Annotated in this window: 58 protein-coding genes (1 of these 58 running past the window's edge); 10 read left to right on the top strand and 48 right to left on the bottom strand. The window is 37.3% G+C overall.

What is annotated here, in order from left to right:
* The 3 genes in view from ACFIL3_RS02255 to ACFIL3_RS02245 are tightly spaced (each overlapping or abutting the next) and all read left to right on the top strand, a layout consistent with a single transcriptional unit that may run on beyond the window.
* Positions 1-56 carry the 3' end of a DUF6421 family protein gene (locus ACFIL3_RS02255; RefSeq protein ID WP_375681397.1) on the top strand. It extends 844 nt beyond the left edge of the window, so the window shows 56 of its 900 coding nt (coding positions 845-900); the start codon falls outside the window, past its left edge; the stop codon is at positions 54-56.
* Complete coding sequence (locus ACFIL3_RS02250) at positions 53-1,000, top strand: DMT family transporter (protein WP_375681395.1); 948 nt, start codon at positions 53-55, stop codon at positions 998-1,000. The genes ACFIL3_RS02255 and ACFIL3_RS02250 overlap by 4 nt, the downstream gene beginning before the upstream one ends.
* Positions 997-2,259, top strand: a complete 1,263-nt coding sequence (locus ACFIL3_RS02245) for an acetyl-CoA carboxylase biotin carboxylase subunit family protein (protein ID WP_375681394.1) — start codon at positions 997-999, stop codon at positions 2,257-2,259. The genes ACFIL3_RS02250 and ACFIL3_RS02245 overlap by 4 nt, the downstream gene beginning before the upstream one ends.
* 258 nt (positions 2,260-2,517) lie before the next feature.
* On the opposite strand, the gene ACFIL3_RS02240 is transcribed toward ACFIL3_RS02245, so the two are convergent.
* From ACFIL3_RS02240 to ACFIL3_RS02200, 9 genes are all read right to left on the bottom strand, one after another.
* Positions 2,518-5,271, bottom strand: coding sequence for an autotransporter outer membrane beta-barrel domain-containing protein (locus ACFIL3_RS02240; RefSeq protein WP_375613119.1), 2,754 nt, complete (start codon positions 5,269-5,271; stop codon positions 2,518-2,520).
* Positions 5,272-6,219: 948 nt separating this feature from the next.
* The gene (locus tag ACFIL3_RS02235) at positions 6,220-6,669 is read right to left on the bottom strand and encodes a hypothetical protein (RefSeq protein ID WP_375611505.1); all 450 of its coding nucleotides are present in this window, start codon (positions 6,667-6,669) and stop codon (positions 6,220-6,222) included.
* Between the two features lie 161 nt (positions 6,670-6,830).
* Entirely contained in the window at positions 6,831-7,232 is a 402-nt protein-coding gene (locus tag ACFIL3_RS02230; RefSeq protein WP_375613121.1) for a hypothetical protein, read from the bottom strand.
* A gap of 363 nt (positions 7,233-7,595) precedes the next feature.
* Positions 7,596-8,009: a hypothetical protein gene (locus tag ACFIL3_RS02225; RefSeq protein WP_375681806.1), complete on the bottom strand. Its 414-nt coding sequence runs from the start codon at positions 8,007-8,009 to the stop codon at positions 7,596-7,598.
* 122 nt (positions 8,010-8,131) lie between these two features.
* Entirely contained in the window at positions 8,132-8,293 is a 162-nt protein-coding gene (locus tag ACFIL3_RS02220; RefSeq protein ID WP_375613123.1) for a hypothetical protein, read from the bottom strand.
* 945 nt (positions 8,294-9,238) lie between these two features.
* Positions 9,239-10,621 carry an amino acid permease gene (locus ACFIL3_RS02215; protein WP_375629034.1) on the bottom strand — a complete coding sequence of 461 codons (1,383 nt, stop codon included), beginning with the start codon at positions 10,619-10,621 and terminating at the stop codon, positions 9,239-9,241.
* Positions 10,622-11,069: 448 nt separating this feature from the next.
* The gene (locus ACFIL3_RS02210; RefSeq protein WP_375613125.1) at positions 11,070-11,429 is read right to left on the bottom strand and encodes a hypothetical protein; all 360 of its coding nucleotides are present in this window, start codon (positions 11,427-11,429) and stop codon (positions 11,070-11,072) included.
* A gap of 399 nt (positions 11,430-11,828) precedes the next feature.
* Positions 11,829-13,367: a histidine ammonia-lyase gene (hutH, locus tag ACFIL3_RS02205; RefSeq protein ID WP_375681392.1), complete on the bottom strand. Its 1,539-nt coding sequence runs from the start codon at positions 13,365-13,367 to the stop codon at positions 11,829-11,831.
* 1,318 nt (positions 13,368-14,685) lie between these two features.
* Positions 14,686-15,462: a class I SAM-dependent methyltransferase gene (locus ACFIL3_RS02200; protein WP_375632401.1), complete on the bottom strand. Its 777-nt coding sequence runs from the start codon at positions 15,460-15,462 to the stop codon at positions 14,686-14,688.
* Between the two features lie 421 nt (positions 15,463-15,883).
* On the opposite strand from ACFIL3_RS02200, the gene ACFIL3_RS02195 reads away from it, so the two are divergent.
* The 4 genes from ACFIL3_RS02195 (at position 15,884) to parE (ending at position 20,395) form a co-directional block, all read left to right on the top strand.
* Entirely contained in the window at positions 15,884-16,510 is a 627-nt protein-coding gene (locus ACFIL3_RS02195) for a LemA family protein (protein ID WP_375629028.1), read from the top strand.
* On the top strand, positions 16,510-17,361 hold the full coding sequence (locus ACFIL3_RS02190) for a TPM domain-containing protein (protein ID WP_375629027.1): 852 nt from the start codon (positions 16,510-16,512) through the stop codon (positions 17,359-17,361). Before ACFIL3_RS02195 ends, ACFIL3_RS02190 begins: the two co-directional genes overlap by 1 nt.
* Before the next feature lie 147 nt (positions 17,362-17,508).
* Positions 17,509-18,246: a lipoyl(octanoyl) transferase LipB gene (gene lipB / locus ACFIL3_RS02185; protein ID WP_375629025.1), complete on the top strand. Its 738-nt coding sequence runs from the start codon at positions 17,509-17,511 to the stop codon at positions 18,244-18,246.
* Positions 18,247-18,328: 82 nt separating this feature from the next.
* The gene (gene parE / locus ACFIL3_RS02180; protein ID WP_375681805.1) at positions 18,329-20,395 is read left to right on the top strand and encodes a DNA topoisomerase IV subunit B; all 2,067 of its coding nucleotides are present in this window, start codon (positions 18,329-18,331) and stop codon (positions 20,393-20,395) included.
* A gap of 17 nt (positions 20,396-20,412) precedes the next feature.
* On the opposite strand, the gene recJ is transcribed toward parE, so the two are convergent.
* Positions 20,413-22,197, bottom strand: a complete 1,785-nt coding sequence (gene recJ, locus ACFIL3_RS02175; protein WP_375681804.1) for a single-stranded-DNA-specific exonuclease RecJ — start codon at positions 22,195-22,197, stop codon at positions 20,413-20,415.
* A gap of 296 nt (positions 22,198-22,493) precedes the next feature.
* On the opposite strand from recJ, the gene rplM reads away from it, so the two are divergent.
* Entirely contained in the window at positions 22,494-22,958 is a 465-nt protein-coding gene (gene rplM, locus ACFIL3_RS02170; RefSeq protein WP_015856544.1) for a 50S ribosomal protein L13, read from the top strand.
* A 2-nt stretch (positions 22,959-22,960) separates the two neighbouring features.
* A complete protein-coding gene (rpsI, locus tag ACFIL3_RS02165) occupies positions 22,961-23,446 on the top strand; it encodes a 30S ribosomal protein S9 (RefSeq protein ID WP_015856545.1) in 486 nt (161 codons plus the stop codon).
* A 311-nt stretch (positions 23,447-23,757) separates the two neighbouring features.
* Here rpsI and ACFIL3_RS02160 read toward each other — a convergent pair whose 3' ends face one another.
* The 6 genes from ACFIL3_RS02160 to ACFIL3_RS02135 all read right to left on the bottom strand — a co-directional run bounded on the left by ACFIL3_RS02160 (position 23,758) and on the right by ACFIL3_RS02135 (position 31,658).
* The gene (locus tag ACFIL3_RS02160; protein ID WP_273724078.1) at positions 23,758-24,123 is read right to left on the bottom strand and encodes a response regulator; all 366 of its coding nucleotides are present in this window, start codon (positions 24,121-24,123) and stop codon (positions 23,758-23,760) included.
* Between the two features lie 542 nt (positions 24,124-24,665).
* Positions 24,666-25,025: a hypothetical protein gene (locus ACFIL3_RS02155; protein WP_375668457.1), complete on the bottom strand. Its 360-nt coding sequence runs from the start codon at positions 25,023-25,025 to the stop codon at positions 24,666-24,668.
* Positions 25,026-27,288: 2,263 nt separating this feature from the next.
* Positions 27,289-28,077: an ABC-2 family transporter protein gene (locus ACFIL3_RS02150; protein ID WP_375681391.1), complete on the bottom strand. Its 789-nt coding sequence runs from the start codon at positions 28,075-28,077 to the stop codon at positions 27,289-27,291.
* Complete coding sequence (locus ACFIL3_RS02145) at positions 28,061-28,885, bottom strand: ABC-2 family transporter protein (RefSeq protein WP_375681390.1); 825 nt, start codon at positions 28,883-28,885, stop codon at positions 28,061-28,063. The genes ACFIL3_RS02150 and ACFIL3_RS02145 overlap by 17 nt, the downstream gene beginning before the upstream one ends.
* Complete coding sequence (locus ACFIL3_RS02140) at positions 28,860-29,879, bottom strand: ATP-binding cassette domain-containing protein (RefSeq protein WP_375613133.1); 1,020 nt, start codon at positions 29,877-29,879, stop codon at positions 28,860-28,862. The genes ACFIL3_RS02145 and ACFIL3_RS02140 overlap by 26 nt, the downstream gene beginning before the upstream one ends.
* 795 nt (positions 29,880-30,674) lie before the next feature.
* Positions 30,675-31,658, bottom strand: coding sequence for an RluA family pseudouridine synthase (locus ACFIL3_RS02135; RefSeq protein WP_375632409.1), 984 nt, complete (start codon positions 31,656-31,658; stop codon positions 30,675-30,677).
* Positions 31,659-31,864: 206 nt separating this feature from the next.
* Here ACFIL3_RS02135 and ACFIL3_RS02130 point away from each other — a divergent pair, with 206 nt between their 5' ends.
* Complete coding sequence (locus ACFIL3_RS02130) at positions 31,865-33,646, top strand: glucan ABC transporter ATP-binding protein/ permease (RefSeq protein ID WP_375629013.1); 1,782 nt, start codon at positions 31,865-31,867, stop codon at positions 33,644-33,646.
* A 1,255-nt stretch (positions 33,647-34,901) separates the two neighbouring features.
* Here ACFIL3_RS02130 and alaS read toward each other — a convergent pair.
* The 32 genes from alaS to ACFIL3_RS01970 all read right to left on the bottom strand — a co-directional run.
* Positions 34,902-37,568, bottom strand: coding sequence for an alanine--tRNA ligase (gene alaS / locus ACFIL3_RS02125; protein ID WP_375681803.1), 2,667 nt, complete (start codon positions 37,566-37,568; stop codon positions 34,902-34,904).
* Positions 37,569-37,773: 205 nt separating this feature from the next.
* A complete protein-coding gene (gene recA / locus ACFIL3_RS02120; protein ID WP_273791424.1) occupies positions 37,774-38,817 on the bottom strand; it encodes a recombinase RecA in 1,044 nt (347 codons plus the stop codon).
* A gap of 969 nt (positions 38,818-39,786) precedes the next feature.
* On the bottom strand, positions 39,787-41,112 hold the full coding sequence (locus tag ACFIL3_RS02115; protein WP_375681802.1) for a replication-associated recombination protein A: 1,326 nt from the start codon (positions 41,110-41,112) through the stop codon (positions 39,787-39,789).
* A 9-nt stretch (positions 41,113-41,121) separates the two neighbouring features.
* The gene (locus ACFIL3_RS02110) at positions 41,122-42,516 is read right to left on the bottom strand and encodes a DegQ family serine endoprotease (protein WP_375681801.1); all 1,395 of its coding nucleotides are present in this window, start codon (positions 42,514-42,516) and stop codon (positions 41,122-41,124) included.
* Positions 42,517-42,783: 267 nt separating this feature from the next.
* On the bottom strand, positions 42,784-43,212 hold the full coding sequence (gene rplQ / locus ACFIL3_RS02105; RefSeq protein ID WP_273791421.1) for a 50S ribosomal protein L17: 429 nt from the start codon (positions 43,210-43,212) through the stop codon (positions 42,784-42,786).
* A 24-nt stretch (positions 43,213-43,236) separates the two neighbouring features.
* Positions 43,237-44,250: a DNA-directed RNA polymerase subunit alpha gene (locus tag ACFIL3_RS02100; protein ID WP_375611485.1), complete on the bottom strand. Its 1,014-nt coding sequence runs from the start codon at positions 44,248-44,250 to the stop codon at positions 43,237-43,239.
* 94 nt (positions 44,251-44,344) lie between these two features.
* Positions 44,345-44,734: a 30S ribosomal protein S11 gene (gene rpsK, locus ACFIL3_RS02095; protein WP_007347762.1), complete on the bottom strand. Its 390-nt coding sequence runs from the start codon at positions 44,732-44,734 to the stop codon at positions 44,345-44,347.
* Between the two features lie 114 nt (positions 44,735-44,848).
* Positions 44,849-45,217, bottom strand: a complete 369-nt coding sequence (gene rpsM, locus ACFIL3_RS02090; RefSeq protein ID WP_026500557.1) for a 30S ribosomal protein S13 — start codon at positions 45,215-45,217, stop codon at positions 44,849-44,851.
* Positions 45,218-45,397: 180 nt separating this feature from the next.
* Entirely contained in the window at positions 45,398-45,976 is a 579-nt protein-coding gene (locus ACFIL3_RS02085) for an adenylate kinase (RefSeq protein WP_375681800.1), read from the bottom strand.
* Positions 45,973-47,319, bottom strand: coding sequence for a preprotein translocase subunit SecY (secY, locus tag ACFIL3_RS02080; RefSeq protein WP_375611483.1), 1,347 nt, complete (start codon positions 47,317-47,319; stop codon positions 45,973-45,975). Before secY ends, ACFIL3_RS02085 begins: the two co-directional genes overlap by 4 nt.
* Before the next feature lie 161 nt (positions 47,320-47,480).
* A complete protein-coding gene (rplO, locus tag ACFIL3_RS02075; RefSeq protein WP_375613141.1) occupies positions 47,481-47,948 on the bottom strand; it encodes a 50S ribosomal protein L15 in 468 nt (155 codons plus the stop codon).
* 20 nt (positions 47,949-47,968) lie between these two features.
* Positions 47,969-48,175, bottom strand: a complete 207-nt coding sequence (gene rpmD, locus ACFIL3_RS02070; protein ID WP_375681799.1) for a 50S ribosomal protein L30 — start codon at positions 48,173-48,175, stop codon at positions 47,969-47,971.
* Between the two features lie 31 nt (positions 48,176-48,206).
* Entirely contained in the window at positions 48,207-48,755 is a 549-nt protein-coding gene (gene rpsE, locus ACFIL3_RS02065; RefSeq protein ID WP_015856574.1) for a 30S ribosomal protein S5, read from the bottom strand.
* A gap of 111 nt (positions 48,756-48,866) precedes the next feature.
* Positions 48,867-49,229, bottom strand: coding sequence for a 50S ribosomal protein L18 (gene rplR / locus ACFIL3_RS02060; RefSeq protein ID WP_273791414.1), 363 nt, complete (start codon positions 49,227-49,229; stop codon positions 48,867-48,869).
* A 12-nt stretch (positions 49,230-49,241) separates the two neighbouring features.
* The gene (gene rplF, locus ACFIL3_RS02055) at positions 49,242-49,775 is read right to left on the bottom strand and encodes a 50S ribosomal protein L6 (RefSeq protein ID WP_273791413.1); all 534 of its coding nucleotides are present in this window, start codon (positions 49,773-49,775) and stop codon (positions 49,242-49,244) included.
* Positions 49,776-49,814: 39 nt separating this feature from the next.
* Positions 49,815-50,213, bottom strand: a complete 399-nt coding sequence (gene rpsH / locus ACFIL3_RS02050) for a 30S ribosomal protein S8 (RefSeq protein WP_375629006.1) — start codon at positions 50,211-50,213, stop codon at positions 49,815-49,817.
* Between the two features lie 14 nt (positions 50,214-50,227).
* A complete protein-coding gene (gene rpsN / locus ACFIL3_RS02045; RefSeq protein WP_273791412.1) occupies positions 50,228-50,533 on the bottom strand; it encodes a 30S ribosomal protein S14 in 306 nt (101 codons plus the stop codon).
* Between the two features lie 24 nt (positions 50,534-50,557).
* Complete coding sequence (rplE, locus tag ACFIL3_RS02040) at positions 50,558-51,115, bottom strand: 50S ribosomal protein L5 (RefSeq protein ID WP_375675683.1); 558 nt, start codon at positions 51,113-51,115, stop codon at positions 50,558-50,560.
* Positions 51,108-51,422: a 50S ribosomal protein L24 gene (gene rplX / locus ACFIL3_RS02035; protein ID WP_015856579.1), complete on the bottom strand. Its 315-nt coding sequence runs from the start codon at positions 51,420-51,422 to the stop codon at positions 51,108-51,110. The genes rplE and rplX overlap by 8 nt, the downstream gene beginning before the upstream one ends.
* A gap of 12 nt (positions 51,423-51,434) precedes the next feature.
* Complete coding sequence (rplN, locus tag ACFIL3_RS02030) at positions 51,435-51,803, bottom strand: 50S ribosomal protein L14 (RefSeq protein WP_004855715.1); 369 nt, start codon at positions 51,801-51,803, stop codon at positions 51,435-51,437.
* Between the two features lie 144 nt (positions 51,804-51,947).
* On the bottom strand, positions 51,948-52,187 hold the full coding sequence (rpsQ, locus tag ACFIL3_RS02025; protein WP_012231991.1) for a 30S ribosomal protein S17: 240 nt from the start codon (positions 52,185-52,187) through the stop codon (positions 51,948-51,950).
* Between the two features lie 11 nt (positions 52,188-52,198).
* The gene (rpmC, locus tag ACFIL3_RS02020) at positions 52,199-52,399 is read right to left on the bottom strand and encodes a 50S ribosomal protein L29 (protein WP_375606714.1); all 201 of its coding nucleotides are present in this window, start codon (positions 52,397-52,399) and stop codon (positions 52,199-52,201) included.
* Between the two features lie 14 nt (positions 52,400-52,413).
* Positions 52,414-52,827, bottom strand: a complete 414-nt coding sequence (rplP, locus tag ACFIL3_RS02015) for a 50S ribosomal protein L16 (RefSeq protein ID WP_375611475.1) — start codon at positions 52,825-52,827, stop codon at positions 52,414-52,416.
* Positions 52,828-52,863: 36 nt separating this feature from the next.
* Positions 52,864-53,574 (bottom strand): 30S ribosomal protein S3, encoded by a 711-nt coding sequence (gene rpsC, locus ACFIL3_RS02010; protein WP_273791408.1) that lies wholly within the window; start codon positions 53,572-53,574, stop codon positions 52,864-52,866.
* Positions 53,574-53,963 (bottom strand): 50S ribosomal protein L22, encoded by a 390-nt coding sequence (gene rplV, locus ACFIL3_RS02005; protein WP_273791407.1) that lies wholly within the window; start codon positions 53,961-53,963, stop codon positions 53,574-53,576. Before rplV ends, rpsC begins: the two co-directional genes overlap by 1 nt.
* Positions 53,964-53,965: 2 nt before the next feature.
* Positions 53,966-54,244: a 30S ribosomal protein S19 gene (rpsS, locus tag ACFIL3_RS02000; RefSeq protein ID WP_004855734.1), complete on the bottom strand. Its 279-nt coding sequence runs from the start codon at positions 54,242-54,244 to the stop codon at positions 53,966-53,968.
* Positions 54,245-54,259: 15 nt separating this feature from the next.
* A complete protein-coding gene (rplB, locus tag ACFIL3_RS01995; protein WP_375681798.1) occupies positions 54,260-55,093 on the bottom strand; it encodes a 50S ribosomal protein L2 in 834 nt (277 codons plus the stop codon).
* A gap of 20 nt (positions 55,094-55,113) precedes the next feature.
* On the bottom strand, positions 55,114-55,407 hold the full coding sequence (locus ACFIL3_RS01990) for a 50S ribosomal protein L23 (RefSeq protein ID WP_273723987.1): 294 nt from the start codon (positions 55,405-55,407) through the stop codon (positions 55,114-55,116).
* The gene (gene rplD, locus ACFIL3_RS01985; protein WP_375613145.1) at positions 55,404-56,024 is read right to left on the bottom strand and encodes a 50S ribosomal protein L4; all 621 of its coding nucleotides are present in this window, start codon (positions 56,022-56,024) and stop codon (positions 55,404-55,406) included. Before rplD ends, ACFIL3_RS01990 begins: the two co-directional genes overlap by 4 nt.
* A 2-nt stretch (positions 56,025-56,026) precedes the next feature.
* The gene (gene rplC, locus ACFIL3_RS01980; RefSeq protein WP_273791404.1) at positions 56,027-56,764 is read right to left on the bottom strand and encodes a 50S ribosomal protein L3; all 738 of its coding nucleotides are present in this window, start codon (positions 56,762-56,764) and stop codon (positions 56,027-56,029) included.
* A 27-nt stretch (positions 56,765-56,791) separates the two neighbouring features.
* On the bottom strand, positions 56,792-57,100 hold the full coding sequence (gene rpsJ, locus ACFIL3_RS01975) for a 30S ribosomal protein S10 (protein WP_005773267.1): 309 nt from the start codon (positions 57,098-57,100) through the stop codon (positions 56,792-56,794).
* A 61-nt stretch (positions 57,101-57,161) separates the two neighbouring features.
* Positions 57,162-57,671, bottom strand: a 510-nt coding sequence (locus ACFIL3_RS01970) for an EF-Tu/IF-2/RF-3 family GTPase (protein ID WP_375681797.1), incomplete at its 5' end; no start/stop codon positions are given.

Raw genomic sequence — 57,671 nt, 5'->3', positions numbered from 1 at the left:
TTAATTTTTCAACATCATCTTATGCACAGCGAGTGATTAGAGGATTAAATCATTGAGTTTTATAAAAGGACGGTTACTATTATTTACTTTTGCCATTCTAGCATTGTTTTCCATAAGTTGGTTATTATCTAAGAATTTGGTTAGCAATATACCCGTCATGCATGCAGTTGGACTTAGGTTGTTTGCCACCGCTGCCACCTTATGGCTGATTGCAATATTTCGTGAGAAAGCTGTTTTCAGATCCCTACCATTGCTTTCCATGATACCTTCTTTTTTAATTCTCTCAGTGTTAGGATTTTCGCTGTATTTTGTATGCAGCTTTGGTGCATTAAAATCGCTCAAAGCCAGTGATTTAACCATGGTGCTCGCTACTATTCCAGGAATTACTTATATATTAGGTGCATTGACAAATGTCCTTAAATTCTCATGGCTGAAGCTTAGTGGAGTGATAATTGTCAGTGTAGCAGCTGTAGTATTCAATATAAATAGTGGAGAAGGTGGATATTATAACCTGATAGGAGTAGTGCTTGCCTTAACAGCAGCACTTTCTTATTCTGCTTATGGCTTATTGTCTAAACGTTATCTTAAAAATCTACCTTTGCTCACCTCACTGGCTTGGATCACGACAATTTCTGTAGCATCATTTATGCCATTATTTATTTTTGATCCTGCCCCACTCTTCTATCTTAAGTTAGAAGATATATTTAAAATATTGATTTTAGGAACTGTTTGCTCGGCACCAGTTTACGTATTATATCAAAAAGTTTTAGCCGAAGGAGGCGTATTATACGCCAACACTATCGGCGTATTATCCCCTTTTGCAGTGATTGCATGTGAATGGATAATCGGCTCGAGCCCTTCTCTCAATATGATCAAAATAATTGCTATGATTGTAGTTGTTATAGGGATGACACTCTTATTTATAGATGCATCAAAGGTATCTACATGGCAACATAAACGCCATTCTCAAAACTCCAAATTTAATGAGGAAACAAAATGAAAAAACTCGCGTTAGTTTGCCAGCGCAATGCAAAATTACCATTTATATTTGAAGCAGCACAAGCAGCTAATATCGAATTAGTAATGATCTATGATACCGCTGAAAGCGTTCCCTCTCAACACCCCGCAGCAGTAACTTCAACTTGGCAACTTCCTGTTTTTGATAACCCAGAGGCAGCTCTAGACACTTTTGCAACGGAAGCAAAAGAACGCAATATTTCTGGGGTTATGACCCTTCGCGAAGAAGCCATCCTATGGACAGCTTTGGCTGCAAAAAAAATCAATACTCCAAGTATTGAACCAGAAGTAGCAGCATTAACCAGAAATAAATATCTCATGCGTCAAGCTTTCGCTAAAGCAGGCTTAAGAACACCAGGATTCTTTTATATAGATCATCCAGAAGACCTATCACAAACACAAGCCTTGGATTATCCACTCGTTATTAAACCCGTCTCTGGATGGGCAAGTACAGGCGTAATGTTAGCTAAAAATTCCGCCGAACTTCCTGATCTCATTAAAGCCGTATGGAATGTTCAGCATAAAGACATGGCACGTTTTAATGATAAAAATAAACCTGTAGGTTTAGTAGTAGAACAGTATTTGCCAGGAAAAGAGTTTGTCGTAGAATGCTTTGTTGATACAGCAGGTGTACACGTTCTGGCCATTGGAGACAAGGGACAGCCTGAGGGACCATGGTTTGAAGAAACAATTTATCGTCAACGCTGTGATATAGATGATCCTTTAATTATTGCTTTATGTGAGGCTGCATGCTCTGGAGTTAAAGCTCTTGGTATAAATATAGGTGCTGCCCATGTAGAGCTACGCCTAGATGCTCATAATTTACCTTATATCATTGAGATTGGCGCTCGTATAGGTGGATCGGGTGTCTCCCATTTTATTGTTGAGCAAAGTACAGGGATTTCATTTGCAAAACTATGTATGAATACCGCTTTAGCTGAAAAAAACTTAGACCTTCCCGATATACTTCCAGCTGAAAAAGTGGCGGCAAATTATATTATTCCTCTTCGTGGTCATGGACGGTTTTCTGGATTTTTAGGTCTCGATAAGGTTGCACAGCATCCTCAAACCGCCAGAACTATCATTTTCTTTGAAACCAATCATCTTTCACCACCTCCACCAGCATTTGGTGGATATCCTGGTTTTATTTTCTCTGTTCATAACTCAAACGAAGAAGCACGCAATTATCACAAATGGCTCGATGACACCTTAAGCATCATATGGCAAAACATTGATTTATAATGATAATTTATCTTTATTCATATTGAATAAGAACCCCGATATTGTAGGATTTTCTCATTTTAATCTGTTTATCAGATGGACAAATTTTTTAAAGCATTTGAGAAATGCTATAGCAGATAAAAATAAATCAACATGATATTTTCATATTTATTAAAGCACATGGTACCATTATTAAAAAATTCTGCACAAACAATGGTTTTAATTCCGATAGTAGAACAAGACTTCGAAAATCACATTTATTATTTTTAAAAAGATTGCTTAAAAATGATAGCGCAATCCACCAGAAAAACGAACTCCAGAAAAACCAGCCTTGGTTAACCTATGCTGATAGCTAAGATCACTGTGAAGTGTAACTTTAGAAGAAAACTGTGAATTGACACCCAAGCCAACTTCTAAGGAAGAACCAAAAGAACTCAACTGAAAAACATCTTTAAAATGAACAAATTGTTCTTTACCAAAACAATGAGCAAGATGAATATTGCCATAAAAAGAAATGATACGATCCTTTTCAGAGGCTGTAAATGTTTTACTTAAACGCCCACCAATACGCATAAACCATTGATCTATTTTTTTCATCTCAACATCAAATCCATCAATATCACGAAACTTATCAAATTGAAGATGTTGATAAATAAGCTGAAGTTGCAGATCAAAAATAAGATCTTTATATCCTGTCATAGACACTTTACCAGCAGAAAACGACACGTTCAAAGGATTTGCTTTTAATGTCGCCGTCTTACCCCAAACACGGCTACGCACATCCCCTTTAAACAAACCATAAGATAAAAGACCGTCTACGTAAAAATCAGTGTAATGTTTCACACTAGCATATGCCGTAAATGACCATTTATTAAATGTACTCTTTTGACTTTGTTCCACGTTATGAGGTTGTAAGGAAAGCTTTCCATAGGTTCCCATAATCCCAAAAGATGTCGTACTATATGCACGCTCTATTGTTTTGAGCAAAATATCTGTTTTTATAGCGTTATAATCAACATGACCATCGTACCCATATTTAAGTGTAGAAAGATCTGAGACATAACGATAACTCCCACCATAACCGTGGACAGATAAAGCAAAGTTCCCTTCAACTTTTAATAATTTACGAGGAATAGACCGCCTAACTTGCAACTGCTTTTGTTGATGACTCATATCCATGAGCCCAACATGAAACAAAGCATTTGGTAACAAAAGATAGGTCGGAACTTGTGGAACAACCTCTCTGACCTTTAACTCAGAAGGGGGAATAGCAGACACCTCTAAAACAGGCTGAATATATTTACTTTCAAGGCGAAAATCCCAAAAATCTCCATCTCCTTCAACCAATCTTTGAGAAGTTTGTGCATTTCCAAGAGCAGAAGCTGGACCATAAGCATGAAGATAATATTGGTAAGGCAAACCCTCTAATGCGATATAAGCACGATTTAACTGAAAAGAATCCTCTGCCGCTTTTCCAGAAACCTGAATAAGTGAAATACTATGAGCATTTTCACCGGTTGCTATCTCACCCTGATTTCCTGCAACAAATTGCACATAAACTGTTGTTTTTCCAGAAACATCACCATGTATTAAAAGCCGATCAGTTTTTGTATTATCGAGCAAACCATCACTACTGAGATGCGTATTGAGATAAATATCTGCCCTATCTTGCGCACTATAAACTTCTTTTTCTCCCTTCCCAATATGAAGTGTCTGATACTCCTGAAACATTGGAGTCTCAAAAGCAATAAAACTATCAGAAACTTTCACAAATGAAATAGACGAACTTGTACGGTTTGCAACTTGCAAATCGATCTCTCTTCTTTTTGTCAAAAACCATTTTGATCCCCCTGTTAAATAAAGCTCAGCAATAGAATCATCGGCAACACGAGTCCCTCCTATCAATGAAGAAGAATTAGCCAAAATCGCTACACTTCCCCCTTTTTCAGCTGTTAATAATAAGTCACCAAAAATTTTTGTACCTTCTGTTACTCCAATATAAATACGACTGTTATGACTATGAACAGCTGTCCCATCTGGAACCTCAAAAATCGTCCTTTTCAAAAAGACAAGCCCCTGTTCATACGCATCATTTTCCTCATCCCTCTCAAAATACATACCATGTTTGTTACCTATTGCTTTAATTGTTGAATCTTCAATATTAACCCGCGAAATTAAAATATTTCCTTCCCTGCCGTTATTGGATGGCGTGTTAGAATCTTGTCCAACTGTTAAAACATGAACATCCGTAGAAATAATATTCGTATTTTTTACATAAACAGAACCCTGATGTTTTACATTGAAAACTGTATGTGTAATTTTTTCATTTGTATTTTCTTTGTCTTCTGTTTTTTGATATTTTGAAGCAATGGTAACACCATCTAAAGTCGCACTCCCCCCTCTCCCCACATAAAGCGCAGCAGCATCATTCACATCAATAAATCCACTTTTCATCTGAATACCCGCATCAGCACTAACGAAAAGAGCACTCTCTTGACCGATACCCAAACCTTCCACTTTAATTTTTGTATTCGTTAACGTAACAGATGCTCCTCGCTTCTCTGCATAAGCAGCAATCTGAAAAGCCTCAATTGTTCCACGATCAACCTCAATCATTCCATTATCAGCTTTAAGACCTATTGATACATTTTTAAAAGCTGAATCGCTCAAAACAATTTTTCCCCCTCGTGATACAAAAACACCATAAATATCTTCTATACCCGCAGTCCCTTCAACCTCTACACGCGTTGCCTGAATAACTGTATTTGGCTCCTGCACTACTATAGCAGCAGGTAACATGAGAGAACGACCCTCCCCATTCGTTTCTTTAACAGGCGCCGTGAATTTATATACTTTATCACTAATTGTATGCTTTGAACCATCACTGCATTCATAAGGTAATTTGTTTTTGTCACATGACAGTGATGTATATGAATGAGAATGTGCCTCAATATTTATATTTAACAAAAAAGAAAAAATAGCTGCTGTAAAAACGCACGAATACAAGTGATTGTTAGATACCTTGATTATCATTGTTTTTCAAAACTTTCTTTTTTCAACAAAAACAAAAAATGCTGGCAAAAAAATAAACCACAAATTAAACACAACAAGAATAAAACAAACAAAATTATTTTATTTTTCATGATAAAATCATAGCATTCAATAATATGTTTTGTGTTTTATGTAAAGAAAGAACAAAAAGTTTAAAAATACCATTTAGGATGAAAATCCCTTTAAAGAATGCATCTCAAAAACCGCTGGAAACTGTAATTACAAAAGGCCAAAAAACCAATCTTAAAAAAACGTAAAAAAATGCGAATTTTGAAGAGATATAATATTCAATTTATCTCACCACCAAAAAATAAAAATACAACAAAATGAGAATAACTTCTAAGATTAAACGATTAAAACGTTTTAATAAAACACAGAACAAAAAGATACAGTATACGAAATCTATAACCGCATCATCTCTTCAACTACAACAAAAAAACAAGAAATTGCACACTAATGTATAAGCTAATGTACACAATTTCTATATTAAAAATGCTAGATATCTAACAAAGAAATTTGAATAAATAAAAAACTTCTCCTAATACCCTATCATCAATGATTTGAATTAATAAATGTAATATTTTAGATCTTTTGATAAAATCTAAAATACAGTAAAACACTCACCATTCTGAACTTAAAAAACACCAAAATAAAATTTCATCAAAATTAGCTCTATGAAAGCTATCTGTTTATTATCGTTAAAGAAGATATTTTAGCAAAGCTATTATTTGCCATTCTTTATATTGAATAAATTTCTCTAAACAACAACTCACTCTCCTCCGCTAGCATCATCTGACAACAACACTATTGCCAATCTCGTAGCTGATGAATATAACTACATTAGAGACAAAAGAGCTATATTTCTCTCTTCTCCCGTTTAATATGTTTATTTAATTATTGCTTTAAAAATTAACGTTCTACTGTTGATGATCACTTGTGCAAAGCTTTTTTTATTTTCTGGCGCTTTTTATCATTTTCAAAACGTAACATCAAATCTCGCTCTTGTTGTGTCGAATTGGTTACACCAAAAGTATCATTGTCCATAACCTGCTGATACCCTGCTACCATTAAATTGACTAAAAATGAATCACTTCGCGGCGTTGATGAAAAATAGATTCCCTTTGAATCTTGTAATTTGTACCGATAACCTGCTTTAGTCATGCACTCATAAACTGCTGCAAAATCACTTGCACGCGAATCCATATTTTTAGAAGAAGCGTAGATTGGTTTCCAACCACATTTTGACAGTGCTTGTTGGACCATAGACTTACTGACACCAGACTTTTCCCATAATTCTAACGTCGATGGGGGAGGTTTGCTAATACACCCAGCAGAGCTTAATAAAATTATAGCAATCAATAATTTCAATGTTTTTTTCATTTCCCCCTCCGTCAATATTTACGATAGAAAGACTGATAAGTCTTCTAATATTTTCTCACACGCAAGATGACTTTTGTTAGCATATAGATATTGAAGAAACAATCCCACCCCCCATGCAAAAACAAGAATGGAAGGATTTTTGATTACAGCAGCCTCAATACTTAAGGTTGACATTCAGGTTGTTCTTTATGCTCTTCACAATGAGGACTATTCAAACGCCTCTCTACACTTCGCTGAGGAATAACTGCATCAGGCTGACAAATTGGAAGATTTTTATATTTCTCACACCACTTCATTCTTCCCAATTTATCTTGGAAACCTGCTTGGATCATACATGCATTCACAGACTCCTCAGCATTGAATTTCTCATCAGTACTTGTTTCTGTATCAAGACGACCATCAAGATGCTGTATTCCACATTCTAACAGAGCTTTTTTGATCTCAAGCTGATCAGCACCTGATTTTTCCCATGCATCTACAGCTGTTCGAGAAGGCTGCTCAGGGTAGCATCCAGCCATAACAAATAAGGTTATCCCGCTTAATAATTTTAAAATCTGCTTCATTTTCCTATCCTTGAGTAATTTTGATATTACGAAACAATCTATAAATTATTTTACATGCTGTTTTTTATTTCCAAAACAATGATGAACATTATCAACCTATATTATTTTTATCTTTCCGAAGATTATGCCATAATTATTATATCAAAAATACGGTAAAATTATTACTAAAATCATCTATCTATCAACGATATGCTTATAATTATTATCAATATTTTGATTATAACCAAAATAGATATTTCATATTATTGCGCCAACAGTTGTGGTACCCATAAATAAATAGCATTGACATGCTGAATTAAGCCCCCCGCGTACGGGTATGAGAAACATGAAGGTAGGGATTGTGATCGTCACAAACAGCAAGACTTAAGGTTTGCATTCAGGTGCATTTTTATATTTTTTACAAAAAGGGCTGTTCAAGCGCTTCTTGACACTGCGCCTCGGGATGACTGCGCCTGAACGACAAATCGGCAAGTTTTCGGCTCTAAAAGTATAACATGGTCCACCCGCTCTTGCTACCTCTTCATCTTTATAGCGGAAACCTGATTGAAGCATGCAAGCATAAGTTGTTGCTTTTGCATTGATGCTCTGCTTTCTGTTTTCTGGATCGACATCATAAGGAGTTAGCATACCACATTCTAACAAGCCTTTTCCTATCTCTGTAAAATCTGCTCCTGGCTTTTCCCACGCACTCAAATACCCTCCAGGAGTTTTATTAAACTGACATCCAGCTATACTTAACAAAGTTACAGCACTTAATAATTTTACGATGTGTTTCATTTTTTACTCCATGATCTAATTCAAGGCTTTTGTTCTAAATGAGATGTGCCATAAAATTTTTGGCATTTTGGACCCGCATCTCCAAGACAGGTATGGGGATTTATGGGATTTGTAGCCACTCTCTACCATTCTATCCAAACGTTACTGCCAGCAGGTATCGTTTCGTAGGTATAGCCATTACCGCCAATAATTCTGCTTACAAAGTCAAATTTATTCCCATCAAAACCTGTTTCATGCGTCTGTGAATGGCTGCTATGATGGTCTGTCATGCCAACAATCGTCATACTTTCCCCCATTACATTGATATCTTGACCAGAAATCAGATGAGAAGCAATAATCGTGGCATCTCCTTATGCGTCTATGTCAACATTGCCTGTTGCCTCAAGGATAGAGGAAATCATTGTTGTTGTGTGTGTTCAGAGCTATTGGAAGATTTCTCGTGTAAAAAGCAATTTTCCAATGATTTTTTTGCTGGTTGTAGTGTTCTTGAGCGCCTTTTATGGTAATATCGAATAATTTTGCACCGAAATACAGTTGCGGAGTGCATTTTGTCCGCCTCCACTTGTGATAAAAATTACTCTTGTATCAATATTAAAAAATAAGTTTGATCCTTCCTCTTGTGAGAGCAATAAGAATCGTAAAACTGTCACACGTTCATTGTTCTCTTTAATTTACTCTTCTATGAGATTTTATTGTAATACCTTGCTGCTGTTTATTAAAGTTTTTGTAAAAACAATGATACAATGCCTCATGTAACTTTGTTATCCACTATTTTCTACCAACGCCAATCCTCTTTGAGAAAAAATACATAAAGAACTTTATCTTCGCTTCTAAAAGCAATAGTAATTTTCTAAACAACAAAATTTAAACAACCAATTTTTTAAAGAGCTAAAAAACAATTCTTACAATAACTTCTTTCGTGAAACAGAACTTCATTAATACGTCTAGAAAAAGATATCTGCCTATAATCATGTATCTGGTAAAATCTATTTGCACTGTTAGGCATTTTAACCTGAAAGACTTATATTGATGGCACAGCTCACCATCAAAAAAACGCCTAATATTTATATGATTTTGTCGTTACCGTAAACAATGGCTCACAAAAACTTCCAAAGCAAAATAATAACGAGCAGATTTTTTCAATCTAGATTGTTCTAACCTTTAGAGAAAACAATCAAACACCTGTTCTCCTGATGACATCAGCTATTTGTTTTGAGTTTTTTCTCTATTCACATTTTATTCAGCTTCTTTTGCTTAAAATTATAAAGTTTAAGTGTATAGAAACAAATAACAAGCCAAGCAATCCAAATAACACCTATAATTAAAACTGGTCGTGTCTCATCAAAATACCATAGGAGAATAAAAATAAAAACCATAAATAAAATAGAAAAAATCGATCCTATTGGCCAAAATGGAATGGGAAATTTTAAACCATTCTGTGCTTCTTTAGGCATCTTAATTCGCATAAAAAATTGTGAAAGTAGAATCATCATCCAAACAAAAACTGTCGCAAATGTTGCCATTGCAGCAATAAGAAAAAAAAGCTTTTCATGATAAAAATAATTAAGGACAGCACCAAGAAGAAAAATACCGAAGATCATCAAAATAACAAAAACTGGTATACCGTTTTTTGATAAATATTGAAACTTTTTTAAAGCATAACCTTCCTGCGATAAACCATGGATCATACGACAAGCACCATACATTCCACTATTCATTGCTGAAATAGCCGCTGTAACAACAACAATATTTAAAATATTTGCTGCATATGAAATCCCAAGATTTTCAAAAATGGATACAAAAGGGCTATCCATGAGACCAATCTCATTCCAAGGATAAAGAGACATTAAAATAGCTAACGTCATGACGTAAAAAAGCAAAATACGAACTGGAGTAGAATTAATTGCCTTTGAAATCGTTTGATGAGGGTTTTGAACTTCCATAACTGCCATGCCAATGATTTCTATGCCACCAAAAGCAAAAACAACAACACTAAAGCAAGCTAAAAAACCAAACCAACCATTGGGAAAAAGTCCACCATTTTTCCATAAATTATGAACAGTAACGGTAGAAAAATCTGCACCTTCACCCCACCCCCAAAAAATAATTGCTATTCCTAAAATAATCATCGCAATGATAGCGATAACTTTAATAGAAGATAGCCAAAACTCTAGTTCACCATAGACTTCTACAGCCGCTAAATTAATACCTGTGATGATTAATGTAATACTCAGTGCCCATACCCAAGGAGCAACATCAGGATACCAAAACCCCATATAAGTCGCAAAAGCTGTAATATCAGCCAAACCAACAAGAATCATCTCAAATACATATGTCCATCCCGTTAAAAAACCTGCTAATGGTGATATATAATTTGCCGCATAACGAGCAAAAGAACCAGGCAATGGATTATGAAGTATCATCTCTCCTAGAGCCCGCATAACCATAAAAATAGCTAAACCAGCAATACAATAGGCAATCAAAACACTGGGACCCGCAAGCTTAATTGCCTGTGCAGACCCATAAAAAAGACCTGTTCCAATAGCAGAACCAAGAGCTAAAAAAATAACTTGGCGCTTACTCATCCCTCTTTTCAGTTCATTTATTGCCATTTCTTTCCTTACTTTTTGAAATGCTGACAATCCACACCACGATAACAGCTCTATGAGAAATAAAGCCTCATGTTTCTTTCACAAATATATTTCAAAAAACATCGAAGACCAGCCAGTCCAACACTTTGCTCTAAACAATGAAAAAATACTTTTATTGCGAATTATTCAGCTTTTATAGCCTACAATTTCGTATTATTTTATTCAAATAAAGTGATAATGAATTTTTTCATAATTGTCATTTAATTCATTTCGTATTCTCTAGTTTTTTACAGAGAAAATTAACCTTAATGTAATCTAAACTTTTAGGCTTCTATTTCAGTGCACTGAAATAGAAGCCTAAAAATTCATAACAAACACATTAACTATGCATACAATTAATTTTTTGTTACTTTAAGCCAACTCTCTTTGAGCTTATAAAAAAACTTTTTACGCCAATTGAATAGCTCAATTAATGATAATACGAATCTCGCAAGTTTTCAAAAGTATGAGAAAGTGTATCTACAACCCATCTTTTAAGGACTCCAGCTGCCTTAACGACAAGCTTTCCAATGAAAAAAAAATATACGGTAAAAAGAGCATCTTTGATTGTTGGTCCGATGATAGCGTTCTCCTTACCTCTGGGAATTTGCCCTGATATAGCAATAAAATCTTTGTTTTTCGCTGAAATAAGAGGCTCTTTCTCTTGGGCCACTATCATAATGAAAACTTCCTCTGGAAAGCTACCTCTCCTAAAATTTGCATGAATCTCAAGAATTTGAGAGAAAAAAAGAACTGTTATTGAAACACATAATTTAGCACTTTTAAACATTCCTTTCTCCTTTTTTATTTTAAATATCAAAAATAAACTATAAAATTCATAAAGTATTAACAAATAAGAATAATATAAAATAAAACTTTTATTTTTACTCGATACAATACATATATTATAATTTATATTTATAGAAATATAATATCACGAATATATAATTCGTGGATATTATTTAACTTATATTAAAATTTCTGATATAAATCAGAAAATATAGGTGCTTTAAGTTTATAGTTTCTATAAAATAACATAATATCTAGTTAACTACAAAAATCAGATATATACAGTAATAAATATATGATTTATTAAATAATTCAAATATTGTATCGCTCCTCTATATTTTCATATGAGAAAGTTTTAAAATTCAATATCCGCCCTTCAGCATTGACCTTCAAACAAATACTATTGAAAACTTAATGAAGGAAAAATTGTTTCTGGTAAAACAGATAATAAGTGCCCTTCACGCACAAGTATATGTGCTTGATGAAGATCTGGAGCCAGATAGCGATCTTCCTTAAGAGAAGCAACATTTTTTCGTAGACATTCCATAACGGATTGCAAAAAAGTACTTGTTTTTAAAGGTGCACGATATTCAATTCCTTGTGCTGCAACAAGCGTTTCAATGCCAATAAGTGTAAAAAGATTTTCGCTCATTACCAATAACCGACGCGCTCCATGGCAAGCCATTGAAACATGATCTTCTTGATTGGCAGAAGTTGGGATTGAATCAACGGAAGCAGGATGGGCCATTTGCTTATTTTCAGACATTAAAGCTGCCGCTGTTACTTCAGCAATCATAAAACCTGAATTAAGACCCGCATTATGCGCTAAAAAAGCTGGAAGTCCATAAGAAACTGCTGGATCAACCATAAGAGCAATACGCCGTTGAGAAATAGATCCTATTTCACATAAAGCAAGAGCAATCTGATCAGCAGCAAACGCTACAGGTTCAGCATGAAAATTCCCACCTGATACAACTTCACCATTCCTTAAAATCAATGGATTATCTGTAACAGCATTTGCTTCAATAATCAGTGTTTTTGCTGCTGCCAGCAAAATATCAAAACATGCCCCCATGACCTGTGGCTGGCAACGTATACAATAAGGATCTTGTACACGCTCATCCCCCCGTAAATGTGCTGCACGAATTTCTGAATCCTCTACAAGCTTTTCTAATGTTTTCGATACAGCAATCTGCCCATAATGTCCTCGTAAAATATGGATATCAGGATGAAATGGCGCCGTTGATCCCATGATAGCATCTGTCGTCAAAGCCCCTGCCAACAATCCACCACACAATGCCCGATAACCTCGAAAAAGACCAGCAAGTGCAAGGGCTGTTGATGTTTGAGTTCCATTAATAAGAGCTAGACCTTCCTTTGCCTCTAAAATAATAGGGGACAATCCCGCTTTCTCTAATGCAACCGCCCCACTCATACGAATATTTTGAAAAAATGCTTCTCCTTCTCCCATCATAACAGCCGCCATGTGAGCAAGTGGAGCTAGATCACCTGAAGCACCAACAGACCCTTTTTCAGGGATGACAGGAATGACGCCCTTTGCAAGCATATTTTCCAGCAAATTTACCAATTCTAGACGAACTCCTGAAGCCCCTCTTCCTAAAGAGATAAGCTTTAAGCTCATTATCAAACGCACAATATTTTCAGCTAAAGGCTCTCCTACCCCACAACAATGGGACAAAATAAGGTTTCTCTGTAAAACAGCGACATCGTCCGCATCAATTTTAATGGAAGCCAACTTCCCAAAACCAGTATTAATACCGTACACAGGCTCACTTCCAGCAGCAATTTCAGCAATGCGCTGAGCCCCTTTCTCGATAGCTAAATGCGTGTCATTATGAAGTTTACTCACTTCACCATTAAAATAAATAGCTGCAAGCTCACTAAGCGTCACCTCGCTCGGTTTCAGTATAATAGTCATAATCTACTTTCTTTTTTTTTATCAAAGTATAACGTTTAGCATTATTGATCCTTCTATAAAACAAAAAAAACTATAACGACTCTTTAAAGCGAGAATGCTTTCTTAAAGGTATTCCTTACAATGGAGTTATTATCCAAAAGTAGAATAGTTTACGATAAATGAAAATGAAATATTGACAAACACAACCAAGTCATGGATTTCAAAAATAGATAAAGCTTTAATTTATAATCATAATCTAGCATGCTTCATATTAAATGAGAGAGCTGAATATCTTAAAACTCTCTCATTCCACATCTGTGTATGTTGAATAAATCAAAACCATTCGCTTGCACGTCATAAGCGAGATTGGCGTATGGATAAAACTGTAAAAAAGGACTAAAAACTCCTCTTATGAACCGTGTCAAGGGCTGTCGCAACATTGGGAAATGACAAAGTGCGTGATGGTGCAGGCTTATTCTTTTATGAAGCGTAAAGATGAAAAAATCAATGGATTTATTATCAAGCTATTCTTACTAAACTTATAAAAACCTTAAATAGATAGCTGTCACAATCTATCATGATTGCAAAAATCAAACTCTATAGAAAATTAAAAAACTTATTTAACACATCACAACAGAGAAGAAATTGAGCTTATTTGCGACTTCTAAAATTGTATTTAAAGCGCCAGATTAAACCTTGAAAAACACATCTTCAATAAAACCACATAAGAATCGGCCTAACCCGTTATTTAAAATAGAAAATAAAAGAAGTTTTCTTATATCAAAAAAAAATAATTAATATATTGTTTTATATTATATCTTTTAAACAGAGAAATGCTTCATATAGCATATTTATATTTTACTTTTTTGTTATATTGAATCTGAATTTAGAGATAATTTCAAAATGAGTTGTTTTTTAAAGGTGCTTCCAAGCCATTACCTTTTTTACTACAAATTTCTGATTATGATAATTTTTTGTACTTTTTCAGTTGTTTTTGTCAAAATTTATTAAAAACACTCTCATTTAATAACAAAAAACAATCATAAAAACAAAGAATTATCAAATATTTCTATTCAATCTACCTCTTCTTATTTTATAAAATAATCTGTTGTTAAACTGCAGTAAAAAAAGCGCTTCGATACTATAATGCACTGCATAAATTTTCTATTTAAACTCTCTCATATCAAGTGAACAATGAAAATCAGCGGTAATAAGATGTCAATGTGAATGCTGAAGAAAAAAACTTTCGCCCTCAAAGTCTGCCTTAATAAGGCGTTAATTTCCTGAATACCGCCCACTCTGATGTGCTAAAAGAGCAAAAGCAATCATCGATATCGGATTATCCTGCATACATATAGAGCTCACTTCGATACAAAAGCTCCAAATTGCCTTGCACTTCATATTTCTTTATCAATGCGACCAATTGCCGCAAATATTCTTCCCCATAGCAAGCAATAGCGCGTTGCGCTTGCGTTGAAGAGCGGCTCATTCCAATAAAAGCTTCAGATGGGATCATCATCGTCCAATTGTGCGTATGAAAAAAAATCTTTTCTGGATCTACCCCAAAGCCATCAGTCATTTCCTGTAAAAAATCAAAATTACGATAATAACGGGAATAATTCGGACTCATTTTCTCTAACAATGTCTCATAAGCCTCTAGAAATTCGCTATGCTTGAAATCACGATTATTTTGAATAACCGCCATGACACCATTGACTCGAAGTTGATCTGAAACAGAACAAAGCAACTTGGGACGATCCATCCACTGAAACGCTTGCGCTGCAATGACAAGATCAACCTCGCCAATTTGAGGCAATAGGTCTTCGGCACGGCCCTGATACCACTGCACCGTAGGAAATTTTTTTCGCCCCTGCTTAATCATATCTGCCGATACATCGATAGCATGATATTGGTGCTCATTTCCTAAAAATTTAACAATTCCCTCTAATGCGATGCCTGTCCCAGCACCCACATCCACAATGGACAAATGCTTTTTGTTCTTAAAAGGATGGAGCATGGTTTTAAATAAAGTAAGGGGATAGCGAGGACGATAACGATCATAATCATTAGCCAATCCATCAAACTTTTCACTTTGCCGCTGAACACTTTCTATCATAGGACTTTCACCCTCCTTCTCAATTACTACCATACATAATAAAAAAGCCTTTTTATCCAATGTATTAAACATAACTTCTAAAGGAGGAAAATAAGAACTGCCCTGACCTTCTATCTTTCCATAAGATTGATACTTACATTTTTCTCTTTTCCAATTGTTATCTGCACGTTGCGAAACCCAAAACTCCTACGAAAATAATATATTTTTCTGTAATAATAATTGATATAAATATTATTGATCTTTTATAAGATGACATCTATATTACTATTATTATTTTAACATCAACAAGTCACTTAAGCGTACCTAAAACGCAGAGAGATATCAATTTATTGATAAATACGCCTGTTTATAAAGTTCAAAATACTTTCCACCAAGAAAATAAACCCTATATAATACATAAAATATCTGTGGAGACATCTTTATGTTAAATGTACAAACTTCTTCAATGTTTAAAATATTAAAAAAATTTCCAATCGTGATTCTTTTGGCATGGTTAGTGCCATTTTTAAGTGGGTGCGGATTTAATACGATACCAACAAATGAAGAAAAAGCACATGCAGCATGGAGTGAAGTGCTCAATCAATATCAACGTCGTATAGATCTCATCCCCAATCTTGTAGAAACAGTTAAAGCTTACGCAGCTCATGAACAAAGTGTTTTCACAAATGTAATTGAAGCACGTGCTAAAGCAACACAAGTCAACATTAATGCAGATATGTTGAATAATCCAGAAGTTATGCAGCAATATCTCAAAAATCAAGCAAATTTATCAAGTGCACTTTCGCGACTTATGGCTGTTGTTGAAAACTATCCGGATCTTAAAGCAAACCAAAACTTTCTTGCTCTTCAATCACAATTAGAAGGAACAGAAAACCGTATTTCCGTTGCGCGCCGCGATTATATTGAAACAGTACGTGCCTACAATACTGCACTCAAAACAATGCCGACGATGATTTGGGCAAAATTATGGTTTCGTGATGCTAAACCTATGCCAACTTTTACCATCGATACTGATAGCCAACAAACACCAAAGGTTAATTTTAATTAATGAAATCATTTCGATACTCTTTGCAACGTATTGTATTTCCAAAATTATGGGCTTTTATCTGCTCTCTGTATTTAGTTGCTGCATTGGGAAGTATCGCTTGTTCGCAAATAAAATTTCCTCATTTAACAGGTTATGTTAATGATGTGGCTCATTTGCTCGATAATGCAACCAAGGAAGACTTGACAAAAAAACTGGCAGCACTCGAAGAGAAAACGGGAGATCAAATTGTTCTTGTAACACTCCCTACTCTTTCGGGCAACGATATAGAAACGTACAGCAATTCTCTTTTTCGTACATGGGGATTAGGCCAAAAGAAGATCAATAATGGTGTATTACTGGTCATTGCACCGAATGAACGCACAGCACGTATCGAAGTTGGATATGGTTTGGAAGGAGAGCTAACAGATGCTCTTTCCTCTGTCATTATTAATAGCTTCATGATTCCTAATTTTCGCGAAGGAAATTATCAAAAAGGAATTGCTGAAGCAGTTGATACAATTATCAAAGTTATTACAGAAAGTGATTCTGATTTTACTTTTCGCATCAAAGAAAAAGCTAAAATCGTTGAAGAACAACGTAAACAAGCTGAAAAAGAAGAAATGGTAATCAATGCAATTATGTTTCTCATTCTCTTTATAGTCGTTGGTTTGCCCATTCTTGCAATGATTTTTGGTAAAAAAGTGGGTCCACAAAAGTATCTCTGGCTGGGGATCATCTTCACACCTTGGTTTCTTAACTTAAGTGCCGGTGGCAGATATCCTGGTGGAAGATTCGGTGGTCCTCGAGGTGGAGGGGGATTTAGGGGTGGTGGTGGATCATCAGGTGGTGGTGGTGCAACAGGAAGATGGTAAAAGGAACGTGGATTTTTAAGCGTAGCAAATCTTCTTAAGATAAAATTTTATGAACGTATTCTCTTTTATTCAACAATTCTATACCTTACTCTGTAATCACTTTTATTGATTACAATACAAACTCAAACATCAAGATAAATATTACCCATGACATGTGAATTGAAACATACAGATCGTAATCACTTATCACATCATTTTAATGCAATTCTAGAAAATCCACCCGTCGAATGGAAAATAAGCGATCATCTGATTGAGTATCCTGAAGCTCTGCGTTATATGCAAGAACGTGTAGAAAAAATTCTTGCAAAAACTGCGCATGAACAAGTTTGGCTTCTCGAACACCCTTCCCTTTATACAGCGGGAACGAGTGCAAATAAAAAAGATCTTTTGGCGCCTAATTTATTCCCTGTTTATGAAGCAGGACGTGGAGGTGAATTTACATATCACGGTCCAGGACAGCGTATTGCTTATATCATGCTTGATCTTAAACGCCGGAAACAAGACATTCGTGCTTTCATTAGTGCATTAGAAGAATGGATCATACAGATGCTTGCCAACTTTAATATTAAAGGCGAACGCAGAGAAGATCGCGTTGGTGTCTGGGTTAAACAGTCTCATTGCCCATCAAAACAAAATGATCTTTCTTCCGAAGATAAAATTGCAGCTATTGGCATTCGAGTGCGCAAATGGATAAGTTTTCATGGAGTTTCTATCAATGTTAATCCTAATTTAGCCCATTATTCAGGAATTGTTCCTTGTGGAATTACAAACCACGGTGTAACAAGCTTTCTTGATCTAGGTTGCCCTGTAGCAATGCATGATATTGATATTGCTCTCAAACACGCTTTTGAAAAAATTTTTGGTCCAACAATTGATGTTTCCTAAGTGCATTGATTTTTAAATAAAAAACAGGCATAAAATTTATTTTAATGAATATTTTATTTGATGAGGTGGATAGTTAAACGCTATGAGCGATAACAAAAAGGATCTTTTTAGTGTTTTAAATAAAGCCCAATCTCGGGTAAATACAAAAGAAAACACTCTGCAGTCTCCAATGAAATCAAACGCGATGATTTCAAGAAAAAGTGCAAAAGATACGCAAGAAGATGACTATAATGCCCTCTCTATTCGAGTTCTTGAGGGTTTAGAGCCGGTACGTTTACGCCCTGGAATGTATATTGGTGGAACAGACAGTAAAGCGCTTCATCATTTATTTGCCGAAATTATTGATAACGCGATGGATGAAGCTGTTGCGGGTTATGCAGATTCTATTGAGGTCTCATTAGATAGGAACGGTTATATAACCGTTACAGATAATGGACGGGGTATTCCTGTCGAAAATCATCCTCAAATGCCTGAGAAATCGACTCTTGAAGTTATTATGACACAACTCCACTCAGGGGGAAAATTTGATGGAAAGGCTTATCAAACTGCTGGTGGACTTCATGGAGTAGGAATTTCTGTCGTCAATGCTCTTTCTGATGATATGGAAGTTGAAGTTGCACGAGAACGAAAACTTTACCGCCAACGTTTCTCACGCGGTATTCCTCAATCTGGATTGGAAGATCTGGGAGATGTTTATAATCGTCGTGGTACGCGCGTTCGTTTTCATCCTGATCATGAAATTTTTGGTGAAAAAGCAGCTTTTGATCCAGAAAAAATCTATAAGATGACATGCTCCAAAGCCTATCTTTTTGGTGGCGTAAAAATTCGCTGGTCTTGTGATCCCGTCATACTTGAAGGCGCAAAAAATATTCCTGAAAAAGCTGTTTTTCATTTTCCCGATGGGCTTAAAGACTATTTACTTTCGTCACTAAAAGATGAATATCGAGTAACGTCAGAAATTTTTTCTGGCAAAACACACCACAATAATGGCCATGGCTCCGTTGAGTGGGCTATCGCTTGGCATGGTGGTGATTCTTGTGTGCAATCTTACTGCAATACGATTCCTACAGGAGAAGGCGGAACACATGAAATAGGATTACGTCAAGCTCTTTTGCGTGGATTGAAATCCTACGCTGAGTTAATAGGAAACAAGCGCGCAACGATTATTACGTCTGACGATATTATGATTTCAACAGCCGCAATACTTTCAGTCTTTATCAGTAACCCTGAATTTGTTGGACAAACAAAAGATCGATTAGCAACCATTGAAGCACAGCGTATCGTTGAGAATGCAATCCGCGATCCCTTTGATCATTGGTTAGCAAATTCCCCACAAGAAGCAACAAAACTTCTCGATTGGGTTATTGAACGTGCTGAAGAACGTGTTAGACGACGCCAAGATAGAGAAATAAGTCGAAAAACTGCTGTCCGTAAATTACGTCTGCCCGGTAAACTTGCAGATTGTAGCCAGAACCATGCTTTGGGTGCTGAACTATTCATTGTTGAAGGGGATTCAGCAGGAGGATCTGCTAAACAAGCAAGAAATAGAGCAAACCAAGCAATTTTACCTCTTCGTGGTAAAATCTTAAATGTCGCCAGTGCTGCACATGAAAAAATGAACTCAAGCCAAACAATTAGCGATCTGATCCTTGCTCTTGGATGTGGAACACGCTCCAAGTATCGTGAAAAAGATCTCAGATATGAACGTATTATCATCATGACAGATGCTGATGTTGATGGTGCTCATATTGCGTCACTGCTCATTACCTTCTTCTTTCAAGAAATGCCTGACCTTATTCATCAGGGACATTTATATCTTGCCGTCCCTCCCCTTTATAGAATATCGCAAGGAGGAAAAGTTGCTTATGCTCGTGACGATATTCATAAGGATGAATTGCTCAAAACTGAATTTACTGGAAAAGCTAAAATCGAAATCGGGCGTTTTAAAGGGCTGGGTGAAATGCGCGCAGAACAACTTAAAGAAACGACTATGCATCCTCAAAAACGTACATTGCTTCGTGTTTCTATTGATGCCGTGGAAATGCAAGAAACGAAAAAGACTGTAGAAAGTCTCATGGGAACAAAACCAGAAGCACGATTTCGTTTCATACAAGAAAACTCTACTTTTGCTTCTAATCTAGACATCTAATGTAAAAAATATCCCTTTCAAACCACTGCAGCTGCGTCAATCACGCGCAGTTGCGGATTGATCGTTCCATTCCAATAATTCAAACTAAGATGACCAGCTAAATGAATCATTTCACCAATATTTTCAAAAAGAAAATCACCTAGCGATGTCCCTACAGCACGAAAAGCTATTCCTTGTAGTTTTTTTCCTTCAACATTAGATACAATGAGGCGAAGATGTCCTTTACCAACTTCAGATAGATTCACCAGTCGATGAGAGGGAAGAACAAAAACAGGTGTTGCATTCCCTGCCCCAAATGGCCCTGCTTTTTCAAGCAATTCAAACAGCGCTTCATTAACACCAGAAGCAGAAAGAGAACCATCTATACTAAGAGATTTTTTTGCACGCAACTGTGAAACCATTAAAGAAACTTTTTCTTCTAGCCATTTTCGAAAAATTTCAATTTTTGTTGATTGAATTGTAATTCCTGCTGCCATACTATGCCCCCCTCCTTTTTCTAATAAATTGAGTGTAACAGCTTCACGAACGAGTGCTCCTAAATCTATACCATTAATTGAGCGTCCCGACCCTACGCCATTTCCATCTTCTTTCAAAGCAATAGCAAAAACAGGACAAAAAAAACGCTCTTTGAGGCGGGAAGCAAGAATACCAATAATCCCCGGATGCCATTCTTTATGAGAAATGACAAGTGACAATGGTGTTTCTTGACCTTGATAAAGAGAAGCAATATAGGATTCCGCTTGTGCTAATTGAATATTCTCCATTTCTTGGCGTTCTTGATTAAGCCGATCTAATTGTTCTGCTATTCTGTCCGCTTCATCTTTATTCTCACAGCTAAGCAAACGTGCTCCCAAAGCTTGATCACCAATGCGCCCTCCTGCATTAATTCTAGGACCTAATAAAAAACCTAAATGAAAACTATTAAGCGGCTCCCCTATTCGTGCAACCTTTGTTAAAGCTGTTATTCCTAGATTATGCATAGAACGAGCAACTTGAAGCCCTTTTAACACAAAAGCACGGTTAACCCCCTGTAATGGAACGACATCACATATGGTTGCCAATGCAACAAGATCAAGCATACTTAAAAGATCAGGCAGCGGTCCTTGGAATTGTTTTTTCCGCAGCAAATGATGAACCCAAGCTAACGTAACAAAAACAACGCCAGCTGCACATAAATACCCCTGTTTAGAAAAATCATCAGGACGATTAGGATTGACAAGAGCAACAGCTTCTTGATGAATCTCTGACATTTGATGATGATCTAAAATCACAACATCAGCACCAGCAAGCCTCGCTGCTTTTACGGCATCAGGACTGTTTGCGCCACAATCAACAGTGATAATTAACCGAGCGCCTTCTTGCACAAGCATTCTCATTGCTTGTTCATTCGGACCATAGCCTTCAACAATACGATCAGGAATATAAATTTTGACTTCAATACCAAAATAACGAAAAAAACGTGCTATGAGTGCCGATGAACAAGCACCATCAACATCATAATCACCAAACACAGCAACCTGTTCTTGATTGAGAAGAGCCTTAACAATGCGCTCTGCAGCGCATTGCATATCCCTAAAACTTTCTGGATCAGGCATAAGCGTACGCAATGTTGGATTAATAAAAGCAACAGCCTCAGCTTCATCCACATCTCTTGCTGAAAGTACTCGAGCTAACTGATCTGGAAAGCCAAATTTTTGAGAAATAGCGCGCGCGTTATTTATCCCTTGAACATCAAGGGCATCTAACCAAGCTTGACCACAAGCAGAAGATTCAACATTGAGAAAATAACGAGACCACTGCATTATTTCTTATTTTATAATGAAGAACGATAAAAGACAATCATGCGTTAAAGATAAAATAGTCTTTTGCAACATTCATTTTAAGTTTAAATGGTCTACAAACTTCTTTTAATGGGGTATTATAATACCTTTCTTGTAACATATTGTTTTATAAAGTTTTTATTTTCTCTTGACGTCAATCAAAAGACATTATATCAGAGCAAGTAGTATGCGTTAAATATTTCGCTATGGTAACAATTTTCAACGCAAAACAGTAAAAATTCCCTTATATTAAAAGGGTTCTAATAAAGGATACTTCTATGGCAACTTTTTCACAAAAGCCAACTGAAGTGGTGAAAAAATGGGTTATTATTGACGCAGAAAACCTTGTTTTGGGTCGTCTTGCCACATTTGTTGCTAACCGCTTACGTGGCAAACATAAAGCTACATTTACTCCACATGTTGATGATGGTGACAACGTTATTGTCATTAATGCAGATAAAATAGCTCTCACTGGCAAAAAATATACGGATAAAAAATATTATTGGCATACCGGCTATATTGGTGGAATCAAACAACGTACAGCACGTCAACTTCTTGAGGGGCGTTTTCCCGAACGCGTTATTGAAAAAGCAGTAGAGCGCATGATTCCTCGAGGGCCTCTTGGTCGCCGTCAATTGAAGAATCTACGTGTTTACGCTGGAAGCCAACATCCACATGAAGCACAACAGCCTGAATCTCTTGACGTTGGTGCTTTAAACCGCAAAAACAAAAGGATTGCTTGATTATGGCTGAAATTAATTCTCTTTCTGAGCTTAGCATAGTAACAAGTATTACAGAAACACATGAAAATGTTGTTCCTGTTCACGTGCAGAAGCTTGATTCACAAGGACGTGCTTACGCAACAGGAAAGCGTAAAGACGCTGTTGCGCGTGTATGGATTAAACCAGGTTCTGGAAAAATCACGATCAACAATAAGGAATTTGACAAATATTTTGCTCGTCCTGTTCTTAGAATGATTCTTCGTCAACCAATTGTTGCAACAAATAGGGATACCCAGTTTGATATTATTGCAACCGTTGCAGGCGGTGGTCTTTCTGGACAAGCCGGTGCAGTGCGCCATGGCATTTCCAAAGCTTTAACCTATTACGAACCAGAACTTCGCTCAATCTTGAAAAAAGGTGGGTTTCTTACCCGTGATAGTCGTGTTGTTGAACGTAAAAAATACGGTAAAGCAAAAGCACGTCGTTCTTTCCAATTCTCAAAGCGTTAATTTCAATTTTTGCAATGCATAAAGCCTCGGACAAAAACGGGGCTTTTTTAAACTGCTAAAACAGACTTTTAGATGAATGTAGGAACAAATCTATACCGATTAGAAAAAACAAGAATGCAAAACAACCTCTTCTCTTAAGATAAAAGGCAAGAAAAATAGACCGAAAAAATTCAAAACTTCAGTTTCAATTTTTTAAATCTGTTTTACTAACTTGTAATATATCGACGTGCTAAAGCACAAAAATATTTACGCGACAACTTTAGCAATCTTATAAGCTTTTCAATATTTTTTCTATCATCACTTAACAAGCTTTAGTCCAAGAAATGCTTTACCATTGTAATAAAATGAGGGACAGAAATAGGCTTTGACATATATTCTTCACATCCACTGGCTCGAATTCGCTCCTCATCGCCTTTCATAGCAAAAGCTGTTACAGCAACAACGGGGATTGATCGAAGTTCTTCATCTTCTTTTAATTGTTTAATAACATCTATTCCAGAGACCTCTGGCAACTGGATATCCACAAGGATAAGAGATGGCATTGATGAACGCGCCAAATCTAATGCCATAAGACCATTACGTGTTTCAACGGTTTCATAACCACTCGCTTCTACAAGATCGCGAAATAACTTCATATTAAGCTCATTATCTTCCACGATCATGACTTTTTTTGACATTCGTATAACTCCACCCTTCTCAGATAAAATAGAGAAATAGAAATGAATCCACATTCTCTTTGCTTAAGATAAAATGATAAAATGAATTGTAAACCACAAAGAGATTAAAAGATTCCAATAAAAGCATTTTTGCAAATATTTGTAAGACGCATCGCTATACTTATTCAGTTCATCAACATAAAACCCACAAATAGTCGTAAGATTGTGTGACCTTGTATTTTTTGAGTTGATATACAAAGTTTATGGATATCTCAATTAATGCATTCGCGTTTTCATCATAAAAAAATATCAACCACAAACTTAGCTCAAATGCGCATTTTGAAGAGAAAAAAATTTAAGTAAATTTAAAAAGCAACTGATTAGCTGAATTTAATGCACCATATACTGGCATCCACAAAACAATATCTTAATGATATAAAAGGATAAACTTATCAAGGTCATTAAGATTAAAAAAAAAATAAACCGTGATTAAATATCACGGTTTATTTAATATAAAACATTCAATAACAGCATAATTCAAAGTTTATCAAGGATAATATCTTTTAATTCAAAGCCCATGAACTATGAGAAAAAGCATCGAATGTTCTTCCACCTGTCTTTCTGTTAGGACTCGGCGGCTTTCTAGTAAAGAAATATACAAGATATGCGATGAGACCAAAAATCGCTGTCTCCACCCCCATTAAACCCGCAACTTTTTGGACATTTTTCTCAGCCCCTTGTCCTCCAAACTGGCTAATAATCATATCCACAGCTTTAATAACTCTATTTTCCTGTGTCATTACAGAAATAAAACCAGCATTTTGAAATCTGCCATTTAAAGAATCAGCATTGGCTCTTAAAATCTGTGAAAAGAAAATCGCTACTGCAACAAAACATACTATACAATGCTTGAATATTTTCATCATAACCACCTAATTACAATATTTAGTAAAATAAATTTTCTTTACCGCCCCCTCTAAATAGAAAACATTCCGTTATCTATCGATAAAGTATATTTATCTTCTGATAATAAAAATATAATACAAAATTTAATTAATAATTTTATTTTAATTGTTATTTTTATATTATATTACACTTACAATATATCCGTTACATGTTTATTTAATAATTGTCAATTATTTTATTTGTACTTTACATTATGTAGTTTAATGATAAAAATATATTAAAATAAAATTATTTTATTGTTTTTATTATGAATTTAGCTTTATTATCATAAATATTATTATGATTTTATAATATATAAAAATATCAATATGTTGTTTTTTAGTTACACATAATATTTTTATTTTTTTGTATAATATAGTAAAATAAATATTTTTATAAAATAATTTTTCCTTAGGATAGATTGAGAAAAAATATTTGCCCCAGCTACAATTAGCGTAAGCACCAGCTTAACTCTTTGATTGAAAAAGCTAAATTAGGTAAGATAAGGGATAACTTTGGTGAATGCGCCAAATCTAATGCCATAAGCTATTACACATTTCAACGATTTCACAGCCATGCGTTTCTACAAGAACGTGGAATAATTTTAATAAAGTTCATTGTCTTCCACAATTATAACTTTCTAACATTAATATAATTCCACGACTCTAAGATAAAATAGAGAAATAAAAATGAATACACCTTCTTTCTAACCAAGATAAAATGATTAAAAATATGAATCATAAAAATTTAATAATGTCCAATAAAAGCATTTTAGCAAATATTTGTAAGACGCATCGCTATACTTATTCAGTTTATCAAAATGATAATCTAGAATAGCCGTAAAATGATGTGATCGTATATTTTTTGAGTTAATACGAAAAATTTATGGATATTCAAATCAGCTCATGCCCCTTTTCATCTTAGAAAAGATATCAATCACGAAAATTAACATAGATATATATTTTGGAAAAAAATTTAAATAACGTTGATATGGATAGATTATTTGCTAGCAAACAATCTTCTCTATTAAATCAGAGTGTTCACTACTGTGATATTGTAATCTCAATCACGACAACACTTCAATAACAGACTAAAATATAGATTCACTATAAGCTTAAAATAAAAATTTTGGAATTGATCATACATACAATGAATGAACCGTAAAATACAAAAGTAATCATAACACTAGAAAATGAAAAAGCTTATCACTCTTGTTCACTATTCCTTCCTCTCTCATTTTTTCTGTGTTATTTTTAAAGTCTTGTAAAAGATATGAATTACATGCAAAAAAAATTAGCCCTTTGTAATCTCTACGCCATCAATCACATTAGTTTTATTAATGATAAGCAATAACATTTGTATAGCTCTAAGCTTAGAGAGCAAAACCAGATTAAAGTATCATTTTTATTTATTGTAAAGAGGATGTAAAACTCTATTTTTCTCTTATCATTGTTAAGAAAAATTTAAAAATGAGCTTATTAATATTAAAAAAATAGAAAATAATTTTTTAAAAAATAATATCTTATTTAATTACTTTTTAAAATAATATAAATATATTATGTTTATATTGTATATATTTAATTATGTTATTGAACTCAGTTGCGTTGCCATCGTTTTTGCCTGCTTGGATTGGTGAATCCTTTTATTTCCAAGCAATTATTAACTGAATTTTGACTGCTCAGCATGCTGAAAAATCTCTATGTGATTGTTGTCTTGATAATTGCTATCATGTTGTTTGGCGAAGCTCTTAGCTTTCTATCGGGCAACTTAAAAGCTTTATTCTGTCAATTTTCTTATTGTTTAAGCAAAAACTCATCCACGTAATAATATATTGAATGCACCAACAAAATCCGCACGAATAACCACATTCTGCACATATAAAAATTACCCATCTTTGACAGTTTTTTAGCACTATAAACGCAACAAAAGTAAATTTTGCTCGGAGGAGAAAGCACTACTAATATTGTACACCATCTTACAATTGGCTTGTGTCATCAAGCAGCCATCCAAACTCAAACTAAAACTGATCTAAAACCAAGAAATTTAACTCTATGATTTCTGTTGTAAATTCTTTGCTCATAGCTATAGAAATACAACCGATTTTATGCATGAATATGTCTAATAAAAATCCTCATGTGTAAATTTTACATACCCTATACCGCCAGCATAAATAACGATATTTTACAGTACGATAGAATTTTCACTCAATTTTTTATTTTTATAATCATGCTGACTTTCATCTCATCCCCCTAATCCATTAAATTTACGCATTGTTTTCTTATAACTTATGAAAGTCATGACCATGGAAAGAAAAGCGCTCAACAGAAGATATCCAATATTCCATTCGCCTTTACCAAGCAACAATGACACAGGCAAGGAAGCAGAAAAAGCCATAGGAAGCATAAACAAAAGCCATTTTACGATGCTTAAAGGATAAATTCCTATTGGTACAAATGAAAGCTCGTAAATCATTTCATGAAAATATTCGACAGGCATCTTACGGCTAATAATAAATGTTACAAAATTAAACATCATGAAAAAACAAATATTGACGATAAAAACACAAAATATTGCAACAATAAAAGAGATCCATCTTAGCTTAAGACCGGATATATTCGGTAATGATACAAATAAATAGGCACTAACATAAAGAACAAAGAGCTTGATCAGATTAAGAGGTTTACACCAACCAAATAACATCAACAACCAGATTGAAACGGGCTTTATCAAGTATGGTTCAATTTTACCATCCGCTACTTTTTCAAAAAACGTTTCAATAGAATTAGTAAAAATATTCAAAAATATTCCAAGTAAAACAAAGACAACAAAGATAAAATGGATTTCATCTCTGCTATAGTTACCGATCTTTCCTGAAAAAGAAGATATTCTATCAATAAATATGAATTGAATAAAATAATAGCATAGAGAAAGAATAAACTCCCCAGCCAAATTCTTACCATAAACAATCTGTCGGCGGATATTCAGACTGATAAAATGAAGGATGATTTTCATCTCAACCACCTGCTCCATTATATGCTTTCATCCCTTTATTCCAAGCGATATAAATTAAGAATAAAAAACACAAAATATAAGTAAAACTTCCGAAAATAAACTGCTGAAACAACGCTAAATTTTGCGTCGCGAAAAACTCGGCAGGAGCGGATATCATGAAACGATAAGGATTAAATTGCATAAGCGGAATAAGCCACACCGGCCAAAAAGATGGTGGTAAAAGAACACCCCCAAGAAGCGCTGAACTAAGAATACTAAAAGAGAGTAATATATTGTACTCAATCACCCAAAAGCTTAATAAAGCAATTCCAAAAGAGATTAAAAAACAAAGCAATTGTGATAGAATAACAACCAGAAAAAAGAACAGAAAAGCGATGACCAATCCCAGAATATTTTCATAGAATAAAACAAGCTTAACAATAAAAAGAGCCAATAATGGGATGCTATATAATACACTCTCCCCTAAAAAAGTAAAAAGCATTTGTGTCATATAACTAAAGGGCTTTGTAAGATATACTTCTAATTGGCCTTCTTTAACATGATGAGAGAAAAACTTAATCACATTATAACCATTATTTAAGTGACCTAGGACTAAAGCAAAAGCATAATAATACATCATATCATAAAAGCTAAAGCCATTTATGGTGTTGCCCGTATCAGAGAAAAGTGCATTCCATAATAGAAGTTGAATAACAAATGGCGAAAGTGTCCCAATGATAATATCGGTAAAAAACATTGCTCTATCACTTAGAACAGTGAGTAATCCATTCTTGGCAAAAAGAAACATACCAAAGCAGTGGTTAGATAAATTCTTTAAATTTAACACGGAGCATCTCTTCAAGCGAGGGAGTGGATACAGAGAACGTACAGTTCAATTTGGTTGTAATTTCGCGTACAAAACGCGCAAAATCCTCACGGGGCAGCGAAACCTCCAGCGAGCATTCTTCAGCGTTAAAGTGCTTATCTTTTAAAGAAGTAGATAATTTCAACGCAATCTCATCAATTTTTTCTACAACAGCTGAAGGTACAGCCATGTGTTCACAAAAAAACGTTATTCTCACCAAAGAAGGAATGACATTTTTAAGCGCGTGAAGATTACCATGAAACTGTTTCTTTCCTTTATGCAAGAGAATAATATCATCAACGTATCCATCAATATCTCCCATATCATGACTTGTGATGATATACCCAGTGCCACGCTCCCTTTTCAGTTTTTTAAGAAGCTCCCTGATTTCATGCTTAGATGTAAGATCAAGACCAATACTTGGCTCATCGAGAAACAACAGTTTAGGTCTAAAGGAGAGATTAAATGCCAATTCACTTTTCACTCTCTCACCCAGACTAAGCATCCGCACTGGCTTATCCATAATATGCTCAAGACCCAGTAACTCAGCGATCTCTTTAAGATCACGGGTAAAAGAGGCGCGTTCAAGACCATATAATGGTTGAACCATATCCAGACTGTAGCGTAAGGGCAAATCCCACCATAAACAATTCTTATGACCAAAGACCACACCCAAAGACTTGAACAGATTTTTCTTCGCTTTATAAGGATCAACACCAAGGACTTTAACACATCCCTCATCAGCGTATTGTATACCAGAAAGTATTTTAATCAGTGTCGATTTACCCGCTCCGTTAGGGCCAAGAATTGCTAACGATTGCCCTGAAAAGAGGGTGAAACTCATATCTTTTAACACATGATGATTTGTATAAACCGGCTTGAAGAGAGAAAAGACCTTGTTTTTAAAACCAATTCCTCTGTCAATGTTGCGATATATTTTTGAGACGTTATTAACGTCAATCAATAATGATCCCATCAGTCACTCCTCATTTCAACTTATCCCCCCTTTGAATGTTTCCATAATAAATATCTGTTTTTGTTCACTAGAAAAAACAAAAGTGTTCAAGCCCTCCTTAGAGCAATAAAACGCGCCTGACGTTTTATCTCCAATTTTTTGTCTAGATATTTTTTCAATGTGATGAGTTCACTTCAATGAAGCATTAAGATACTAAAAACTTATTTCTTCTTTTATGAAAGATAATCTTTTGGATAAACTAAGTAAGTAGAAAAATAATTGGTCATTGAAAGGAGAGCTTTGGTAAGAAGGCTTCATTGTGTAAGCAAAGATACAAAGCATAAATCTATACTATAAGCATATCAAACCACATTGATAACAAAACAAAAATCCTTGACAATAGGAATTTTTTGAGAGGCTACTTTCCCTCAGCATTACTATAAAATGCCTCCATTATTCCCCATGAAAAAACTAAAATTGCTTTCACTATTTTAGTAAATATCTTTCAGATTTTATCTAACTCATCTCCCTCAACAGACACGCCTCCCCAATATATGACCTCTGTAGATAATTCAAAGGAGCAGCTTCATAAACTCAGATTATTAAACGATACATCATATCCCAAATAACAATACAATCAATATGGATAAAGAGCTGTAGAAAGAAAGCCATGATATTCGAAAATTTCATCACTCAAAAACACAATTTTCTCATAGCTATTGACTTATCAAAAACTTTCTTCAAATGATGCCCTATTCATCTTATCAAATTTATAGATAAAATTTGTATCAATCAAAAAGAACAAATGAAGTTTGTTTAGTCGGTTTCAGCATCACTCTCATTAAAAGATAAAAGATTAAAACTTTGGACCATATGAGGTGGTAAAGGTGCAACAATGTCCAATATTCCTCCTGAAGGATGCGGAATACGAATACGACGTGCATGAAGATGAAGACGATTTTGAATTCCTCCTGGTAATGTCCAATTACTATCAGAAAAAAAATACTTTGTATCGCCAATGATAGGATGATCCATATGGGCTGCATGCACACGAAGCTGATGTGTTCTCCCTGTATAGGGTTCCATTTCAAGCCACGAAAGAGCCCGCCCTCGCGTATCTAAAACGCGATAGTAAGAAACCGCATGATGTGAATCTGGCTCCCCATGTTCACAAACACGCATTTTGTCACCTTGTGCAGTCATTTCCTTAACCATCCACGTTGAAATTTTGTCCTGCTTTTTTTTAGGCACGCCCCGAACCAACGCCCAATAAGTCTTTTTTGTTTCTCGCGCTCTAAAAGCAGCAGTTAAGGACTGAGCAGCTCCCCTTGATCGCGCAACAATAAGCACACCCGACGTCTCACGATCAAGACGATGAACCAAACGCGGCTTTTCACCTTTTTTATTGCGCCATACCTCAAGCATACTATCCATATGACGTGTTAAACCAGAGCCTCCTTGTACAGCCAACCCAGCTGGTTTATTAAAAACAAATACCTTTGGATCTTCATAAAGCAGCATTTTTTTCAAAACGGTCCCATCATCCTGCCCACGAAGTGTTTTATCCGTTATTGAAAGACTCTCCTTGTCATTAATAGGGAGAGGTGGAATACGAACAGCTTGCCCTATACAAAGACGCGTATCGGCTTTAACACGTCCACTATCAACCCGTATCTGACCAGAACGCAACAATTTTTGCAAAGCTCCAAAACCAAGTCCTGGATAATGCACTTTAAACCAGCGATCTAAGCGCATTCCATTTTCATCTGCCTCAACTTTTTTTATTTCTATGCCTGCCATGAAAATTCCCTTACCTGATAATTTTATTGATCTATTTTTGCGCCTTTATAAACACAAAAATTCATATTTTAGTTGGTTTTATCACACCATATTACAGTTAGTATCCAAAATTTCCTTTTCTTAACGTCCAAATTTTATTAGCTAAAAACTAAGCGTTGTAAAAATCAACAGCCTTTACGCTTAATAGCGAATGGAGATAATTAACCGTGTCCTTATTCAAAACCTATGCACGTGTTCTCACTTACCTAAATAGAGAAAAAAATGCATCCCTTTTAATCTGTACCGCTAATGTTATATTAGCTATTATCACTATTGCAGAACCTATTTTATTTGGACAAGTTATTGATTCTATTACAGACAAAACAGCTATCATCCCTACTCTTGCCATTTGGGTTTGTTTTGGACTTTCACATATTATTGCTTATGTCCTTGTTGCTCGCGGTGCTGACCGCTTAGCCCATAGACGCCGCTTAACGGTTTTAACGGAATCTTTCGAACGTATCATTGCCATGCCTTTAATTTGGCATCAACAACGTGGAACTTCCAACGCACTCCATACACTTTTGCGCGCAATAGATTCCATGTCAACCATATGGCTTGATTTTATGCGCCAACACCTCTCAACGCTTGTCGCCTTATTGGTTCTCATCCCCATCGCGTTTAATATGAATTGGCGTCTTTCAATAGTCTTGGTTGTGCTTGCCATCATTTATGTATTAATTGCACGTTTAGTGATGCGAAAAACAAAAGACGGACAAGCCGCTGTAGAATGCTATCATCATAACCTTTTTAAACATGTCAGTGATTCAATCTCTAATGTTTCCATTGTACAAAGTTATAACCGAATAAAAGAAGAAACTTCCATACTGCATCAACATACAAATGCTCTTCTTAAAGCACAAAATCCTGTTCTCAATTGGTGGGCGCTCGCCAGTGGCTTAAATCGAATGGCTTCAACAATTTCAATCGTTTGTGTTCTTCTCCTTGGAGCTTTTTTTGTTGCAAAAGATCAATTACGAGTAGGTGAAGTCGTTGCTTTTGTTGGATTTGCACAACTCATGATTAGCCGCCTAGACCAAATGAGCAATTTTATTAATTGTGCAATATCCTCACAAGCAAAACTGCAAGAATTTTTTGAAATGGAAGACTCAACCTTTCATATCAACGAACCACAAAATCTTCCTTCCCTCCAAAATGTTAAAGGCGCCATACAATTTCATCACGTGACCTATCAATTCCCAAATTCTTCTCAAGGTGTTTTTGATATTTCCTTTGAGGTTAAAGCAGGACAAACTGTTGCGATTGTAGGACCAACAGGGGCTGGAAAAACAACATTGATCAATCTGTTGCAGCGCGTATACGACCCTACCCTTGGGCATATCTCCATTGATGGAATAAATATATGCTCAATCAATCGCGAATCTTTACGCAAATCTCTAGCAACAGTATTTCAAGACTCGGGTCTTTTCAACCGTACTATTCATGACAATATTTCAATAGGAAAAGCGAGCGCAACGAATGAAGAACTTTATGAAGCAGCAAAAATAGCAGAAGCTCACGATTTTATTCTAAAAAAAGCTGATTGTTATAACACAATGGTGGGCGAACGAGGATCTCAATTATCAGGTGGAGAAAAACAGCGACTAGCAATTGCACGCGCTGTTTTAAAAAATGCCCCTATTCTCATTCTAGATGAAGCAACAAGCGCTCTTGATGTTGAAACAGAGGCACGTGTCAAAGATGCTCTCGATTGCATAAGCCATAACCGCACTACTTTTATTATAGCACATCGCCTCTCAACAGTACGCAATGCTGATGTGATACTCTTTCTGGATCATGGTCACTTAATGGAAAAAGGAAACTTTCAAGAATTGATCGATAAAGGGGGACGTTTCTCTAATTTTTTAAAGGCAAGTGGTTTAACAATCAAACCACCAGAAAGAGAAGGAGAAAATGTTATTCCCTTACATGAAGCCATAGCTTCATAAAAACGATACTCTTCATAGATCTTATGCAAAAAATGCCTCTTCAATACAATATAGAGTGCTTATATATGATACAAGTAAAAAGATTTCTAAAAATGCCACAATCCATTTTAGGTATTTAAGAAAAATATTAAAACAGTTTAGTATTTTCTCTGCTATTGCAATTTTACTAGATTAGAACAAAAATATTTTCCTATATCTGTGCATACTGACGAGTATACATTCTCATTTAGGGAAAATGTAAAGATGTAAAGGTAAAAACAATTTCCAGTTTTACCGTCTTCCTTTCACTCAGCTTTACGAATTTCAAAACGAACTAAAGTAATATCTTTTAAATAATGAATATTATGTATTGCGTTGCACTTTTGTTTATCACTTTCTTTATAGTCCTCTCATAAAGAACAGAACATCATTGTTTTGCACATTCATATAACTTTTTTTAAGAAACATTTCTCAATGCTCTTAAGCCCATTTCACAACGACATTCGTGAGTGGTTTTGATTAATTTAACATACACAGAATTTGAAATAATAAAATCCTACGAATATTCGTAGCTCTTATTCAAAAGATAAAACGATAAATTATCATTATAATTCAATATATTAAAGCAATTTTATCATAAATAAATTAGATGTTAATCTAAATCTTTAGATTTATGTGATATTCATTTGATTTATATTGATAATTCATTACTTTATAAATTGAAATAAAGATTTATAAAGATAGGAGAATATTCTTTTCCAAACCTTTTAATAATAAACCAAAAAACTGTTTTCTTGTACATAACAAGCAAAATGAAAATAATAGCTCTAAGATACAACAACTCTTTTATAAGCCTTTTCAAGGAAAGAAATTTTATTCATTTGAAAACTAATCGAATAATGATAGCTTATAACTTTATAAGGATAATCGTATGCAATAAATCTTGTATTTTTCCTTTCATAAAAAGAGATGTTTCTTCAAAAAATCTATAAGAGCAACACAATAACTAGTCTTCCTAGTAAAAGAATACACAGTAAAGCATGAAGTGCTGCATAATCTATCTTATCTTAAAAAGGTAACTCCTGAAACGCTTGGAAGCTATAAAGCCAAATGATAAAGTGGTGATAAAGACAAACACTGTTTTTATCTTTAACAATTATATTTTCCCCAATTACGCTGTATCTGCATTTCAGAAATACACCAGACAGATATTCATGATACATAGATGCCAACCAAATATAACAATGTGAAAAATACCTATGCAGAATGATTTCATTTAATTTTTTTCAAGAAAATCTTTTAGTGCCGCAAATGCCTCATCAGCTTTGTTCCCCTCAGGACCACCAGCCTGCGCCATATCAGAACGGCCACCTCCACCTTTACCACCAAGCATCGCTGAAAGAATACGAACGAGATCTACAGCATTTAACTTATCCGTTAAATCATCCGTAACACCGACAACAGCACTCCCTTTTCCATCCTCCGAGACACTAATAAAAGCAACCACTCCAGATCCAATTTGTTTTTTCTCAGAATCGACGAGCGCCTTAAGATCCCGTGGTAAAATATTTTTAACAACGCGTCCGGTAAAAGAAAACCCATTGATGATGATAATATCATCTTGGCTCCTTTCTGTTATTCCACCACTCAACATCATTTTCTTGCGTACATCATTCAATTCTTTTTCAAGTTTACGACGATCATCAAGCAAAATTCGCACCCGTTCTTCCACACCAGCAGAAGAAGTTTTTAAAAGATCAGCGATTTCATGAATACGTTCATCTTGGCGGCTAAGATAAAGACGTGCTTCTTTGCCTGTTAAAGCTTCAATACGCCGCACTCCAGCTGAAACAGAACTTTCAGAAACAATATGAATTAAACCAATATCACCTGTTCGCTCCACATGTGTCCCTCCACAAAGCTCAATTGACCAACGCTTTTTTAATCTTTCCTGTTCAAGTGGCTCCCCCATAGAAACAACGCGAACTTCATCACCATATTTTTCACCAAACAATGCCATGGCTCCTTCAGAAATGGCCTCATCTACAGCCATGAGGCGCGTTATTACTTTACTATTTTGCAAAATAATCTCATTGGCTAAATCTTCTATTTTTTTCAACTCTTTTGGTGAAACGGATTTTGGATGGGAAAAATCAAAACGCAACCGATCTGGCGATACAAGAGAACCCTTTTGTGTAACATGGTCCCCCAATGTTTGGCGTAAAGCTTCGTGTAACAAATGAGTAGCAGAGTGATTCGCACGAATTTTCTTACGACGAACAATATCAACCGTTAATTCTACACAATCAGACCTCGATGCCTGACCAGATTTCACCTCCCCAATATGGATAAAAACACCATCACCCTTTCTTTGGGTATCATGCACCTTAAAAATAAAATTTTCACCAGAAATGATACCGCTATCACCAATTTGCCCACCAGATTCACCATAAAAAGGTGTCTGATTAACAACAAGCATAGCTTTCTGATCTGAAGAAATATGATCAACAATTTTACCATCACATACAAGAGCTGTAAGAATACCTTTCGCTGTCTCAGTTTCATAACCTAAAAACTCTGTGGCCCCCACTTGATCACGAACAGAAAACCAGATTTTCTCTGTTCCAGCTTCTCCAGAACCAGACCAATTGGCACGTGCCTCCTCTTTTTGGCGTTCCATCGCTTTATCAAAAGCACCAACGTCAACAGATATTCCGCGACGACGAAGAACATCTTGCGTCAAATCAAGCGGAAAACCATAGGTATCATAGAGCTTGAAAGCAACTTCACCATTCAAATAGTCCCCTTCTTTAAGATCGGTACTTGCTTCGTTCAACAAACCAAGTCCTCGTTCAAGCGTTTTACGAAAACGTATTTCTTCTAACCTTAAAGTTTCTGAAATCAAAGATTCAGCACGTGTCAACTCAGGATAAGCTTGTCCCATTTCGCGAATTAAAGCAGGTAAAAGTCGCCACATTAAGGGCTCTTTAGCACCAAGAAGATGCGCATGACGCATAGCACGACGCATAATACGACGTAAAACATATCCTCTTCCTTCATTAGAAGGAAGCACACCATCAGCAATCAAAAATGCAGATGAGCGAAGATGATCAGCAATGACACGATGGCTGGCAATAAAATCACCCTTTGCCTCAATCCCTGTAATTTCTTCTGATGCAGCAATTAATGCACGAAAAAGATCAATATCATAATTATCATGAACGCCCTGTAAAACAGCAGCAATACGCTCTAATCCCATGCCTGTATCAATAGAAGGGTGAGGTAAGTTAACACGTTCTTCCTTGGAAACTTGCTCATACTGCATAAAAACAAGATTCCAAATCTCAATAAAGCGATCCCCATCTTCATTAGCACTTCCAGGAGGACCGCCCCATATTTCATCACCATGATCATAAAAAATCTCCGAACAAGGCCCACAAGGTCCTGTTTCTCCCATCGACCAAAAATTATCAGCCGTCGCAATACGAACAATTTTTTCATCTGGAAGACCTGAAATTTTACGCCACAGTTCAGCAGCAACATCATCACTCTGATAAACTGTCACCAACAATTTATCTTTTGGCAGGCAAAATTCCTTTGTTAAAAGATTCCATGATAAAAAAATGGCTTCTTCTTTGAAATAATCACCGAAAGAAAAATTACCCAACATTTCAAAAAATGTATGATGGCGCGCCGTATAACCAACATTATCAAGATCATTATGCTTTCCACCCGCACGAACACATTTTTGTGCCGTTGTTGCCTGCGTATAAGAAGGTTGTTCAAGTCCAGTAAAAACATTTTTAAACTGCACCATCCCTGCATTTGTAAACATAAGTGTAGGATCATTCCGCGGAACAAGCGGACTAGAAGAAAGAACTTTATGCCCATTACGATGAAAATAATCCAAAAATGTTGACCGAATATTATTAACACTATTCATGTTGACACCTGCTCAATACAGCACAAAACCATAAAAGAAAAATCCCCCCTCATTAAATCCTCTTCGCCACGCATGGAGTCAATTTAATCAAAAATGGAATATTTGTTTTAAAAAATTGAGAAAAAAATGACTGCGTATTTAAAAACTCAAACAAAAAAACAGAAAAATCTTAAAGAAAAAAAATTATAGACGAAAAAACGCCCCATCAAATGGCTTCATCACTTTCTATATTTTCTGACCCTGCATTTTCTAACAATTCAATCGCAATCAAACCAGCATTTTGGCGCAAAGCTGCTTCAATCTCTGTAGCTATTTCCACATGTTCACGTAAAAACTGCTTTGCATTCTCACGCCCCTGCCCTAAACGCTGAGAATTATAAGAAAACCATGCACCAGATTTTTCCACAACACCAACCTTGACACCCAAATCAATCAATTCACCTACTTTGGAAATACCTTCACCATAAATAATATCAAACTCAACCTGTTTGAATGGAGGTGCCAATTTATTTTTCACCACTTTAACGCGCGTCTGATTACCAACGATTGAATCCCTATCTTTAATGGATCCAATGCGACGAATATCTAAACGAACAGAAGCATAAAACTTTAAAGCGTTTCCACCCGTTGTCGTTTCAGGAGAACCAAACATCACACCAATTTTCATGCGAATTTGATTAATAAAAACAACCATACAGTTAGAGCGAAAAATTGCTGCGGTTAATTTTCGTAACGCTTTACTCATTAACCGAGCTTGCAATCCGGGCAAAGCATCACCCATTTCACCGTCAATTTCTGCTCGCGGTGTTAAAGCTGCGACAGAATCCACAACAAGCACATCAACGGCACCAGAACGAACCAACGTTTCTGTAATTTCCAATGCCTGTTCACCGGTATCTGGCTGAGAAATGAACAAGTTTTCTAAATCAACACCAAGCTTACGCGCATAAATAGGATCAAGCGCATGCTCTGCATCAATAAAAGCACAAATCCCACCACCTTTCTGTGCCTCAGCAATAGCATGGAGAGCCAATGTTGTTTTCCCAGAACTTTCTGGTCCATAAATCTCAACAATACGCCCCTTCGGTAATCCACCAATCCCTAAAGCAATATCCAAGGATAACGACCCTGTTGGAATTGTTTCAATTTCAACAACCTGCTCTTTTTGCCCAAGACGCATAATCGAGCCTTTACCAAAAGAACGTTCAATTTGTGAGAGAGCAGCATCGAGAGCTTTTGTTTTATCCACGATTATATCCTTGACCGAATTCATAATAACCTAAAACTTTAGTGTACACTGTACTTTTAATTTAACTAAAGGTTTGAGTTTAGAGTTTCACAGACTATTTCCATTCCTATCTCCACATTATGTCCATAAACATTCATGACCATCACAATAAAGAATTGGCATTGCTTATCTTATGACACATAATAAACTCCAATAAAGTAATATCTCTATGGGAGCATAGTTAACATATTTATATCTCTCTAGAAAAGGAACAATTTAATTTTAAACACAATGTTCTACAACCCTTCTGCTTATCCCTTTGATTAAATACTTGAGAGACTAAGAATTCTCCCGCTATTGATCACACAAAAAACGCATCATCAATCAACCTCATACCCTATTGCATCGAAGAACAAAACGCTATTGTGTTGCATATTCATGCACTTGATTTAAGAAACATCTCTCAAAACTTCCAAGCTCATTTTGTGACAACACCTATGAATGTGGTATACTGCAAAACCCTTTAGGCACCACCATCTTTACTCTATAGAAGGAGCAAGCCGGCACCATCACACTATTTATCATCCTCCAATATTGCAACAGCTTTCGGCACTTGAGACAATTCATAAGAGGGATTTTTAGTCTTTTCTTGTACAGTTTTTATCACACGCTAATCCTGCTTGTAGCATGCAAGCGAATAACTTGATTGCTTCAACAAATAACAGACTTGGGATGAGAGAAATTTACGGTATTTGAAACTTTCATTCAACTTACGAAACAGTCAATTATCATTATAAGTCAATATATTATTTAATAAAACCAAAAAAAAATAAAGCAGCTTAAAAGTTGAATGATATATTTAAATTTGAAAAAATATGCACTTTTGAAGATATCAAAAAAATCTCTACAAGCAATGCAATAAATTGTTTAAAATATAAGCTAAATTTCTCATACAATAACATAAGAGATCAATAAAAAACGTATTTCAACTCAAATTTTATTTTGATCTTTACGTTTTTTGCGCAACTGTTGCCACCACTCAAGACGTTTCACAATTTCACGCTCAAAACCACGCTCAACTGGTTTATAATAACTCTGACGTCCAAGTTTTTCGGGAAAATATTCTTGTCCTGAAAAAGCATCTGGTTCATCATGGTCATAACAATAACCACTTCCATACCCTTCTTCCTTCATAAATTTCGTAGGAGCATTAAGAATATGCTTAGGAGGTGGTAAAGAGCCATTTTTGCGTGCACAACGCAGTGCTGCTTTATACGCAAGATATGCTGCATTTGACTTTGGCGCAGTTGCAACATAAAGACATGCTTGCGCCAAGGCCAACTCTCCTTCTGGTGATCCTAAATAATCATAGGCATCTTTTGCTGCATTACAAATGACAAGAGCTTGAGGATCCGCCAAACCAACATCTTCAACGGCCATACGAACCAATCTTCGCCCAATATAGAGAGGATCTTCACCAGCATCCAACATACGTGCCAAATAATAAAGCGCAGCATCAGGATCAGATCCACGAACGGATTTATGCAACGCTGAAATGAGATTATAATGCCCATCTCGTCCTTTATCATAAATAGGCGCACGACGCTGAATAACTTTTTGCAAAGCAACAACATCAAGAATCTCTCCCAATGGCGCAATAGACCAAACTTCCTCTGCCAATGTTAACGCAACCCGCGCATCACCATCAGACATCTCTATCAAAACGTCTCTGGCATCATTATCCAAGGGAAGAGTTTTTCCCTCCACTTCTTCAGCACGCCTCAAAAGCATGTCCAAACTTTCATGATCATGAGAAAGAAATGTTAAAACACGTGCACGCGAAAGAAGGGCAGCATTCAGTTCAAAAGAAGGATTTTCGGTTGTTGCACCTATAAGTACCACAGTACCCTCTTCCATCACAGAAAGAAAACTATCCTGCTGTGCACGATTAAAGCGATGAATTTCATCAACAAAGAGAAGTGTTTTATCCCCAGATATAAAACGCCTCTGCGCAACTTCAAAAATCTTTTTAAGTTCAGAAACTCCTGTAAAAATAGCAGAAACCTGTTCAAACGCGAAATTTGTTTCAAGGGCTAACAAACGTGCAACGGTCGTTTTTCCCGTCCCTGGAGGTCCCCAAAAAATCATCGATCCAATTGAGTCAGTTGCCGCCATACGTGAAAGCAAACCATCCTCTCCAATCAAATGCTTTTGTCCCACAACATCATTGAGAGAACAAGGGCGCATTCTTTCTGCAAGTGGCTGATTTTTATTAACTTGAAAATCAAACGACGAAGTAAAAAAATCTTTCTTCAAAAAAAAACCTCAACGAATAAATTGGCGAATATACATACCATCACGTTCATATTCCAATTGCCACATATTTGAGCGACCTTGCATAAGAACCTTTTTCAACTGATGAACTGTTTGAATTTTATGGCCATTTACAACACGTAGAATATCTCCTGACTGAAAAATTCCAGCTGCATTGCTCATTTCCTCAAGATTGGTAATCACAACCCCTTTTGCAGATATAGGAAGATGAAAACGTCGACTATTTTGCGGTGTTAAATCTAACACCTCAGCACCAGCAAGAGGACTGTCACCCGTAATTTTTTCAGATTTTAAAAATGCAGTTTCTGATATTGATGAAACTGTTATTTGTGTTTTTAAAGTTTTTCCACTTCGTAAATATTCCAAGGCAAGACTATGCTCAACGTCAGCTGTCATCAAACGATAACCAAGACTATCTGGACTGTCAACGCGTACCCCCTGCACACTCAAAATAACATCACCTACTTTCAATCCAGCTTTTTCAGCAGGACTATCTTTGATAACTTCAATAATCAGAGCACCATAGGGACGTTCTAAACCTAAACCACCAGCAATATCGGCTGTAACATTTTGAAAAGAAGCCCCAATATAAGGCGGCACAAAATATTTTCCACCGCGTTTAACAGTATCAAGCATCACTTTTACAAGATTAACTGGAATAGCAAAACCAATCCCTACAGAACCACCGGAACGCGAATAAATAGCCGTATTAATTCCGATTAACTGACCTTTCATATCAATTAAAGCGCCACCAGAATTCCCTGGATTAATGGCTGCGTCTGTTTGAATAAAAAAGTCAAAATCAGAAATCCCAACACGTGTACGCGCTTGCGCTGAAACAATACCACTTGTAACTGTTTGACCAACACCAAAGGGATTACCAATAGCAAGAACAAGATCACCAACTTCAACAGTATCAGAATTTCCCAAAGAAAGAACCGGAAATTGAGCATCTTTTTCCTTAACTTCAAGAATTGCAATATCAGTTGCTTCATCTTTGAGCACGACCTTACTCTCAAACTCCCGTCCATCAGAAAAAGCCACTTTAATTTCGCTTGCATCTTTAATGACGTGGTAATTTGTAACGATCAAACCACGTGCATCAACAATCACCCCTGATCCTAATGACGATTGCTTACGAACAGGAAATTTATTTTGAAAACGACCAAAAAATTGCTCAAAAAATGGATCGCCTTCAAAAGGTGATCGAGCTCTAATTTGTCGAGCTGCATAAATATTTACAACAGATGGAACTGTCTTTTTAACTAAAGGAGCAAATGAAAGGGTGATTTCTGTTTGTGTTTGAGGAACATGAGCATATACATGATCAAATGATATCTGCATCATAATTGCAAAAAAAATCCGCACCCAAAAAGAATACCTCATAATCCACTCCTTATAAAATCAGCACATTCTGTTGAAGATTAATAGAATAAAAAAACGTATCCCCGCAAATTAAGGACCTCTATTAATATTTCATAATAGAGAATAAAAACAACCTATTTGAACAATAAATATTATAAAAATAAGATAATTCAATATTCTATAATTTTCTCTCTGCACCTATTTCTCAACTAAAACAAACTTAAAAATGCTCACAAAAAAACCGCCCAAGACAAGGCGGCCTTTAAAAATCCAACAGAATAAAAAACTCTACGAAGATGTTCCCTTTTCATTCTCAGAAGCTTCCATGCGAGCACGATCCCCAGCACCCTTCGCTTCAACATCACGATCAACAAATTCTATAACAGCCATGGGCGCATTATCACCGGTACGAAACCCCGCTTTCATAATACGCAAATACCCACCGTTGCGTGATGCATAACGTGGCGCAAGCGTATCAAATAATTTTGCAACCTTTCCTGCATCACGAAGTGCTGCAATAGCTTGCCGACGCGCATGCAAACCACCACGCTTACCAAGAGTAACGAGTTTTTCAACAATAGGACGAATTTCCTTAGCCTTTGGAAGTGTTGTCACAATCTGCTCATGCTCGATCAACGAAGTTGCCATATTTGCAAACATCGCTTTACGGTGACTGGCAGTACGGTTCAACTTGCGTCCTGACTTACTATGGCGCATAAGCCCTCTCCTTAAATTCTAATTTTAATATTGATCTTCATAACGTTTTGCAAGATCATCAATGTTTTCAGGCGGCCACGCAGGAATCTCCATCCCAAGATGTAAACCCATACACGCCAAAACTTCTTTAATCTCATTCAACGATTTGCGACCAAAATTCGGTGTCCGAAGCATTTCAGATTCTGTTTTTTGAATCAGATCACCAATATAAACAATATTATCATTCTTAAGACAGTTTGCCGAACGAACTGAAAGTTCTAATTCATCCACTTTTTTGAGAAGTGCAGGATTAAAAGAAAGCTCAGAATCAGCCTCTTCAACAGGCTCCTTCTGTGGCTCTTCAAAGTTAATAAATAACGATAATTGATCCTGAAGAATGCGTGCTGCAAAAGCAACAGCATCCTCACCATTAACAGCACCGTTTGTTTCAATCGTGAGCGTTAATTTATCATAATCGAGAACTTGACCTTCGCGTGTATTTTCTACTTTATAAGATACCTTACGGATAGGTGAATAAAGACTATCAATTGGAATAAGCCCTATACGTGCATCATCAACACAATTACGATCAGATGGAACATACCCCTTTCCTGTGTTGACAATAAATTCCATACGAATTTCAGCTTCTTCATCAAGAGTACAAATAACATGATCTGGATTTAGAATTTCCATATCCCCAACTGTACTGATATCTCCCGCTTTCACGACACCAGGCCCCTCTTTATAAACGACGACACGTTTAGGCCCTTCTTCTTCCATACGAAGCGCAATTTCTTTTATATTCAGAATAATATCCGTAACATCCTCACGCACACCTGGAATCGATGAAAATTCGTGCAAGACACCGTCAATCTGCACAGCAGTAATAGCAGCACCACGAAGCGAAGATAACAAAACGCGACGAAGCGCATTTCCTAACGTTAAACCAAAACCACGCTCAAGAGGTTCAGCAATCACACTTATAATATTTGGATTATCATGTGCACATGATTCAACCTTATTGGGTTTAATAAGTTCCTGCCAGTTTTTCTGGATCATATTTTTATTCCCGTTCTTTAGTTCCGTTACCATTCAATCGTAACGACCAATGTGAACATCAGAGAAATCTCCGACAACAAAAAACAACACCCAATTAAACACGCCGCCTTTTCCGCGGACGACATCCATTATGAGGAATTGGTGTTACATCACGAATAGAAGTAATGACAAAACCAACAGATTGCAATGCTCGTAGAGCAGATTCACGCCCTGATCCAGGTCCACAAACTTCAACTTCCAAAGAACGCATACCATGCTCTTGCGCTTTTCTTGCACAATCCTCCGCAGCAACTTGAGCAGCAAAAGGTGTCGATTTACGCGCACCTTTAAACCCCTGAGCTCCCGCAGATGACCAAGCAATTGCATTACCCTGAGCATCAGTAATAGTAATCATTGTGTTATTAAATGTTGAATTAATATGCACAACACCCGATGAAATATTTTTACGTTCGCGACGACGAACACGTGTGGCTTCCTTGGCCATAATTTCCCTTTCAACGATCTCATCACTGCCGTAACATCAGCAGCTCCACCTTTTTTCCTTGTCAAAAAAATCAAACAAGAAAAAGAATATATAAAAAACCTTCCACAAAGGCCCTTATTTCTTCTTACCGGCGATTGCCTTAGCCGGACCTTTACGTGTACGGGCATTCGTATGTGTACGCTGTCCTCGGACAGGCAAAGACCGGCGATGACGCAATCCTCGATAACAACCAAGATCCATCAAACGCTTAACATTCATAGCAACCTCACGACGAAGATCACCTTCAACTTGATACCCCTGATCTATTGCCTCACGAATCTGCAGCACCTCAGCATCTGAAAGCTCATGCACACGACGCCCCAAAGGAATGCCAACTCTTTCAATAATTTCTTGAGCAAATTTTGGTCCAATCCCGTGGATATATTGAAGCGCAATAATTACACGCTTATTTGTCGGGATATTGACGCCAGCAATACGAGCCACGCCTACTCTCCTTAGTTATTTTGACAAATTGTTATAAAATACCTGATATACCTTACAGAAAAAAATAGACTCAGAAAAAAATTCTTCCGAATCCTATTATTTCACTAAAATAAATTAGATTCACTTTTGATAGATTTCATCTCAAAAGTCAACTCTTTTCATTCATTTCTAAAAAAAATCTCATGAAAGAAACCCTCTAATCATACGTGTCACTTCAGCAACACCAATCATTCCATCAATAACCTTCAACATTCCCCTCTCTGAATAAAATTTTGATAAGGGAGCTGTTTTTTCACGATATTCTACTAATCTTTTTGCAAAAGCAACAGGATTGTCATCTAAACGAACCTGTCCACCAGCCGCTATTGTTTCCTCAACGCGCTTCTTCATACGTTCAATCAACACGTCTTCATCAACACACAATTCAATAACAGCATTAAGCCGCATATTTTTTGAATCCAGTATCTGTTGCAACGCTTCTGCTTGCCCCACAGTTCGCGGATATCCATCCAAAACAAAACCGTTTACACAATCAGCTTCATCAATCCGATCTGATACGATTTGATTAACAATACTATCAGGTACCAAAGCACCAGAACTTATAATAGCTTTAGCTTTTTTACCAATCTCCGTTTCTTTGGCAATCACCTCACGCAACATATCCCCTGTTGATAAATGAGGAATGTTATATTCCTCAGTCAACATTTTTGCTTGCGTACCTTTTCCCGCTCCAGGAGGACCTAAAAGAATAACTCTCATCGATTCCTTCTACCTCCACGAAGTTTTGATTTTTTTATCAACCCTTCATATTGGTGGGCAACAAGATGCCCCTGAATTTGAGCAACCGTATCAAGTGTAACAGTAACAACAATCAACAAGGATGTTCCCCCAAGATAAAAAGGAACCTGTAATGCAGATATCATAAATTCAGGTAACAAACAAACCAAGATAATATAAATAGCGCCCACAACAGTAATACGCGTCAAAACGTAATCAATATATTCGGCTGTACGCTCACCTGGACGAATCCCTGGAATAAAACCAGAATGTTTTTTCAACTGATCTGCAGTATCACTTGGATTAAACACAATAGCTGTATAAAAAAAACAAAAAAACGCCATTAAAAATGCATAAACAATCATATAAAGTGGCTGTCCATGACCAAGAGCATAAGAAATCTCCTGAACCCATTGTGGCATTTTATCAGAAAAATTATTAATAGTGGCAGGTAATAATAATAAAGATGAAGCAAAAATAGGTGGAATAACGCCAGCAGTATTCAACTTTAAAGGAAGATGCGACATATCTCCTTGAAACATTTGATTACCGACCTGACGCTTCGGATATTGGATAAGAATTCGCCGTTGCGCACGCTCTATAAAAACAATAAGCCCAATAACCAAAACAGCAATAAGAACGATTCCTATTAAAAGAAAAGTTGATAAATCAGCCTGACTATGAGCTGTCAAAAGCTGAGCAAAAGTAGAAGGAAAGTTGGCTACAATCCCTGTAAAAATGATAAGAGAAACCCCATTACCAATACCACGTGACGTAATTTGCTCGCCAAGCCACATAAGAAACATCGTTCCGCCAACAAGCGTAATAACAGAAGAAATACGAAACATAAGACCTGGTTCTAAAACAATTTGAAGCCCCGACCCTATACCGCTTTCAAGCGCAACCGCAATACCAAAAGCTTGTAGAATTGCCAATACGACTGTTACATAACGCGTATATTGATTGATAATCTTACGACCTAAATCCCCTTCTTTTTTAAGAGTTTCCAAAGAAGGAATAATAGATGTTAACAATTGCACAATAATAGATGCCGATATATAAGGCATGATACCCAGCGCAAAAATAGCCATACGCCCAACGGCACCTCCAGCAAACATATTAAAGAGTCCTAATACACCCGACGCGTGATGTTCAAATGTTTGCCGCAAAGCATCGATATTGATACCTGGAAGAGAGATGTAAGTGCCAAAACGATATACAAGAAGCGCCAACAGAGTAAACCAGATGCGTTTCTTTAATTCAGTTGCACGCGAAAAGGTGCCGAAATTTATATTGGAAGCAAATTGCTCTGCTGCTGATGCCATAAAACGTCTCCACTTTACACTCCAGTTCTTCAAATCACAGAAGTATAATCCTAAAATTCATATATGCATACACAAACAAATGCAGAACTTAAACAATTCTCCACAAAAGATCCCACAAAACAGATACTCTTCTTCTTTAGGTCTCTATTCATATTAAAAAATTATCGAGCAATATCAGGAAGAATAACCTGACCACCCACTTTTTCAATCTTAACACGAGCAGCTTGTGAAGCACCAGAAACATGAAAGGTAATCTTAGCCTTCAAATCACCATCAGAAAGAAGACGAACCCCATCTTTTTCACGACGAATAATACCAGCCTCTTTCAAAGAAACCATATCAACAGGCTTTTCAATATTCAACTTACCTGCATCAACTGCCAACTGAATACGTCCTAGTGAAACTTCATTGTAGGTTTTAGCAAAGAAATTCCTAAATCCACGTTTTGGCAAACGACGATAGATGGGCATTTGCCCACCTTCAAAACCATTAAGGGAAACACCAGAACGTGACTTTTGCCCTTTTACACCACGACCACCAGTCTTACCCGTACCGGAACCAATACCACGCCCAACACGCTTACGATTTTTTGTTGCGCCTTCGCAATCACGCAGTTCATTGAGTTTCATATCTAATACTCCCGCAACCCTTAACCTTCATCTATAACGCGAACAAGATGCTGAACCCGAGCAATCATACCCCGCACACAAAGTGTATCATCTAAAACGCGCCGACGACGCATTTTATTTAGTCCAAGCCCCTTTAAGGTTGCACGCTGAATCTGTGAGTTTCGAATAGGGCTTCCAATTTGTTCCACCGTCACAGTTTTACCACTCTGAGATTTTTTCTGAACCATTTCCTAATTCCTTTTCTGATAATCTCAGAAACTACCCTTCTAGGTCGACTAAATGGCGACGACGCGCCTGCAAAGTCGAATACTTTATACCACGTTGAGCAGCAATATCTCTAGGATGCATTTGATGTTTCAATGCATCAAATGTTGCACGAACCATGTTATAAGGATTCGACGACCCTAGTGATTTTGCAACGACATCCTGCATACCAAGAGCTTCAAAAATAGCACGCATCGGTCCCCCAGCAATAATACCAGTACCAGCAGAAGCCGAACGTAGCAAAACACGCCCAGCTCCGTGACGACCTTCAAGATCATGATGCAATGTACGCCCAGACCGAAGCGGAACATAAATCATCCCACGTTTCGCAGATTCCGTTGCTTTACGAACGGCTTCTGGAACTTCACGGGCTTTACCATGTCCAAAACCCACACGCCCTTTTTGATCTCCAACGACAACAAGAGCAGCAAAACCAAAACGCCGACCACCCTTTACAACTTTAGCAACACGATTGATATGAACGAGCCTATCGACAAATTCATTATCGCGTTCTTCTCTCTCACCACGTTCTTTTTGTGCCATTCCTCATTCCTTTTTCTTTTCCGGAAGCACGATAACAAAGTCCCTCATCAAACTGGAAGAACTTAAACGAAATACTCTAAACTCTCCTTACTCATTCATAAATAAGAAATTTTAGAAATTCAAACCACCTTCACGAGCAGCTTCAGCTAAAGCTTTGACGCGACCATGGTACACATACGCTCCACGATCAAAAACCACCTCATTAACACCCGCTTTCTTCGCACGCTCAGCAATTAACTTACCAACAGCAAAGGCCGCCTTTTTATCAGCACCACTCTTTAACGATTTTTTCAAATCACTTTCAAGAGTAGAGGCTGAAACAAGTGTACATCCCCGCAAATCATCGATAACTTGAGCATAAATGTTCTGATTTGAACGATAAACACTAAGCCGAGGACGATCATGAGAAACCATTTTAATTCTACGACGAACACGCCTTGCACGACGTTGGATAATGTCCTTAGATGAAACCATAATACAAAATCCTTATTTCTTTTTACCTTCTTTACGGAAGATACGTTCATCTGCATGCTTAACACCTTTACCTTTATAAGGCTCAGGCCTACGATACTCACGAATCTCCGCTGCAACTTGTCCAACTTGCTGTTTATCAATTCCAGAAACAACAATTTCCGTTGGCTTAGGAACAGTCACAGTAACACCCGACGGAACTTTATAAACCACATCATGCGAAAAGCCCAGAGATAGTTGAACATCCTTACCCTGCAAAGCAGCACGATAACCAACCCCATTAATCTCCAACCTCTTTTCAAAACCATCTTTCACACCACAAAAAATGTTCTCAATCATTGAGCGCGACATACCCCATTTAGAACGCGCATCTTTTGACTGATCCCGCGGCATAACTGATATGATATTTTCCTCAAGTTTGACTAAGACTTCATCATTGACGACGTAACTCAGCTCACCTTTTGGACCTTTTGCCTTAACCAGCTGACCTTCAACAGTAGCAGTAACTCCAGAAGGAATTGAAATGGGTTTCTTTCCAATACGAGACATTGTTCTAACCTACTTTTTCTTCCGTTTTCTTGACATAACTTAGAAAACACGACAAAGGAGTTCTCCACCAACATTCTGTTCACGCGCCTTATGATCTGCCATGACACCTTTAGGAGTCGATAAAATCGAAATACCAAGGCCATTTGCCACCTGAGGAAGTGACTTAGCAGAAACATACACACGACGCCCTGGCTTTGATACACGTGAAATCTCACGAATAGCAGCCAGCCCTTCAAAATACTTCAATTCGATTTCAATCTCAGCTTTCCCATCACCTAAATCAATTTGATTATATCCGCGAATATAACCTTCCGACTGAAGAACATCAAGAACGTGCGCACGAAGCTTCGAAGCTGGAGTAACTACTTTACCTTTTTTACGACCAAGTGCATTACGAATACGTGTTAGCATATCACCAAGAGGATCTGACATAGACATTAAATAATCTCCTCTTACCAACTAGACTTTACAATACCAGGAATATAGCCAATAGAGCCAAGCTCACGCAACGCAATTCGCGACATTTTTAATTTACGATAATAAGCCCGCGGACGACCTGAAACCTCACAGCGATTACGAATACGAACTTTCGAAGAATTACGCGGCAACTCTGCCAGCTGAACAGAAGCTTTAAAACGTTCTTCAAGAGAAACCTTCTGATCCATAACTATTGCTTTCAAACGTGCACGACGGGCAGCATAGCGCTTTACCATCACCTCACGACGCTTATTTTTTTCAACGGCACTTACTTTGGCCATAATTTCACCTCACTACGTTTGCCGTTACGAACGAAAAGGAAAATTAAAAGCACGCAATAACTCACGAGCTTCATCATCCGTTTTTGCTGTCGTACAAACGATAATATCCATACCCCAAATTTGATCAACTTTATCATAGTTGATTTCTGGAAACACAATGTGTTCTTTAATACCCATAGCAAAATTGCCACGACCATCAAAACTCTTTGGATTTAAACCACGAAAGTCACGAACCCGCGGAAGAGCAATCGTCACAAGACGATCTAAAAACTCAAACATACGATCTTTACGCAATGTAACTTTAGCCCCAAGAGGCATTCCTTCACGAACCTTAAAGGTCGCAATAGAATTACGCGCACGCGTAACAACAGCCTTCTGACCCGTTATTAGCCCTAAATCCTCAGCGGCAAAGGAAGGCTTCTTCGAATCAGCAGTTGCTTCACCTATCCCCATATTTATTACAACTTTATCAATCCGCGGAATTTGCATCGCATTTCTGTAATTAAACTTCTCTTGAAGCACTTTACGAATCACTTCAAAATAATGCGCTTTCATACGCGGTATTTGTCTTTCCTCAGCCATTAATCAACTCTCCCGAACGCTTGGCAAAACGAACTTTATTACCATCTGCATTCATACGAAAGCCTACACGTGTAGGCTTACCATCTTTAGGATCAGCAATCGCCAAATTAGACAGATGAATCGGAGCTTCTTTAGAAATAATTCCAGCTTCTTGCTTCTGCGTTTGACGTTGATGACGTTTAATCATATTAATCCCACGAACAAAAGCCTTATTCTCTTTTGGACTAACCTTAATTACTTCACCACTACATCCTTTATCCTTACCGGACAAAACAACAACTTTATCACCTTTTCGAATCTTCTGCATAACATTTACTCCTTACAGAACTTCAGGAGCAAGCGAGATGATCTTCATATGATTCCTACCACGCAATTCACGGGGAACAGGTCCAAAGATACGAGTACCGATCGGCTCTTTTTTATTATCTACTAAAACCGCAGCATTACTATCAAAACGAATGACACTACCATCTGCGCGACGAATATCCTTAGCAGTACGAACCACAACAGCTTTCATAACATCACCTTTTTTAACACGGCCACGAGGAATTGCATCCTTAACCGAAACAACAATAATGTCACCGACCGAAGCATATTTCCGCTTTGAACCGCCTAACACTTTGATGCACATGACACGACGCGCTCCAGAATTATCAGCAACGTCGAGGTTTGTTTGCATCTGAATCATGACTGGCCACCTTCTCTTAACACATATATCCGATTGAATCTTTTACACACTCGGATTTGCCTGCCAAATAACGATAAAGTTATCGCCTTCAAATTTATCAATGATAACCACACTGTTAAATTCTAAAACAATAAGCTTAACTCATTACGCTACATTGTCTTTTACAACAATCCAACATTTATCTTTCGAAATTGGTCTAGATTCCTGAATAGAAACTTGATCCCCAATCTTGAATTGGTTGTTTTCGTCATGCGCTTTATAATTTTTAGACTGCCGAACAGTCTTCTTAAGAAGCGGATGAGAATAACGGCGTTCAACTTTGACAACAACAGTCTTATCACTTTTGTCGCTAATAACAACACCCTGCAAAACGCGTTTAGGCATCTCTTATTTCCTTAAACCTTACTTTCACTTATCTTTTGACGAAGAAAAGTTTTAATACGCGCAATATCACGACGAACTTGTCTAACGCGCGCAGTCTTTTCTAATTGACCTGTTGCTTTTTGAAAACGCAAATTAAATTGCTCTTTCTTTAACTTAGCCAATTCATCTTTCATTTGGTCGAGCGTTTGCGCCCGTAATTCTGTGGCTCTCATCGCTTATAACCTCATTATTCAGCAATACGCTGGATGAAACGCGTTTTTATAGGCAACTTTGCAGCACCCAATCTTAGTGCTTCACGTGCAACATCCTCCGGAACTCCATCAAGCTCAAACATGACGCGCCCAGGAGCAACACGTGCAGCCCAATAATCAACACTTCCCTTACCTTTACCCATACGAACTTCAGTCGGTTTAGATGTAACCGGAAGATCTGGAAAAATGCGAATCCACACACGACCAGAACGCTTCATATAACGTGTAATCGCACGACGCGCCGCTTCAATTTGACGAGCAGTAACCCGCTCCGGCTCAACAGCCTTCAAACCGTAGGCACCGAAATTCAAATCCGTACCACCCTTCGCAAAACCGTGAATACGGCCTTTGAACTGTTTACGGAACTTTGTGCGCTTTGGCTGCAACATTGTTCTCTACTCCAAATTTTAGTTCAATCTCAAAAACTAAGCATTTTCGCGGCGACGATTCGATGAAGAACCAGATTGATCAGCTTCCGTAGCACGACGTTCTGAAGCCATCGGATCATGCTCAAGAATCTCACCCTTAAAGACCCAAACCTTAATACCACAAATACCATAAGCGGTCTTAGCTTCTGCTGTACCGTAATCAACATCAGAACGCAAGGTATGAAGTGGAACACGACCTTCACGATACCATTCCATACGAGCAATTTCAGCACCACCAAGACGGCCAGAACAATTGATACGAATACCTTCCGCACCAAGACGCATAGCAGACTGAACAGCACGCTTCATTGCACGACGAAAAGCAACACGACGCTCTAACTGTTGAGCAATTGATTGCGCAATAATTGTCGCATCAATCTCCGGTTTACGAATCTCCACAATATTCAATGAAGTTTCAGCATCCGTCATTTCTGAGAGCTTACGACGAAGCTTTTCGATATCAGCACCCTTTTTACCAATAATCAAACCAGGACGTGCAGAATGAATTGTAATACGACACTTTTTATGAGGACGCTCAATAACAACCTTAGAAATAGCCGCCTGTTTAAGTTCCTCAAGCACATATGAACGAATTTTCAAATCTTCATGAAGAAGGCGCCCATATTCACCACTATCAGCATACCAACGAGAGTCCCAAGTCCGATTAACACCAAGACGAAGTCCTATTGGATTGATCTTCTGCCCCATTACGCGGCCTCCACTTTTTCGGTAACTTCACGAACAATAACAGTAAGATGCGAAAATGGACGTTCAATTCTACTAGCACGCCCTCGACCACGAACATGAAAGCGCTTCATCACTATCGACTTACCAACATAAGCTTCCGCCACAACAAGCGAATCAATATCAAGATCGTGGTTATTTTCTGCATTTGCAATTGCTGATTCAAGCGTTTTTTTCACAGTAGCAGCAATTCGCTTGCGTGAAAACATCAAATCAGCGAGCGCTACATTAACTCTTTTACCACGAATCATTGCAGCAACTAAATTAAGCTTCTGCGGACTAACACGAATTGTCCGCGTGACAGCTCTTGCTTCATTATCTTTAAGCTGGCGCGAAACTTTAGCTTTTCCCATTCCTACTTCCTCTTCGCTTTCTTATCGGCACCATGACCATAATAAGTCCGGGTAGGAGCGAACTCACCAAACTTATGCCCAACCATCTCTTCAGAAACAGAAACAGGAATATGCTTATTACCGTTGTAAACACCAAAAGTTAAACCAACAAATTGCGGTAAAATAGTAGAGCGACGACTCCATATTTTTATAACTTCGTTGCGCCCACTTGCACGTACCTTCTCTGCTTTACCAAGAAGATAGCCGTCAACAAACGGACCTTTCCACACTGAACGAACCACCTCAGACTACCTTTCTCATTTCTTGCGTTGATGACGCGTACGCATAATAAATTTATCAGTGGCTTTATTGGAGCGCGTACGCTTACCTTTCGTAGGTTTACCCCAGGGAGAAACTGGATGGCGCCCCCCCGATGTACGACCTTCACCACCACCGTGTGGATGATCAACGGGGTTCATAGCAACACCACGAACATGTGGACGTTTACCACGCCAACGTGACCGCCCCGCCTTACCATCATTAATATTCCCATGATCAGGATTTGAAACAGCGCCAACAGTTGCAAAACAGCTACTCGGAACCAAACGCTGCTCACCAGAATTTAAACGAAGAATAGCCATACCATGATCTCGTCCAACCAACTGCGCATAAGCACCTGCTGAACGTGCAATCTGTCCGCCTTTCCCTGGCTTCATCTCAACATTATGAATAATTGTACCTACAGGCATATTAGCAAGAGGCATAGCATTACCTGGTTTAACATCCACACTTAAACCAGCCATAACAGAATCACCAACACCAAGACGCTGTGGTGCAAGAATATAACTCAATTGCCCATCCTCATAGCGGATTAAAGCAATAAAAGCGGTACGATTAGGATCGTATTCTAAACGCTCAACCTTTGCTGAAACATCACGTTTAAGACGCTTAAAGTCGACAAACCGATAACTACGTTTATGTCCACCACCCTGAAAACGAGCAGTAACACGACCGCGATTATTACGTCCACCCTTTGAAGACAAACCTTCAGTTAACATCTTTACAGGTTTTCCCTTATAAAGACAAGAACGTTCCACAATAACAAGCTGACGCTGCCCAGGTGTCGTTGGATTAAACTGCTTAAGTGCCATTATTCCTATCTCCGAGCCTCTTAAAGACCTGTCGAAACGTCGATAGTCTGACCACTGGCCAGAGTTACGATCGCTTTTTTGACATCACTCTGCCGACCAACTATACCTTTGAAACGCTTCACTTTACCCTTACGGACTATCGTGTTAACTGCTTTAACTTTTACGCTAAAAAGCGCTTCAATAGCAGCCTTAATCTCAGGCTTCGTCGCTTTCGGCGCGACATTAAAAGCAACTTGATTATATTCAGAAATCATAGTCGCCTTTTCAGTAATAACTGGACTAATAATTATATCATAATGGCGAAGATCTGTCATTTAAAACGCTCCTCAAGAGCCTCAACAGCTGCTTTTGATAAAACAAGTTTGCTGCGACGCAAAATATCATAAACATTAATTCCCTGAATAGGCAAAATGTCAATATTAGGGATATTAGAGGCTGCACGAAAAAAGTTAATATCAATCTCTTTACCATCAATCAAGAGAGCGTTATTAAATCCAAGCTTAGAAAAATGAGAAACAAGCATTTTCGTTTTAGCATCCTTAACAGTCAACTCATCCACAATAATTAAATCTTTTGCTTTTAATTTTGCAGATAAAGCAAGACGTAACCCAAGAGCACGAATCTTTTTAGGAAGATCATGCGCATGGCTACGAACCACCGGTCCATGTGCCTTACCCCCACCCCTAAACTGCGGTGCACGTGCAGATGAATGTCGAGCACGCCCAGTTCCTTTCTGTTTAAACATTTTTGCCCCTGTTCGCGACACATCAGAACGACCTTGGGATTGATGACTTCCCTGCTGACGACGTGCAAGCTGCCAACGAACAACACGTTGCAAAATATCCTCACGCGGAACAAGATCAAAAATAGCTTCAGAAACCTTTAATTTGCCAGCTTCATTACCATCAAGAGTTTTAATTACAAGATCCATTATTAGGCTCCCTCAACCTCAGAGGTTTCCGTCACCGGAGTAACCATTTCCGCTTTCTCCTTCACAAGACGGCGAATACCAGCAGGCTTTGGAGCATTATCAGGAAGACGCTTCTTCACAGCATCCCGTATCAAAATCCAAGAACCTTTAGAACCAGAAACAGCACCACGCACTAAAATTAAACCACGCTCACTATCAGTGGAAATAACTTCAATATTCTGTGTTGTTACACGCACTTGCCCCATATGGCCAGCCATTTTTTTACCTTTAAAAACTTTACCAGGATCTTGGCACTGCCCTGTAGAACCATGAGCACGATGTGTAATCGAATTACCATGAGAAGCACGATGCCCACCAAAGTTATGTCGTTTCATAACACCAGCAAACCCCTTACCAATACTGGTACCAGTCACATCAACTCTTTGCCCTGGAACAAAATGTTCCACTGTAATCTCAGTACCAACATCAAGAAGATTGTCGGGACTCACACGAAACTCTGCTATTTTGGCTTTAGGCTCAACAGAAGCCTTAGCAAAATGTCCACGAAGAGCTTGTGAAGTATTCTTAACCTTAGCAAAGCCTACACCTAATTGAACAGCAGTATAACCATTCTTTTCAACTGTACGCTGAGCAACGACTTGACAATTCTCCAAACGAAGTACCGTCACCGGCACATGCTCACCAGCATCATTATAAATACGGGTCATGCCCAGCTTCTGTGCTATTACACCTGAACGCATCGGGTCTGTTCCTTCTGTCCTCAAACCTCAGAGCTTAATTTCTACATCCACACCAGCAGAAAGATCGAGCTTCATAAGCGCATCCACTGTTTGCGGCGTTGGATCAACAATGTCAAGAAGACGCTTATGTGTTCGCATCTCAAACTGCTCACGACTTTTCTTATCGATATGCGGTCCACGATTGACCGTAAACTTCTCAATCCGCGTCGGAAGCGGAATGGGACCACGGACATTTGCACCGGTACGTTTAGCAGTCGATACAATCTCACGCGTCGACGTATCAAGAATTCTATGATCAAACGCTTTCAAGCGAATGCGAATATTCTGACTGTTCATGCTCTTTATTTCCCTGTTATACAAAGTGCCTTCAATAATCAAAGCACTCAACAAGCATTATTTATTCAATGATCTTAGAGACGATACCGGCACCAACAGTACGACCACCTTCACGAATAGCAAAACGAAGTTTCTCTTCCATCGCTATCGGAACGATCAACGAAACATCCATCGCAACATTGTCACCTGGCATAACCATTTCCGTTCCTTCTGGAAGCGTAACAATACCTGTAACATCCGTCGTACGGAAGTAAAACTGAGGACGATAATTCGTGAAAAATGGTGTATGACGCCCACCTTCATCTTTTGTCAAAATGTAAGCTTCTGCTTTAAAACGTGTATGAGGTGTAACGGATCCTGGCTTTGCCAATACTTGACCACGCTCAATCCCTTCACGGTCAACACCACGTAGCAGAGCCCCTATATTATCACCCGCTTGACCTTGATCCAAAAGCTTGCGGAACATTTCAACGCCTGTAACCGTCGTCTTAGACGTTGGACGAATACCGATAATCTCGATTTCCTCTCCAACTTTAATAACACCACGCTCAACACGACCCGTAACAACGGT

Source organism: Bartonella sp. CE47NXGY, assembly GCF_042195415.1.
Lineage (GTDB): Bacteria > Pseudomonadota > Alphaproteobacteria > Rhizobiales > Rhizobiaceae > Bartonella.
The sequence above is the reverse complement of the archived record's forward strand: the minus strand, read 5'-3'. Positions and strand labels throughout refer to the sequence as shown.

What these genes read in the sequence shown, in the direction of transcription:
- ACFIL3_RS02140 (WP_375613133.1), bottom strand. Translation starts at nt 29,879, where the DNA reads ATGGGATCATTATTGATTGACGTTAATAACGTCTCAAAAATATATCGC.
- rpsC (WP_273791408.1), bottom strand. Translation starts at nt 53,574, where the DNA reads ATGGGGCAGAAGATCAATCCAATAGGACTTCGTCTTGGTGTTAATCGG.
- rplF (WP_273791413.1), bottom strand. Translation starts at nt 49,775, where the DNA reads ATGTCTCGTATTGGAAAGAAACCCATTTCAATTCCTTCTGGAGTTACT.
- ACFIL3_RS02235 (WP_375611505.1), bottom strand. Translation starts at nt 6,669, where the DNA reads ATGAAAAAAACATTGAAATTATTGATTGCTATAATTTTATTAAGCTCT.
- parE (WP_375681805.1), top strand. Translation starts at nt 18,329, where the DNA reads ATGAGCGATAACAAAAAGGATCTTTTTAGTGTTTTAAATAAAGCCCAA.
- rpsI (WP_015856545.1), top strand. Translation starts at nt 22,961, where the DNA reads ATGGCTGAAATTAATTCTCTTTCTGAGCTTAGCATAGTAACAAGTATT.
- ACFIL3_RS02155 (WP_375668457.1), bottom strand. Translation starts at nt 25,025, where the DNA reads ATGAAAATATTCAAGCATTGTATAGTATGTTTTGTTGCAGTAGCGATT.
- ACFIL3_RS02245 (WP_375681394.1), top strand. Translation starts at nt 997, where the DNA reads ATGAAAAAACTCGCGTTAGTTTGCCAGCGCAATGCAAAATTACCATTT.
- ACFIL3_RS01990 (WP_273723987.1), bottom strand. Translation starts at nt 55,407, where the DNA reads ATGACAGATCTTCGCCATTATGATATAATTATTAGTCCAGTTATTACT.
- secY (WP_375611483.1), bottom strand. Translation starts at nt 47,319, where the DNA reads ATGGCATCAGCAGCAGAGCAATTTGCTTCCAATATAAATTTCGGCACC.
- ACFIL3_RS02240 (WP_375613119.1), bottom strand. Translation starts at nt 5,271, where the DNA reads ATGATAATCAAGGTATCTAACAATCACTTGTATTCGTGCGTTTTTACA.
- rplM (WP_015856544.1), top strand. Translation starts at nt 22,494, where the DNA reads ATGGCAACTTTTTCACAAAAGCCAACTGAAGTGGTGAAAAAATGGGTT.
- rplX (WP_015856579.1), bottom strand. Translation starts at nt 51,422, where the DNA reads ATGCAGAAGATTCGAAAAGGTGATAAAGTTGTTGTTTTGTCCGGTAAG.
- rplR (WP_273791414.1), bottom strand. Translation starts at nt 49,229, where the DNA reads ATGGTTTCATCTAAGGACATTATCCAACGTCGTGCAAGGCGTGTTCGT.
- rplO (WP_375613141.1), bottom strand. Translation starts at nt 47,948, where the DNA reads ATGAAACTCAATGAACTGCGTGATTGCGAAGGCGCAACAAAAAATCGT.
- rpsK (WP_007347762.1), bottom strand. Translation starts at nt 44,734, where the DNA reads ATGGCCAAGGAAGCCACACGTGTTCGTCGTCGCGAACGTAAAAATATT.
- ACFIL3_RS02220 (WP_375613123.1), bottom strand. Translation starts at nt 8,293, where the DNA reads ATGACGATTGTTGGCATGACAGACCATCATAGCAGCCATTCACAGACG.
- rplE (WP_375675683.1), bottom strand. Translation starts at nt 51,115, where the DNA reads ATGGCTGAGGAAAGACAAATACCGCGTATGAAAGCGCATTATTTTGAA.
- rpsE (WP_015856574.1), bottom strand. Translation starts at nt 48,755, where the DNA reads ATGGCACAAAAAGAACGTGGTGAGAGAGAAGAACGCGATAATGAATTT.
- rpsJ (WP_005773267.1), bottom strand. Translation starts at nt 57,100, where the DNA reads ATGAACAGTCAGAATATTCGCATTCGCTTGAAAGCGTTTGATCATAGA.
- rpmD (WP_375681799.1), bottom strand. Translation starts at nt 48,175, where the DNA reads ATGGTTCAGAAAAAATCTCAGAGTGGTAAAACTGTGACGGTGGAACAA.
- rplN (WP_004855715.1), bottom strand. Translation starts at nt 51,803, where the DNA reads ATGATTCAGATGCAAACAAACCTCGACGTTGCTGATAATTCTGGAGCG.
- recJ (WP_375681804.1), bottom strand. Translation starts at nt 22,197, where the DNA reads ATGCAGTGGTCTCGTTATTTTCTCAATGTTGAATCTTCTGCTTGTGGT.
- ACFIL3_RS02195 (WP_375629028.1), top strand. Translation starts at nt 15,884, where the DNA reads ATGTTAAATGTACAAACTTCTTCAATGTTTAAAATATTAAAAAAATTT.
- ACFIL3_RS02085 (WP_375681800.1), bottom strand. Translation starts at nt 45,976, where the DNA reads ATGAGAGTTATTCTTTTAGGTCCTCCTGGAGCGGGAAAAGGTACGCAA.
- rpsH (WP_375629006.1), bottom strand. Translation starts at nt 50,213, where the DNA reads ATGTCTATGTCAGATCCTCTTGGTGATATGCTAACACGTATTCGTAAT.
- alaS (WP_375681803.1), bottom strand. Translation starts at nt 37,568, where the DNA reads ATGAATAGTGTTAATAATATTCGGTCAACATTTTTGGATTATTTTCAT.
- ACFIL3_RS02200 (WP_375632401.1), bottom strand. Translation starts at nt 15,462, where the DNA reads ATGATAGAAAGTGTTCAGCGGCAAAGTGAAAAGTTTGATGGATTGGCT.
- hutH (WP_375681392.1), bottom strand. Translation starts at nt 13,367, where the DNA reads ATGACTATTATACTGAAACCGAGCGAGGTGACGCTTAGTGAGCTTGCA.
- rplV (WP_273791407.1), bottom strand. Translation starts at nt 53,963, where the DNA reads ATGGGAAAAGCTAAAGTTTCGCGCCAGCTTAAAGATAATGAAGCAAGA.
- rplD (WP_375613145.1), bottom strand. Translation starts at nt 56,024, where the DNA reads ATGGATCTTGTAATTAAAACTCTTGATGGTAATGAAGCTGGCAAATTA.
- ACFIL3_RS02230 (WP_375613121.1), bottom strand. Translation starts at nt 7,232, where the DNA reads ATGAAGCAGATTTTAAAATTATTAAGCGGGATAACCTTATTTGTTATG.
- rplQ (WP_273791421.1), bottom strand. Translation starts at nt 43,212, where the DNA reads ATGCGCCATAGTAAGTCAGGACGCAAGTTGAACCGTACTGCCAGTCAC.
- ACFIL3_RS02110 (WP_375681801.1), bottom strand. Translation starts at nt 42,516, where the DNA reads ATGAGGTATTCTTTTTGGGTGCGGATTTTTTTTGCAATTATGATGCAG.
- ACFIL3_RS02210 (WP_375613125.1), bottom strand. Translation starts at nt 11,429, where the DNA reads ATGTTTAAAAGTGCTAAATTATGTGTTTCAATAACAGTTCTTTTTTTC.
- rpsQ (WP_012231991.1), bottom strand. Translation starts at nt 52,187, where the DNA reads ATGCCTAAACGCGTTTTGCAGGGTGTTGTTATTAGCGACAAAAGTGAT.
- ACFIL3_RS02135 (WP_375632409.1), bottom strand. Translation starts at nt 31,658, where the DNA reads ATGGCAGGCATAGAAATAAAAAAAGTTGAGGCAGATGAAAATGGAATG.
- rplC (WP_273791404.1), bottom strand. Translation starts at nt 56,764, where the DNA reads ATGCGTTCAGGTGTAATAGCACAGAAGCTGGGCATGACCCGTATTTAT.
- ACFIL3_RS02190 (WP_375629027.1), top strand. Translation starts at nt 16,510, where the DNA reads ATGAAATCATTTCGATACTCTTTGCAACGTATTGTATTTCCAAAATTA.
- rpmC (WP_375606714.1), bottom strand. Translation starts at nt 52,399, where the DNA reads ATGAGAGCCACAGAATTACGGGCGCAAACGCTCGACCAAATGAAAGAT.
- rpsN (WP_273791412.1), bottom strand. Translation starts at nt 50,533, where the DNA reads ATGGCCAAAGTAAGTGCCGTTGAAAAAAATAAGCGTCGTGAGGTGATG.
- ACFIL3_RS02150 (WP_375681391.1), bottom strand. Translation starts at nt 28,077, where the DNA reads ATGGAGCAGGTGGTTGAGATGAAAATCATCCTTCATTTTATCAGTCTG.
- ACFIL3_RS02215 (WP_375629034.1), bottom strand. Translation starts at nt 10,621, where the DNA reads ATGGCAATAAATGAACTGAAAAGAGGGATGAGTAAGCGCCAAGTTATT.
- rplP (WP_375611475.1), bottom strand. Translation starts at nt 52,827, where the DNA reads ATGTTGCAGCCAAAGCGCACAAAGTTCCGTAAACAGTTCAAAGGCCGT.
- ACFIL3_RS02160 (WP_273724078.1), bottom strand. Translation starts at nt 24,123, where the DNA reads ATGTCAAAAAAAGTCATGATCGTGGAAGATAATGAGCTTAATATGAAG.
- lipB (WP_375629025.1), top strand. Translation starts at nt 17,509, where the DNA reads ATGACATGTGAATTGAAACATACAGATCGTAATCACTTATCACATCAT.
- ACFIL3_RS02100 (WP_375611485.1), bottom strand. Translation starts at nt 44,250, where the DNA reads ATGATCCAGAAAAACTGGCAGGAACTTATTAAACCCAATAAGGTTGAA.
- ACFIL3_RS02225 (WP_375681806.1), bottom strand. Translation starts at nt 8,009, where the DNA reads ATGAAACACATCGTAAAATTATTAAGTGCTGTAACTTTGTTAAGTATA.
- rplB (WP_375681798.1), bottom strand. Translation starts at nt 55,093, where the DNA reads ATGGCACTTAAGCAGTTTAATCCAACGACACCTGGGCAGCGTCAGCTT.